Origin of the sequence: Sphingomonas corticis, from assembly GCF_012035195.1 — a bacterium.
Taxonomy (GTDB): Bacteria; Pseudomonadota; Alphaproteobacteria; order Sphingomonadales; family Sphingomonadaceae; genus Sphingomonas; species Sphingomonas corticis.
In genome coordinates this window covers 113,317-168,368 of record NZ_JAAVJH010000006.1, presented here as the reverse complement: position 1 = coordinate 168,368, position 55,052 = coordinate 113,317, and the positions used below count along the sequence as shown (strand labels likewise).

At 72.0% G+C, this 55,052-nt stretch carries 54 protein-coding genes and 1 tRNA gene (2 of these 55 only partly in view); 17 read left to right on the top strand and 38 right to left on the bottom strand.

Annotation, left to right across the window (positions count from 1 at the left end; translation table 11 throughout):
* A protein-coding gene (locus HBH26_RS11645; protein ID WP_168134786.1) for a TetR family transcriptional regulator C-terminal domain-containing protein crosses the window boundary here: on the bottom strand, positions 1-389 show its 5' portion. Its footprint begins 196 nt before the window's first position; only the first 389 of its 585 coding nucleotides appear in the window; the start codon lies at positions 387-389; its stop codon lies beyond the left edge, outside the window.
* Positions 390-427: 38 nt separating this feature from the next.
* On the opposite strand from HBH26_RS11645, the gene HBH26_RS11640 reads away from it, so the two are divergent.
* Entirely contained in the window at positions 428-1,633 is a 1,206-nt protein-coding gene (locus HBH26_RS11640; RefSeq protein ID WP_168134785.1) for an aromatic ring-hydroxylating oxygenase subunit alpha, read from the top strand.
* A 105-nt stretch (positions 1,634-1,738) separates the two neighbouring features.
* The gene (locus HBH26_RS11635) at positions 1,739-3,352 is read left to right on the top strand and encodes a phytoene desaturase family protein (protein ID WP_168134784.1); all 1,614 of its coding nucleotides are present in this window, start codon (positions 1,739-1,741) and stop codon (positions 3,350-3,352) included.
* Here the strand turns inward: HBH26_RS11635 and HBH26_RS11630 are convergent.
* Positions 3,324-4,634, bottom strand: a complete 1,311-nt coding sequence (locus HBH26_RS11630; RefSeq protein ID WP_168134783.1) for an amino acid permease — start codon at positions 4,632-4,634, stop codon at positions 3,324-3,326. The genes HBH26_RS11635 and HBH26_RS11630 overlap by 29 nt on opposite strands.
* On the opposite strand from HBH26_RS11630, the gene HBH26_RS11625 reads away from it, so the two are divergent.
* Both HBH26_RS11625 and HBH26_RS11620 read left to right on the top strand, forming a co-directional pair.
* The gene (locus tag HBH26_RS11625) at positions 4,633-6,240 is read left to right on the top strand and encodes a tetratricopeptide repeat-containing sulfotransferase family protein (RefSeq protein ID WP_168134782.1); all 1,608 of its coding nucleotides are present in this window, start codon (positions 4,633-4,635) and stop codon (positions 6,238-6,240) included. The genes HBH26_RS11630 and HBH26_RS11625 overlap by 2 nt on opposite strands.
* A 387-nt stretch (positions 6,241-6,627) precedes the next feature.
* Complete coding sequence (locus HBH26_RS11620) at positions 6,628-9,195, top strand: TonB-dependent receptor (RefSeq protein WP_168134781.1); 2,568 nt, start codon at positions 6,628-6,630, stop codon at positions 9,193-9,195.
* Between the two features lie 4 nt (positions 9,196-9,199).
* Here HBH26_RS11620 and HBH26_RS11615 read toward each other — a convergent pair whose 3' ends face one another.
* Positions 9,200-9,814, bottom strand: coding sequence for a 5'-methylthioadenosine/S-adenosylhomocysteine nucleosidase (locus HBH26_RS11615; RefSeq protein WP_168134780.1), 615 nt, complete (start codon positions 9,812-9,814; stop codon positions 9,200-9,202).
* A 177-nt stretch (positions 9,815-9,991) separates the two neighbouring features.
* Here HBH26_RS11615 and HBH26_RS11610 point away from each other — a divergent pair, with 177 nt between their 5' ends.
* Positions 9,992-11,431 carry an NAD-dependent succinate-semialdehyde dehydrogenase gene (locus HBH26_RS11610; protein ID WP_168134779.1) on the top strand — a complete coding sequence of 480 codons (1,440 nt, stop codon included), beginning with the start codon at positions 9,992-9,994 and terminating at the stop codon, positions 11,429-11,431.
* A gap of 136 nt (positions 11,432-11,567) precedes the next feature.
* Here HBH26_RS11610 and HBH26_RS11605 read toward each other — a convergent pair whose 3' ends face one another.
* Together HBH26_RS11605 and HBH26_RS11600 are read right to left on the bottom strand one after the other, a co-directional pair.
* On the bottom strand, positions 11,568-12,377 hold the full coding sequence (locus HBH26_RS11605; protein WP_168134778.1) for a glycoside hydrolase family 16 protein: 810 nt from the start codon (positions 12,375-12,377) through the stop codon (positions 11,568-11,570).
* Complete coding sequence (locus tag HBH26_RS11600; RefSeq protein WP_209308506.1) at positions 12,374-14,119, bottom strand: adenylyl cyclase; 1,746 nt, start codon at positions 14,117-14,119, stop codon at positions 12,374-12,376. The genes HBH26_RS11605 and HBH26_RS11600 overlap by 4 nt, the downstream gene beginning before the upstream one ends.
* A 128-nt stretch (positions 14,120-14,247) precedes the next feature.
* Between HBH26_RS11600 and HBH26_RS11595 the strand changes: the two genes are divergently transcribed.
* Positions 14,248-15,099 (top strand): alpha/beta hydrolase, encoded by an 852-nt coding sequence (locus HBH26_RS11595; protein ID WP_168134777.1) that lies wholly within the window; start codon positions 14,248-14,250, stop codon positions 15,097-15,099.
* 4 nt (positions 15,100-15,103) lie between these two features.
* Here HBH26_RS11595 and HBH26_RS11590 read toward each other — a convergent pair whose 3' ends face one another.
* Positions 15,104-16,114, bottom strand: coding sequence for a polyprenyl synthetase family protein (locus tag HBH26_RS11590; RefSeq protein WP_168134776.1), 1,011 nt, complete (start codon positions 16,112-16,114; stop codon positions 15,104-15,106).
* 99 nt (positions 16,115-16,213) lie between these two features.
* On the opposite strand from HBH26_RS11590, the gene HBH26_RS11585 reads away from it, so the two are divergent.
* The gene (locus tag HBH26_RS11585) at positions 16,214-16,495 is read left to right on the top strand and encodes a chorismate mutase (RefSeq protein WP_168134775.1); all 282 of its coding nucleotides are present in this window, start codon (positions 16,214-16,216) and stop codon (positions 16,493-16,495) included.
* A gap of 83 nt (positions 16,496-16,578) precedes the next feature.
* On the opposite strand, the gene HBH26_RS11580 is transcribed toward HBH26_RS11585, so the two are convergent.
* The 5 genes from HBH26_RS11580 to HBH26_RS11560 form a co-directional block, all read right to left on the bottom strand.
* Complete coding sequence (locus tag HBH26_RS11580; protein WP_168134774.1) at positions 16,579-17,388, bottom strand: DUF815 domain-containing protein; 810 nt, start codon at positions 17,386-17,388, stop codon at positions 16,579-16,581.
* Between the two features lie 105 nt (positions 17,389-17,493).
* Positions 17,494-19,584, bottom strand: a complete 2,091-nt coding sequence (locus tag HBH26_RS11575) for a tetratricopeptide repeat protein (RefSeq protein WP_239024734.1) — start codon at positions 19,582-19,584, stop codon at positions 17,494-17,496.
* Positions 19,577-20,929, bottom strand: a complete 1,353-nt coding sequence (prsR, locus tag HBH26_RS11570; protein WP_168134773.1) for a PEP-CTERM-box response regulator transcription factor — start codon at positions 20,927-20,929, stop codon at positions 19,577-19,579. Before prsR ends, HBH26_RS11575 begins: the two co-directional genes overlap by 8 nt.
* A complete protein-coding gene (prsK, locus tag HBH26_RS11565; RefSeq protein WP_168134772.1) occupies positions 20,926-22,947 on the bottom strand; it encodes an XrtA/PEP-CTERM system histidine kinase PrsK in 2,022 nt (673 codons plus the stop codon). Before prsK ends, prsR begins: the two co-directional genes overlap by 4 nt.
* Positions 22,948-22,951: 4 nt before the next feature.
* Positions 22,952-24,340 (bottom strand): TIGR03013 family XrtA/PEP-CTERM system glycosyltransferase, encoded by a 1,389-nt coding sequence (locus tag HBH26_RS11560; RefSeq protein WP_168134771.1) that lies wholly within the window; start codon positions 24,338-24,340, stop codon positions 22,952-22,954.
* Between the two features lie 203 nt (positions 24,341-24,543).
* Between HBH26_RS11560 and HBH26_RS11555 the strand changes: the two genes are divergently transcribed.
* Positions 24,544-25,584 carry a mannose-1-phosphate guanylyltransferase/mannose-6-phosphate isomerase gene (locus tag HBH26_RS11555; RefSeq protein WP_338057337.1) on the top strand — a complete coding sequence of 347 codons (1,041 nt, stop codon included), beginning with the start codon at positions 24,544-24,546 and terminating at the stop codon, positions 25,582-25,584.
* Here the strand turns inward: HBH26_RS11555 and HBH26_RS11550 are convergent.
* From HBH26_RS11550 to HBH26_RS11530, 5 genes are all read right to left on the bottom strand, one after another.
* Positions 25,581-26,015, bottom strand: a complete 435-nt coding sequence (locus tag HBH26_RS11550) for a DUF3429 domain-containing protein (RefSeq protein ID WP_168134770.1) — start codon at positions 26,013-26,015, stop codon at positions 25,581-25,583. The genes HBH26_RS11555 and HBH26_RS11550 overlap by 4 nt on opposite strands.
* 25 nt (positions 26,016-26,040) lie before the next feature.
* On the bottom strand, positions 26,041-26,610 hold the full coding sequence (locus tag HBH26_RS11545) for a Uma2 family endonuclease (RefSeq protein ID WP_168134769.1): 570 nt from the start codon (positions 26,608-26,610) through the stop codon (positions 26,041-26,043).
* 185 nt (positions 26,611-26,795) lie between these two features.
* A complete protein-coding gene (gene groL / locus HBH26_RS11540) occupies positions 26,796-28,439 on the bottom strand; it encodes a chaperonin GroEL (RefSeq protein WP_168134768.1) in 1,644 nt (547 codons plus the stop codon).
* Between the two features lie 56 nt (positions 28,440-28,495).
* Positions 28,496-28,783, bottom strand: coding sequence for a co-chaperone GroES (gene groES, locus HBH26_RS11535; RefSeq protein WP_093003109.1), 288 nt, complete (start codon positions 28,781-28,783; stop codon positions 28,496-28,498).
* 117 nt (positions 28,784-28,900) lie between these two features.
* Positions 28,901-30,313 (bottom strand): MATE family efflux transporter, encoded by a 1,413-nt coding sequence (locus tag HBH26_RS11530; protein WP_168134767.1) that lies wholly within the window; start codon positions 30,311-30,313, stop codon positions 28,901-28,903.
* A gap of 297 nt (positions 30,314-30,610) precedes the next feature.
* Between HBH26_RS11530 and sppA the strand changes: the two genes are divergently transcribed.
* The 3 genes from sppA to HBH26_RS11515 are packed head-to-tail and all read left to right on the top strand — an operon-like array spanning position 30,611 to position 33,264.
* The gene (gene sppA / locus HBH26_RS11525) at positions 30,611-32,479 is read left to right on the top strand and encodes a signal peptide peptidase SppA (protein WP_168134766.1); all 1,869 of its coding nucleotides are present in this window, start codon (positions 30,611-30,613) and stop codon (positions 32,477-32,479) included.
* The gene (locus HBH26_RS11520; RefSeq protein WP_168134765.1) at positions 32,479-33,060 is read left to right on the top strand and encodes a GNAT family N-acetyltransferase; all 582 of its coding nucleotides are present in this window, start codon (positions 32,479-32,481) and stop codon (positions 33,058-33,060) included. Before sppA ends, HBH26_RS11520 begins: the two co-directional genes overlap by 1 nt.
* 60 nt (positions 33,061-33,120) lie before the next feature.
* Positions 33,121-33,264, top strand: coding sequence for a hypothetical protein (locus HBH26_RS11515; RefSeq protein ID WP_168134764.1), 144 nt, complete (start codon positions 33,121-33,123; stop codon positions 33,262-33,264).
* A gap of 297 nt (positions 33,265-33,561) precedes the next feature.
* On the opposite strand, the gene dapF is transcribed toward HBH26_RS11515, so the two are convergent.
* From dapF to HBH26_RS11500, 3 genes are all read right to left on the bottom strand, one after another.
* Positions 33,562-34,497 (bottom strand): diaminopimelate epimerase, encoded by a 936-nt coding sequence (dapF, locus tag HBH26_RS11510; protein ID WP_168134935.1) that lies wholly within the window; start codon positions 34,495-34,497, stop codon positions 33,562-33,564.
* A 31-nt stretch (positions 34,498-34,528) separates the two neighbouring features.
* A complete protein-coding gene (locus tag HBH26_RS11505) occupies positions 34,529-35,146 on the bottom strand; it encodes a LysE family translocator (RefSeq protein WP_168134763.1) in 618 nt (205 codons plus the stop codon).
* A 65-nt stretch (positions 35,147-35,211) separates the two neighbouring features.
* Positions 35,212-35,685 (bottom strand): DUF6456 domain-containing protein, encoded by a 474-nt coding sequence (locus HBH26_RS11500; protein WP_168134762.1) that lies wholly within the window; start codon positions 35,683-35,685, stop codon positions 35,212-35,214.
* 103 nt (positions 35,686-35,788) lie between these two features.
* On the opposite strand from HBH26_RS11500, the gene HBH26_RS11495 reads away from it, so the two are divergent.
* Positions 35,789-35,864: transfer RNA gene (locus HBH26_RS11495), tRNA-Val, on the top strand.
* A gap of 25 nt (positions 35,865-35,889) precedes the next feature.
* Here the strand turns inward: HBH26_RS11495 and HBH26_RS20435 are convergent.
* The 7 genes from HBH26_RS20435 to HBH26_RS11460 all read right to left on the bottom strand — a co-directional run bounded on the left by HBH26_RS20435 (position 35,890) and on the right by HBH26_RS11460 (position 40,492).
* Positions 35,890-36,822: a winged helix DNA-binding protein gene (locus HBH26_RS20435; protein ID WP_209308505.1), complete on the bottom strand. Its 933-nt coding sequence runs from the start codon at positions 36,820-36,822 to the stop codon at positions 35,890-35,892.
* Positions 36,822-38,324 (bottom strand): NAD(P)(+) transhydrogenase (Re/Si-specific) subunit beta, encoded by a 1,503-nt coding sequence (locus HBH26_RS11485; RefSeq protein ID WP_168134761.1) that lies wholly within the window; start codon positions 38,322-38,324, stop codon positions 36,822-36,824. The genes HBH26_RS20435 and HBH26_RS11485 overlap by 1 nt, the downstream gene beginning before the upstream one ends.
* A gap of 146 nt (positions 38,325-38,470) precedes the next feature.
* Positions 38,471-38,779: a proton-translocating transhydrogenase family protein gene (locus HBH26_RS11480; RefSeq protein WP_168134760.1), complete on the bottom strand. Its 309-nt coding sequence runs from the start codon at positions 38,777-38,779 to the stop codon at positions 38,471-38,473.
* A 10-nt stretch (positions 38,780-38,789) separates the two neighbouring features.
* The gene (locus HBH26_RS11475) at positions 38,790-39,005 is read right to left on the bottom strand and encodes a type II toxin-antitoxin system HicB family antitoxin (protein ID WP_168134759.1); all 216 of its coding nucleotides are present in this window, start codon (positions 39,003-39,005) and stop codon (positions 38,790-38,792) included.
* Entirely contained in the window at positions 39,002-39,247 is a 246-nt protein-coding gene (locus HBH26_RS11470; RefSeq protein ID WP_338057336.1) for a type II toxin-antitoxin system HicA family toxin, read from the bottom strand. Before HBH26_RS11470 ends, HBH26_RS11475 begins: the two co-directional genes overlap by 4 nt.
* Entirely contained in the window at positions 39,244-40,362 is a 1,119-nt protein-coding gene (locus tag HBH26_RS11465) for an NAD(P) transhydrogenase subunit alpha (protein ID WP_168134758.1), read from the bottom strand. The genes HBH26_RS11470 and HBH26_RS11465 overlap by 4 nt, the downstream gene beginning before the upstream one ends.
* 7 nt (positions 40,363-40,369) lie before the next feature.
* Complete coding sequence (locus tag HBH26_RS11460) at positions 40,370-40,492, bottom strand: aa3-type cytochrome c oxidase subunit IV (protein ID WP_168134757.1); 123 nt, start codon at positions 40,490-40,492, stop codon at positions 40,370-40,372.
* Positions 40,493-40,639: 147 nt separating this feature from the next.
* Here HBH26_RS11460 and HBH26_RS11455 point away from each other — a divergent pair, with 147 nt between their 5' ends.
* Positions 40,640-42,061 (top strand): sigma-54-dependent transcriptional regulator, encoded by a 1,422-nt coding sequence (locus HBH26_RS11455; protein WP_168134756.1) that lies wholly within the window; start codon positions 40,640-40,642, stop codon positions 42,059-42,061.
* Between the two features lie 94 nt (positions 42,062-42,155).
* On the opposite strand, the gene HBH26_RS11450 is transcribed toward HBH26_RS11455, so the two are convergent.
* The 9 genes from HBH26_RS11450 to HBH26_RS11410 form a co-directional block, all read right to left on the bottom strand.
* Positions 42,156-43,217 (bottom strand): PLP-dependent cysteine synthase family protein, encoded by a 1,062-nt coding sequence (locus tag HBH26_RS11450; RefSeq protein WP_168134755.1) that lies wholly within the window; start codon positions 43,215-43,217, stop codon positions 42,156-42,158.
* 37 nt (positions 43,218-43,254) lie between these two features.
* Positions 43,255-44,139: a bestrophin family protein gene (locus HBH26_RS11445; RefSeq protein ID WP_168134754.1), complete on the bottom strand. Its 885-nt coding sequence runs from the start codon at positions 44,137-44,139 to the stop codon at positions 43,255-43,257.
* A gap of 122 nt (positions 44,140-44,261) precedes the next feature.
* Positions 44,262-45,314 (bottom strand): dihydropteroate synthase, encoded by a 1,053-nt coding sequence (folP, locus tag HBH26_RS11440; protein WP_168134753.1) that lies wholly within the window; start codon positions 45,312-45,314, stop codon positions 44,262-44,264.
* Between the two features lie 194 nt (positions 45,315-45,508).
* Positions 45,509-46,639, bottom strand: a complete 1,131-nt coding sequence (locus tag HBH26_RS11435; protein WP_168134752.1) for a site-specific DNA-methyltransferase — start codon at positions 46,637-46,639, stop codon at positions 45,509-45,511.
* Positions 46,640-46,788: 149 nt separating this feature from the next.
* Positions 46,789-47,685, bottom strand: a complete 897-nt coding sequence (locus HBH26_RS11430) for an alpha/beta fold hydrolase (protein ID WP_168134751.1) — start codon at positions 47,683-47,685, stop codon at positions 46,789-46,791.
* The gene (locus tag HBH26_RS11425) at positions 47,682-48,293 is read right to left on the bottom strand and encodes a ribonuclease HII (RefSeq protein WP_168134750.1); all 612 of its coding nucleotides are present in this window, start codon (positions 48,291-48,293) and stop codon (positions 47,682-47,684) included. The genes HBH26_RS11430 and HBH26_RS11425 overlap by 4 nt, the downstream gene beginning before the upstream one ends.
* The gene (locus tag HBH26_RS11420; RefSeq protein WP_168134749.1) at positions 48,293-49,522 is read right to left on the bottom strand and encodes a bifunctional hydroxymethylpyrimidine kinase/phosphomethylpyrimidine kinase; all 1,230 of its coding nucleotides are present in this window, start codon (positions 49,520-49,522) and stop codon (positions 48,293-48,295) included. The genes HBH26_RS11425 and HBH26_RS11420 overlap by 1 nt, the downstream gene beginning before the upstream one ends.
* The gene (locus HBH26_RS11415; protein WP_168134748.1) at positions 49,519-49,743 is read right to left on the bottom strand and encodes a DUF1272 domain-containing protein; all 225 of its coding nucleotides are present in this window, start codon (positions 49,741-49,743) and stop codon (positions 49,519-49,521) included. Before HBH26_RS11415 ends, HBH26_RS11420 begins: the two co-directional genes overlap by 4 nt.
* Before the next feature lie 2 nt (positions 49,744-49,745).
* Positions 49,746-50,855 (bottom strand): DUF1176 domain-containing protein, encoded by a 1,110-nt coding sequence (locus HBH26_RS11410; protein ID WP_168134747.1) that lies wholly within the window; start codon positions 50,853-50,855, stop codon positions 49,746-49,748.
* A gap of 76 nt (positions 50,856-50,931) precedes the next feature.
* On the opposite strand from HBH26_RS11410, the gene HBH26_RS11405 reads away from it, so the two are divergent.
* Entirely contained in the window at positions 50,932-51,801 is an 870-nt protein-coding gene (locus tag HBH26_RS11405) for a 3-hydroxybutyryl-CoA dehydrogenase (protein WP_168134746.1), read from the top strand.
* Here the strand turns inward: HBH26_RS11405 and HBH26_RS11400 are convergent.
* Positions 51,768-52,148: a hypothetical protein gene (locus HBH26_RS11400; RefSeq protein WP_168134745.1), complete on the bottom strand. Its 381-nt coding sequence runs from the start codon at positions 52,146-52,148 to the stop codon at positions 51,768-51,770. The genes HBH26_RS11405 and HBH26_RS11400 overlap by 34 nt on opposite strands.
* A 251-nt stretch (positions 52,149-52,399) precedes the next feature.
* Between HBH26_RS11400 and HBH26_RS11395 the strand changes: the two genes are divergently transcribed.
* Complete coding sequence (locus HBH26_RS11395; protein ID WP_168134744.1) at positions 52,400-52,690, top strand: hypothetical protein; 291 nt, start codon at positions 52,400-52,402, stop codon at positions 52,688-52,690.
* A gap of 458 nt (positions 52,691-53,148) precedes the next feature.
* Here the strand turns inward: HBH26_RS11395 and HBH26_RS11390 are convergent, their stop codons facing one another.
* Positions 53,149-54,120: an agmatine deiminase family protein gene (locus tag HBH26_RS11390; protein ID WP_168134743.1), complete on the bottom strand. Its 972-nt coding sequence runs from the start codon at positions 54,118-54,120 to the stop codon at positions 53,149-53,151.
* A 47-nt stretch (positions 54,121-54,167) separates the two neighbouring features.
* Here HBH26_RS11390 and HBH26_RS20710 point away from each other — a divergent pair, with 47 nt between their 5' ends.
* On the top strand, positions 54,168-54,602 hold the full coding sequence (locus HBH26_RS20710) for a DUF7662 domain-containing protein (RefSeq protein WP_239024733.1): 435 nt from the start codon (positions 54,168-54,170) through the stop codon (positions 54,600-54,602).
* Positions 54,599-54,976 carry a PIN domain-containing protein gene (locus HBH26_RS11380; RefSeq protein ID WP_168134742.1) on the top strand — a complete coding sequence of 126 codons (378 nt, stop codon included), beginning with the start codon at positions 54,599-54,601 and terminating at the stop codon, positions 54,974-54,976. The genes HBH26_RS20710 and HBH26_RS11380 overlap by 4 nt, the downstream gene beginning before the upstream one ends.
* Here HBH26_RS11380 and HBH26_RS11375 read toward each other — a convergent pair.
* Positions 54,973-55,052: the end of a M28 family peptidase gene (locus HBH26_RS11375; protein WP_168134741.1), read on the bottom strand. The gene runs 1,549 nt beyond the window's last position; only the last 80 of its 1,629 coding nucleotides appear in the window; the start codon falls outside the window, past its right edge — the gene reads right to left on this strand; it ends in the stop codon at positions 54,973-54,975. The genes HBH26_RS11380 and HBH26_RS11375 overlap by 4 nt on opposite strands.

Below are 55,052 nucleotides of genomic sequence, written 5' to 3'. Positions count from 1 at the left end.
TGGCCATGGCGCGCCATGATCCCGGCGTCGCGGCGGGCGAGGTTCCACAGCGCGATCCAGGTCGCCAGCAGTTCCGGGTGCGCGATCGGCGGGGCGAGATTGGCGGCCACGTAGGCCGCGAGCCGCGCGCGCGGGTCCTCGCCCGCCGATGCGACGGCGCTTGCCAGCGTCTCGTCGACTCGCCCGGCGACGTGATCGTAGGCGGCCTCCACCAGCCGGTCGACGCCGCCGAAATGGTGCGTCACCAGGCCAGGCGACACGCCGGCCGCGGCGGCGATCGTCCGCACCGAGGCGCCCGCCGCGCCGCGCTCGGCCAGCACGCGCACCGCCGCCTCGACCAGGTCCCGCCGGCGCGCCGCCGCGCTCGTCCGCTTGCCCGGCACCGTCACCTGCTATACGATCGTGCAACAATCACGCGAGTGCCCCCATGCATCGTTCGGCCGACCTGCCCTACGCCGATCCCGACGCGGATTGGAGCCTGCCGGCCTGGATCTACACCGATCCCGAGTTCCTCGACGTGGAAACCGCGCGCATCCTGCGCCCCTCGTGGCAGATCGTGTGTCACGAGAGCGATATCGCCGCGCCGGGCGACTGGCGCACGCTGGCGTACCTGGGAGAGAATGTCGTCGTGGTGCGCGGCGCGGACGGCGCGATCCGCGGCTTCCACAACGTGTGCCGGCATCGCGCGATGCGGCTGGTGGAGGGCGACAGCGGCTGCGCGCGGAAGCTCGTCTGCCCCTATCACGCCTGGGCCTATGATCTCGACGGGCGGCTGACCGGCGTGCCGATGCGCGCCGACTATCCCGCGCTCGACATGGCCGCGACGGGGCTGGTGCCGGTCGAGGTCGATCGCTGGCGCGGCTTCGTCTTCGTGCGGCTGGAAGACGACGGCGGACCGTCCGTGGCGCAGATGATGGCGCCCTACGACCACGAGGTCGCACCGTACCGGTTCGAGGAGATGCGCCGGATCGGCGACGTGCGCGTGCGCGAGCGGGCGGTGAACTGGAAGAACGTCGGCGACAATTATTCGGACAACCTCCACATTCCCGTCGCGCACGACGGCCTGACGCGATTGTTCGGCAAGAGCTACGCCATCGAGGCCGCCGGCTATGTCGACAGGATGTCGGGGCGGCTGGTCGACCGGCCGTCGAACGATCCGTGGGAGCGCTTCTACCAGGCGCACCTGCCGCGGGTCGATCACCTGCCCGAGGATAACCAGCGGCTGTGGCTCTACTACAAGCTGTGGCCGAACATGGCGTTCGACATCTACGCCGACCAGATCGACTTCATGCAGTGGCTGCCGCTCTCGCCGACCACCTGCCTGCTGCGCGAGATGGCCTTCGCCATGCCCGACGAGCGCCGCGAGATGACGCTGGTGCGCTACGCCAACTGGCGCATCAACCGCACCGTCAATGCCGAGGACACCTGGCTGATCGAGCGCGTGCAGCAGGGCATGGCCTCGTCCAGCTACCAGGTCGGCCCGATCGGTGCGAGCGAGGTGTGCCTGCGCAGCTTCGCGGCGAAGGTGCGCCACCGCATTCCGGAGGCGCGGCTGCATCGCCCGCCCCCGCCGGGCTGGTCGCGGAACCCCGCGTCGCCACTGCGCAGGCAGGGACCCATGCCGGTCGAATAGCGGAAGACGGTCGGACACGGCTGCGCCATCGCTGGGTCGAGATGATGTGGCGGACCGAACAGAGATGGATCCCTGCCTGCGCAGGGACGACGGGGGAATCGGGGCATGACCAAGCGATACGACGCACTCATCATCGGCGGCGGGCACAACGGGCTCGTGTGTGCCTTCTATCTCGCGCGCGCCGGCCTGAAGGTCCGCGTACTCGAGCGGCGCCATGTCGTCGGGGGCGCGGCGGTGACGGAGGAATTCCACCCCGGCTTCCGCAACTCCACCGCCAGCTACACCGTCAGCCTGCTGCGCCCCAAGGTGATCGCCGACATGCGGCTGCACGACCGCGGCTATCGCATCATCGAGCGGACGATCAGCAACTTCTTCCCCTTTCCGGACACCTATCTGACGCTGGGCGGCGGAACGCAGCGCACGCAGGAGCAGTTCGCGCGCTTCAGCACGAAGGACGCCGCCGCCTATCCCGCCTATGACGCGGCGCTGGAGAAGGTGGCTCAGGTCCTGCGCGACCTGGCGCTGAAGACACCCCCCAATGTCGGCGGCGGGCTGGTCGAACTCGTCGCCGCCGCGCGCCAGGGCTGGCCGCTGGCGAAGCTCGACATCGCGGCGCAGCGCGACCTGCTCGACGTCTTCACCAAGTCCGCTCGCGACTTCCTCGACGGCTGGTTCGAGGACGACCACGTCAAGTCCGCCTTCGCCTTCGACGCGGTGGTCGGCAATTTCGCCGGCGTCTCGACCCCCGGCTCGGCCTACGTCCTCCTCCACCACGTGTTCGGCGAGGTGAACGGCAAATACGGCGCGTGGGGCCATTCGGTCGGCGGCATGGGCGCGATCACGCAGGCGATGGCGGCGGCGTGCCTCGACGCGGGCGTGGAGATCAGCCTGGAGGCGCCGGTCGCGAAGGTGCTGGTGGAGGGCGGCAGGGCCGCGGGCGTACGCCTCGACAGCGGGGAGGAGATCGCCGCGGGCATCGTCGCCGCCAACGTCGGCCCGGCGATGCTGTATCGCGGGATGGTCGACGCGCACGAGCTGCCGGACGATTTCCGGCGCCGCATCGCGGGGTTCAAGACCGGGTCGGGCACGTTCCGCATGAACGTGGCGCTCAGCGAGCTGCCCGACTTCACCGTCCTTCCCGGCAAGGAGCGGGCGGAGCATCACACCGCGGGCATCATCATCGCGCCGGGCATGGACTACATGGACCGCGCCTACGACGACGCGCGGGTCCACGGCTGGTCGAAGGAACCTATCGTCGAGATGAAGCTGCCGACGACGGTGGACGACAGTCTCGCGCCGCCGGGGATGCACATCGCCAGCCTGTTCTGCCAGCAATTCGCGCCCGAGCTGCCGGACGGCAGAAGCTGGGACGACGTGCGCGAGGCGGTGGCCGACCACATCATCGACACCGTCGACCGGCACGCGCCCAACTTCAGGCGGTCGGTCATCGCCCGCCAGATCCACTCGCCGCTCGACCTGGAGCGCAAGTTCGGCCTGGTCGGCGGCGACATCTTCCACGGGCGCATGAGCCTGGACCAGTTGTGGTCGGCGCGCCCGGTGCTCGGCCACGGCGACTATCGCGCGCCGCTCCCGGGCCTCTACCTGTGCGGATCGGGCGCGCATCCCGGCGGCGGCGTCACCGGAGCGCCGGGGCACAATGCCGCGCACGAGATCCTGAAGGACCGCAGCGTCATCGGCCGCCTGCGCCGCCGCGCCTGACCCACCAGTAGACCGGCACGCCCGCGGCCAGCAGCGCGAGCGCCCAGCCGTTCGCCTCCCACCCGAGGCCGTAGGAGAGCCACGCCACGAACCCGGCGGACACCAGCGCCGCGGCGCGCCCCGCCGCGTCCCCGCGCAGCAGCGCGACGCCGGCGAGCGCGCTCGCGAAATAGGCCAGCATCCCCGCCGCCAGCGACACCGCGGCGACGAAGGCGAACAGGTCGCCCATGCCGCGGGTGTAGTTGGCCAACGTGACGCCCGTCACCAGCAATCCCGCCAGCAGGTGCGCGCGGACGGGGACGCCGCGCGCATTCTCCCGCCCGAACCAGCGCGGGAATACCCCGCCCCGGGCCATCGCGCGCGGCACCTCGCCCTGCAGCAGCACGAAGCCGTTGAGCGCGCCCAGCGCGCTGACCGCGGCGAACAGGGCGACGACCTGCGCCGTCGCGCCGCCGAAGGTACCGCCCAGGAAGTCGGCGACCGGCGCGGGCGAGGCGGCGACCGCCGCGCGCGGCATCAGCGCGGTGATCGCACCCGACACGACGAGGTAGATCGCGCCCACCGCGGCGGTCCCGATCAGCGTCGCCCGGGGCACCGTGCGCGCGGGGTCGTGCATCCGGTCCGCCGGCACCGTCGCCGATTCGACGCCCAGGAACCCCCAGAACGTCAGCGCCGCCGCACTCGCCACCGTCCCCGCCGCCAGCGGCACCGGCGCCTCGTGCACCACCGCCCCCGCCCCGCGCGTCAGCAGCAGCCACGCCGCCAGCAGCGCGACGCCGGCGAGGGGCACCAGCTTCAGCGCCATGGTCGCGACCTGCACCCGTGCCGCCGCCTCGACCCCGCGGACGTTGACCAGCACCATCAGCCACACGATCGCTACCGCCACGATCGCGGCGTGCGGCGCCAGCGCGGGAAAGGCGAAGCTGAGCGCGCTGACCACCGCCACCGCGACCGCGCCGTTGCCGGCCCAAATCAGCGTCCAGTAGCTCCACGCCGTCGCGAAGCCGACCGCCGGCCCGAACGCCGCGTCGGCATAGGCGTAGGGGCCGCCCGCGCGCGGCACCCGGGCGGCGAGACGCGCGAAGACGAACGACAGCGCCATGGCGCCCGCGATCGTCATCACCCAACCCCAGGTGGCGTTGGCCCCCAGCGGCGCCAGCGTCGCGGGCAGGAGATAGATGCCCGAGCCAATGAGGTTGCCCATCACGAGCGCCAGCGCGCCCCAAAACCCCAGCGCCCGGCTTGATCCGGCTTTCGCGCCGTGGTCTGCTTCCAAATCCATGCTCCTTGGTGATTCCTCCGGCCCCGCCCGTTTCCCACCGATGCTAGTCGACGCCGCGCTGGCGCTCCATGACAATCGGCTGGAGGTCGCCGAGCCGCTGCTCCGCCGGTATCTGAAGCGCGATCCGTTCGACGCGCGAGCCATCCGGATGCTGGCGGAACTCGCCGGCCGTATTGGGCGCAACCGCGACGCGGAAACGCTGCTGCGCCGCGCGCTGGAACTCGCGCCCGGCTTCACCGCCGCGCGCGCCAACCTGGCCATCGTCCTGTACCGTCAGAACCGCCCGACGGAGGCGCTGGCCGAACTCGACGCGCTGCTGGCCGACGAGCCCGAGCATTTGGGCCACGCCAACCTCAAGGCCGCGGCACTCGGCCGGCTCGGCAGCTTCGAGGAGGCGATCGGCCTCTACGAGCGCGTCCTCGCCGCCGCACCGGCGCAGCCCAAGGTGTGGATGAGCTACGGCCACATGCTGAAGACGATCGGGCGGCAGGAGGACGGCGTCGCCGCCTATCGTCGCGCAACCGGCCTGCGCCCGGCGTTGGGCGAGGCGTGGTGGAGCCTCGCCAATCTAAAGACGGTCCGCTTCGACGATGCCGATATCGCGGCGATGGAGGCGGAACTGACGGGCGAGATCGCCGAGGAGGATCGCTTCCACCTCGACTTCGCGCTGGGCAAGGCGTTCGAGGATCGCGGGCTCGCCGACCGCGCCTTCGCGCACTATGCCGCGGGCAACGCGCGGCGCCGCGCGCAATTGTCCTACGATGCCGACGAGACCGGGAGGTTCGTCGATGATGCGATCGCGGTGGCGACGCCGGATTTCTTCGCGGCGCGCGCCGGCTGGGGCTGCCCCGCGCCCGACCCGATCTTCATCCTGGGGATGCCGCGCGCCGGCTCGACGCTGGTCGAGCAGATCCTCGCCAGCCACTCGCAGGTCGAGGGCACGACCGAGCTGCCCGACCTGCCCGCCATCGCGCGTCGGATCGCCGACTATCCGGCGGGTCTCGCCGCGCTGACGCCGGAGCGCGCACGGGCGCTGGGCGAGGAATATCTCCGCCGCGCCGCGGTGCAACGCCGCACCGACCGCCCGCGCTTCGTGGACAAGCTGCCCAACAACTGGGCGCACGTGGCGCTGATCCGCGTGATCCTGCCCAATGCGACGATCATCGACGCGCGCCGCGACCCGCGCGCCTGCTGCTTCTCAAACTTCAAGCAGCATTTCGCGCGCGGCCAGGGCTTCAGCTACGCGCTGGACGACATGGGCCGCTACTATCGCGACTATGTCCGCCTGATGGCGCACGTCGACGCGGTGCAGCCCGGGCGCGTGGTGCGCGTGATCCACGAGGCGCTGGTCGACGATCCGGAACCGCGCATCCGCGCCCTGCTGGACGCCGTGGGCCTGCCTTTCGAGCCCGCCTGCCTCGCCTCCCACCGCACCGAGCGCGCGGTGCGCACCGCATCGTCCGAACAGGTGCGGCAGCCGATCTTCAAGGGCGGAGACCGGGCGTGGCGCCCGTTCGCGGCGCATCTCGGCCCATTGGAGGCGGCACTGGGCGACGTGATCGATCGCTATCCGGACGTTCCGGCGTTCGCGGCGCGCGAGTGCTGAGACCCGCGCGACGACTCCGCTCGAAACGAACGGGATGGGTGCGCAGCCCCGGCGAATGTTGAGAGTGTTGAGGCGCTGGCGCGGTTTTCGCGGGGGACGCGCCGGTGAAGCGACAGCAGCGCGACACCGGAGCGACACCGGCGCTCCTGCGCGCACGGGGATCGTCGGGAGGGTGTCGGCGGCCATGCGGACGGGATTAGAGGCATGGGCCGGTGTAGGACAGCGACGGTGCCGGCGATCGGCGTCGGCGCGGCGGCTTCCGGCAGGCGTGTCCGCCAGGCCACACATGCCGACCATTGCGTGCCGCTCGCGCAAGCCCGATTGACCGACGTTCCACCGCAGCGCAGCATATCGTCACATCGGCGCAACAATGCGGGGAACGTTGTGATGGGCTTCAAGCGGCGCGTGCTCGTTCAGCTCCTGGCCTCTGCGACGATCGCCGGCCCGGCCTTCGCGCAGGAGGTTCCCGCAGGCAGCGGCAGCGGGCAGACGACCCAGGCGGACGTTCCCTCGCAGCAGGCCCCCAGCGACGTGGACGGCGACATCATCGTCACCGCGCAGAAGCGTGACGAGAACATCCAGAACGTGCCGATCAGCATCCAGGCGATCGGCACCCGGCGGCTGGACCAGCTGAACGTCTCCAACTTCACCGAATATACCCAGCTCCTCCCCTCCGTCGCGTTCCAGTCGAGCCAGCCGGGCGTCACCACCGTCTACATGCGCGGCGTGGCGTCGGGCGGCGACGGCAACCATTCGGGCTCGCTGCCTTCCGTCGGCACCTACCTGGACGAGCAGCCGGTGACGACGATCGGCGGCACGCTGGACGTCCACATCTACGACATCGCCCGGATCGAGAGCCTGGCCGGGCCGCAGGGCACGCTGTACGGCGCGTCGAGCCAGGCGGGCACGATCCGCATCATCACCAACAAGCCCGACACCGCCGGCTTCTACGGCCGGGTCGACGGTGAGGTGAATTCGGTGAAGGCCGGCGGCATCGGCTTCACGACCGAGGGGATGGTCAACATTCCGCTCGGCGAGCGGGCCGCGCTGCGCGTCGTCGGCTTCTACCAGCGCGATGCCGGCTTCATCGACAACGTGCCGGGCACGCGCAGCTTCCTGCCGCAGCCGGGCGGGATCACCGTCGACAACGACGATTTCGTCGAGAAGGACTATAACGACACCGAAACCTACGGCGGGCGCGCCGCGCTGAAGATCGACCTGGACGACAGCTGGACCGCGACGCCGACGCTGCTCTACCAGGAGCAGCGCAGCCACGGCGCCTATGCCTTTGACGCGCAGGTCGGCGACCTGCAGGTGCAGCGCTTCTATCCCGAGTTCCGCCGCGACCGCTTCGCCCAGGCGGCGCTGACGATCGAGGGGCAGCTCGGCAACTGGGATGTCACCTATGCCGGCGCGCTGCTGGACCGCAAGGCGCTGCAATCGAGCGACTATACCGACTATTCCGAGGCGTACGACAACCTCTACAGCTCGGTCGGCGGGCTGGCCGGCTATTTCTACTATCAGGACAATGCCGGCAACACGATCGACCCGCGCCAGCGCGTCATCGGCCGCGACCACTTCAAGAAGCTGAGCCAGGAGGTGCGCGTCGCGTCCCCCGCGGACGAGCCGTTCCGCCTGGTCGCCGGCGCCTTCTACCAGCGGCAGAGCAACCTGATCTTCCAGGACTATCAGATTCCGAACCTGGGCACCGACGTGTCGGTCAACGGCTACCCGGGCACCTTGTGGCTGACGCGGCAGCATCGCGTGGACAAGGACTATGCCATGTTCGGCGAGGCGAGCCTGGATCTCACCCCGCGGTTCACGATCACCGCGGGCGTGCGCGGGTTCATCTACGACAATTCGCTGGTCGGCTTCTTCGGCTTCGGCCGCAACCCGGGCGTCGATCCCGACGACGGCCGACCGTTCACCGCCACCCCCTTCAACGCCGCGGGCAGCAGCCGGACCGGGGTGGCGGGCTGCTACGTCGCGGGCGGGGGCACGCTGCGCGACGCGGTGGGCGGCGGCGGGGCGATCCCGGCGTTCCTGACCAACGGCGACGTCGGCGCGATCCCCTGCGTGAACCTGGGCGTGTCGAACGGCGTGGCGGTGCAGCCGAAGAGCGCGGACGGCCAGGGCGTCACCTATCGCTTCAACGCGACGTGGAAGCCGACCGACGACGTCCTCCTCTACGGCACCTGGTCGCGCGGCTTCCGCCCCGGCGGGATCAACCGGCGCGGCGACGTGCCCGATTACGACGCGGACTTCCTGACCAATTACGAGCTGGGGTGGAAGACGACGCTCGCCGGCGGGGCGTTGCGCTTCAACGGCGCGGTGTACCAGCAGAATTGGGACCAGTTCCAGTTCAGCTTCCTGGGCGAGAACAGCTTCACCGTCATCCAGAACGGGCCGGACGCGCGCATCCGCGGCGTCGAGATGGACGCGAACCTGACCGCAGGCGGATTCACGCTGGGGGCGAGCGGGGCCTATACCGACGCGGTCACGCGGACCGACCTGTGCGCCACCGTCACCTGCGACGGCAGCGGCGACGACGTGGTGTCGCGATCGGGCACGCGCCTTCCCATCACCCCGCGGTTCAAGGCGAGCGCGACGGCGCGCTACACCGTGCCGGTCGGCGCCGCGAAGGCCTATGTGCAGGGGCTGGTGGCGCACCAGAGCTCGGCCGCGTCGGATATCCGGCGACGCGTGGTCGAGACCGGCACCGGGCGCCTGGTCGATCCCGCGCAGGAGATCGGCCGGCTGCCCGCCTTCACCACCGCGAACGTCGCGCTGGGCATGGAATGGGGCAATTACACGCTGGAGGTGTTCGCGCGGAACGTGACGGACGAGCGCGGACAGATCGCCCGCTTCGTCCAGTGCGGTTCCTGTTACCAGCGCCCCTACGCGGTCCCGATCACGCCGCGCCTGATCGGCATCAGGGGGGGAGCGAAGTTCTAGGCCGTCACGCGCCGAGGCGGTCCACCGCGGCCGCGAGGCGCCGGTCGAGCAGCGGAAGGAGTTCGGTCCACCCCGCCACGCCGTCGAGCGTGCCGCGGCCGTCGGAAACACCGCGAAGCCCCATCATCGGCACGCCGAAGCGCTGGCACGCGCGCAGCACCGCGAACGTCTCCATGTCGACCAGGTCGGCGTCGATCGCCGCGTAGCGATCGCCCGCGACGATATCGCTCCCCGTCGACAGCGTGGCGCAGGGCACGCCCGCGATCGGCGTCGGCAGCGCGACGACGGCCGGGTGGTCGGCGAACGGGGTGACGCCCGGCGCAAAGCCGATCGGCGACGCGTCCATGTCGCGCCAGGACACGGAGGCGATCTGGTACACGCCGCCCAGGTCGCAGCGGCGCGAGCCGGCGGAACCGAGCGACACGACGAGGTCGGGCAACGCGTCCGCGATCCGGAGCTGTTCCAGGCGGATCGCCGTGCCGATCGCCGCCTCCACCGGTCCGACGCCGGTTATCAGCGGGTCGATGCGCGCGCGCAGGTGCTCGCGATATTCGTGATTGGTCGCCATCACGAACAGGATGCGGCGGTCCGCCCGCAAATCCCCGTTCCTGCTGCTCATGGCGACCATCTCCCTCGTCCGGCGCCGGGCGGCGCGGGTGCCGGCCTACCGCAGTTCGGCCGGCGTGAGGAAGCGGCGGCTCTTGCGGGGCGACAATCGGCGAGCGGGGCGTTATCGACGCGGCGAACGGCGGCCGCCCGCACGGGAGCGGCGCCATCCAGCGGAGTACACGGCGCCATGACGTATCCCGACACCCAGCTCTTCATCGACGGCACCTGGCAGGATGCCGGGGACGGCCGCTCGCTGGCGGTGCTGAACCCCGCGACGGGCCAGGAGATCGGCCGCGTGGCGCACGCCGGCAAGGCCGACCTCGACCGCGCGCTGGCGGCGTCGGAGCGCGGGTTCGCGACCTGGCGGGACTTCACGCCGGCGCAGCGCAGCGCGATCATGCGCAAGGCCGCCGGGCTGATGCGCGAGCGCGCGGAGGAGATCGCCCGGCTGCTGACGCAGGAGCAGGGCAAGCCGCTGGCCGAGGCCAAGGGCGAGGCGATGGCCGCCGCGGACATCATCGAATGGTTCGCCGAGGAAGGCTTCCGCGTCTACGGCCGGCTGGTGCCCCATCGCAGCAACCTGGCGATCCGGCAGATGGTGGTGAAGGACCCGGTCGGCCCGACCGCCGCGTTCACGCCGTGGAACTTCCCGATCAACCAGGTGGTGCGCAAGATCGGCGCCGGCCTCGCCGCCGGCTGCTCGATGATCGTGAAGGCGCCGGAGGAAACGCCCGCCAGCCCCGCCGCGCTGATCCGCACGTTCCAGGACGCGGGCCTGCCCGAGGGCGTGCTGGGCCTCGTCTATGGCGATCCGGCGGAGATCTCCGAATATCTGATCGCCAGCCCGGTGATCCGCAAGATCACCTTCACCGGCTCCACCCCGGTGGGCAAGCTGCTGGCCGCGCAGGCGGGCAAGTACATGAAGCGCGTGTCGATGGAGCTGGGCGGCCACGCGCCGGTGATCGTGTGCGAGGACGCCGACGTCGAGCTGGCGGTGAAGAGCGCGGGCGCGGCCAAGTTCCGCAACGCGGGCCAGGTGTGCATCTCGCCCACCCGCTTCCTGGTCCATCGCAGCGTGGAAAAGGAGTTCGCCGCCGCGCTCGCCACGCTGGCCAAGGGCATCGCCGTGGGCGACGGACTGTCGCCCGAGACGCGCATGGGCCCGCTCGCCAACGACCGCCGGCTCGCCGCCATGGCCGAGTTCCAGCAGGACGCCGTGGCAAAGGGTGCGAGCGTGCTGACCGGCGGCGAGCGGATCGGCGAGGCGGGCAATTTCTGGCAGCCGACGGTGCTGACCGACGTCCCGCTGGAGGCGAAGCTGTTCAACGACGAGCCGTTCGGCCCGGTCGCGGGCATCCGCGCCTTCGACCGGCTGGAGGAGGCGATCGCCGAGTCGAACCGGCTGGCCTATGGCCTCGCCGGCTATGCCTTCACCCGATCGCTCGCCAACGCGGACCTGCTGGCGCGGCGCGTGGAGGTGGGCATGCTGTGGATCAACACGCCCGCGGCTGGGACGGCGGAGCTGCCGTTCGGCGGCGTGAAGGATTCGGGCTACGGCACCGAGGGCGGGCCGGAGGCGCTGGAAGCGTATCTGAACACCCGCGCGGTGGTGGTCGCCAACGTCTGACCGGGCGGTCGCGAGAAGGGGCGTGTCGTTTCAGGACTCGCCTCTTTTCCGACACTTGCGCGCCGCGCGGCGGGTGCGCACAAGAGTGGCGACGCGCCGGTGCGTGTGCTCCGTGCTGCGCGCGTCACCCTTCCCCTCACCGCTTCCAGTGGCGGACGTAGTCGACTTCCATCCGCTGCGGGAAGGCGGCGTCGTCCACGCCCTTCTGCCCGCCCCAATTGCCGCCGACGGCGACGTTGAGGATCAGCTGATAGGGCCGGGTGAAGGGCCATGCCTGCGCCCCGCCAGGCCGGTCGTTGGCGACGCGGAAGAAGGCGCGGTCGTCGACGCCGATCAGGATCGCGTCGGGCCGCCAGTCGAGCTGGTAGCGGTGCCAGGCGGTGCAGGCGTCGGGCAGCTTCACCTGCGCGCCGCGCTGCGTTCCCTTCGCATGGTTGTAGGCGCCGGTGTGCAGCGTGCCATGGACGGTGCCCGCGTCCCAACCGACCATCTCCATGATGTCGATCTCGCCCGCGTCCGGCCACTTGCCCGACGACGGCAGCATCCAGATCGCGGGCCAGATGCCGCGCCCGCACGGCAGCTTCGCGCGCACCTCGTAGAAGCCGTAGCCGAGCGGCGCGCGCGAGACGAGGCGCGCCGAGCTATAGTCCTGCCCGCCATAGTCCGCGGCGTCCGCCAGCCGCTCGCGCCGCGCCTCGATCACCAGCGCGCCCTTCTCCACCCGCGCGTTCTCGGCCCGATCGGCGCTGTAATATTGCTTCTCCGCATTGTGCCAGCCCTCGCGATTGCGCTCCGTGTCGAAGCGCCAGCGGCGCGTGTCGACGCGCGCGCCGTCGAACTCGTCGGCGAAGGCGGGCTTCGTCGCGGGTGCCTTCATCGGCGCATCATGGGCGTAGTTGGTGGCGCCCAGCGTGGCCGCCTGGAGCGCGAGGAGCAGCGGGATCATCGGTCTTCCTTCGGGTAGCGGCGCAGCGTCTGGCGGATCGCGCCGGGCCGGGCGGCGGCACCGGCATCGTTGACGAGGTGCGCGATCGTGCCCTTGCCGCCGCCCAGCGAAATGGTGGTGACGTTCTCGACCGTGACGCCGGGCGTGTCGGGCACCTCCACCGCGCTGGCCAGCACGATCGACGGGTCGGCGGTGAAATTGGCGTAGACGCCCATGCCGACCGCGCGATGGTGGCGGACGTGACCGGCGACCTTGTAGGCGGCCCAGCCACGCGGCGAATCGGCGCGCCACGCCCGCTGGCCCGGCGGATCGTAGGGCAGTTCGTTCTGGTAGAAGAAGGTGCGGCCGTGCTCGCCGTTCCACACCGTCTGCGCGGCGCGGAAATGCTCGACGAACAGGCCGTAGCAGGTGACGTGGTCGCCGTTGACGACCAGCCCGTGCTCGCCGCGGCTCTCGTCCCAGCCGACATGGACGCGCCCGCCGTCGCGGTCACCGTGGTCGGCGCGCCAGACCCACAGGTGATCCGCGACGACGTGGTGGCTGTTGATCTCCACGCAGGTACGCGCATTGCCGACCGCCGCGCCGCCGACGCGGAAGAACAGGTCGGCGAGCAACGTCGGCGCCGCCGCATGGTCCCGCCGCGCGCCTGCCGGGCCGACCTGCAGCAGCACCGGCGACATCGCCGCGCCGGCGTCGAACAACAGGCCGGCGATCGAGACGCCGGGCACGTCCGCCACCGTCATCGCCTCCGTGCCGCGTTCCGCCAGCAGCGTGGCGAGACCGAGGCCCAGTACCACCGTACCCGGGCGCACGACGCGCAGCGGCTCGGCGAGGCGGTAGATGCCGGGGGTCAGCAGCAGGTGGCGCCCGGCGGCGAGCGCGCGGTTCATCGTCGCCGCGGAGGTACCGGGACGGGCGATCAGGAAGTCGCCCAGCGGCAGGTGGCGCCCGGCGGGCGTCCCGACCCACGACACGCCGCGCGCGGCGCGGCGCAGCGCCGGCACGAAGACGCTCCACGCACCCGCGGGCGACACCGTCAGGAACGGCTTCTCTCGCACGACGGGCACGTGCGCCAGGCTGGTGTAGGGCGGATCGGGAAAGCTGGTGGCGGGCGCGCCTTCCACGCCCATGAACATCATGTTCCAGTTCGCGCCTTGCCACCCGCCGATCCGGCCCGATCGAGTGAACCATTGCTGCTGCGTGCCCGACCGGACGACACCGTCGACGCGGCAGTCCGCCATGAACCCGCCGCTCGACCAGCCGCCGTCGTCCAGCGCGAGATCGCCGGCCAGGTGGACGCGGCGGTAGGGCGCCGCCTGCGACACCGCCCAGCGATCCGCGCCATCGGGCGGGCGGATCGCCAGATTCTCCACCCCGCGCCAGAAATTCACCAGCGCCATGCCCTTCGCCCAGTCGGCCTCGGCATGGACGTGGCCCTCCACCGTCGCGTCGCCGGGCCGCAGCCCGAGGCCGGCGACCTGGGTGAAGAAGCCGACGTTCAGGTCGAGCGCGTGCCGCCCCGGCTTCAGCAGGATGGCGTGGCGGCGGTCGGTGAAGTGCGCGCGCTCCTGTTCGGCAAACCAGCGATCCGCCCGCGCCTGCGCACGCCGGTCGCCGGGATCGACGACGAGGACGTCGGGACCGAAATCCGGCGCCGCCCGCGCTCCCCGGTCGATCGCGGGCGCCGCCGCGACGGCGGCCAGGCCCGCCAGCACGGTGCGGCGGTGGTGCTGCTGCGACATTCCCTCTCCCATCGAGTGAACGTTATCAATGCCTTGCGTCCCGCTCAACCTGCTTTGCGCCGCGGACTTGTCGCGGGCCCCGCCCTGCCGCACGATCGCGCGAACGACGACAGGCGGGGAGACGCGACATGAGCGACGACGACCGGTTCACCTTCACCGCCAGCGACGGCAGCACCATCGCCGCGCGCCACTGGCCGGCCGATGGCGAGACGCGTCGGGTGCTGATCGTGGCGCACGGGATGGGCGAGCATGGGGCGCGCTATCGCGAGCCGCTGGCGCCGCTCTCCCGCGCGGGCGTCACGGTCTACGCGCCCGACCACCGCGGGCATGGCGCCACCGCGCCCGACGGGACGCACGGCGACTTCGGTCCGGGCGGGTTCGCCGCGCTGGTCGACGATCTCGCCGTGCTCGCCCGCCGTGCCGCGGCGGAGCATCCCGGCGTGCCGATGGTGCTGCTGGGCCACTCGATGGGATCGTTCGCGGCGCAGGCGTTCGCGACGCGGCACGGCGACCTGATCGACGGGCTGGCGCTCAGCGGCTCGGCCGCCCTGGAGGCGCTGCTGCCGAGGATGGCGGAAGGCGGCGGGCTGGAGGCGTTCAACGCGGCATTCGAACCGGCGCGCACGCCGTTCGACTGGCTGTCGCGCGACGAGGGGGCGGTCGACCGCTACCTGGCCGATCGGTGGTGCGGCTTCTCCGTCGACGCGGCGGGGCAGATGTCGATGGCCGCGATGGCACCGCAGATGGCGGACGTGGCCGCGCTGCCCGCGGGACTGCCGGTCTATATCCTCTCCGGCCTGGACGATCCACTGGCCGCGGCGATCGAGCCACTGATCGCGCGCTACCGCGCGGCGGGCGCGGCGGTGACGACCGACCTGTATCCGGGGGGGCGGCACGAGATGCTGAACGAGACGAACCGGGACGAGGTGGTGGCGAACCTCGCCCGCTGGCTGGAGACGGTGCCGCGGCGGGCGCGGTGACGGATCAGTAGGCGCGGGCGGTGGCGAACTCCACCGCCTCCACCATCGCGTCCTTCGCCTTGCCGCCGCCGAAGCGGCCCAGCGCGTCGATCGCGCGCTGCCCGTAGTGGCGCGCGCGCGCCAGCGTGTCGTCCACCGCGCGGGTCCGGCGAACGAGGTCGATGGCGTGCGCGAAATCGGCGTCCGTGGTGCGCCGCCCCTCCACCGCGTCCTTCCAGAACCGCCGGTCCTCGTCCGATCCGCGCGCGTGGGCCAGGATGACGGGCAGCGTCATCTTTCCCTCTCTGAAATCGTCGCCCGCGTCCTTGCCCATGGTCGAGGCGTCGCTGGTATAGTCGATCGCGTCGTCGACCAGCTGGAACGCGATGCCCAGGTTGCGGCCATAGGCGTCGAGCGCGGCCTCGTCCTCCTCGTCGCGCTCCGCCACCACCGCGGCGATGCGGCAGGCGGCGGCGAACAGCGCGGCGGTCTTCGCGCCGATGATGTCGAGGTAGCGGTCCTCGCCCAGGTCGACCCGGCGCGCCGCGGTCAGCTGGTTCACCTCGCCCTCCGCGATCACGGCGGAGGCGTTGGACAGGATCTTCAGCACCTTCAGGCTGCCGTCCTCCACCATCAGCTCGAAGCTGCGCGAGAACAGGAAATCGCCCACGAGAACGCTGGCGGGGTTCCCCCAGATGATGTTCGCGGTGCGCTTGCCCCGGCGCAGGTCGCTGCCGTCGACGACGTCGTCGTGGAGCAGCGTGGCGGTGTGGATGAACTCCACCGCGGCGGCCAGGCGATGGTGGCGCGCGCCGGTGTAGCCGATCAGCCGCGCGCTCGCGAGCGTCAGCATCGGCCGCATCCTCTTGCCCCCGCCCGCGATCAGGTGGCCGGCGAGCTCGGGGATCAGCGGGATCTGCGACTGCATCCGGTCGAGGATGACCGCGTTGACGAGGTTCATGTCGCCCGCGACGAGGGCGAGCATCGGATCGAGCGACGGCGCGCGGCCGGCGAGACGGTGGAGGGTGGCGCTCATCTGGTTCCGGCTTTTGGAAGGTCGGATGCTTCAACGCAAGAGCCGGCCTTGCGGCCCCGCCCCGCTTCCGCGAAAGCGGGCGAGCGAGGGAGGGCCGCGATGAGCGACGACGTGCTGAAACGCTACCGCAAGAGCATCGACAACATCGACGGCGCGCTCGTCTGCCTGCTCGCCGAGCGGTTCAAGATCACGCAGGCGGTGGGCCGCCACAAGGCCGAGGCGGGACTGCCCGCCGCCGACCCCGGGCGCGAGGAGGCGCAGATCGCGCGGCTGCGCGCGCTGGCGCAGGAGGCGGAGCTGGACCCCGAGTTCAGCGAGAAGTTCCTGCGCTTCATCATCGACGAGGTGATCCGCCACCACGAAGCGGCGAAGCGGAGGTAGCGACGCGCGATCTCTCCCACCGGGAGAGGGAAGGGGCCCGCCGCCGGCGCAGCCGGTCGGAAGGGTGAGGATGCGGACGAAGGCTACAGCGCCTTTCCCACCCTGCCGGCAAGCTCCACGACATATTGCCACGCCACCCGGCCCGACCGGCTGCCGCGACGCGTCGCCCATTGCACCGCGTCCGCCGCGTCGAACGGCAGCGCGTGCGCCTCGGCATAGCCGCGCACGATGGCGAGATACTGGTCCTGGTCGACCACGTGGAAGCCCAGGCTGAGGCCGAAGCGGTCGGCGAGCGCGAGCTGGTCGTCCAGCGCGTCGCGCGCGCTGACGGCATGGTCCTGCGCCGCCATGTCGCGCGGCACGAGGTGGCGGCGGTTGGACGTGACCAGCAGCCGCGCGTTGCCCGGCCGCGCCTCCGCCCCGCCCTCCAGCAGCGAGCGCAGCGCGCGTGCGTCCGCCGCGGCGTCGATGCCCAGATCGTCGACGAACACGGCGAAGGCGCGCGGCAGCGCGGCGATCGCGTCGAACAGCTGCGGCAGCGTGGCGAGCCGGTCCGCGGGCACCTCCACCAGCGCCAGCGCGCCGCCCGCCGCCTGGACGTGGCCAACCGCCGCCTTCACCAGCGCCGACTTGCCGGTGCCCCGCGCTCCGTAGAGCAGGACGTCCTGCGCCGCGTGGCCGCTCGCCAGCCGATCGAGATTGGCGACCAGCGCCTGCTTCTGCGCGTCGACGCCGTGGAGCAGCGCCAGCGGCAGCGGCGCGAAGGCGCGCGCGACGACGAGGATGCCGTCGCGCCACACATAGGCCGCGTGCGCCATCGCATCGGCCGCGGCGGGCGGCGGCGGCGACAGGCGGTCCAGCGCGGCGGCGATGCGATCGAGGGCGTCGGTCATGCGCGCGGCTATACGGGGGAAGCGGGGCGAGGCGAAGACGGGACTCGTCGCGACGCGCCGACGCTCGCAGCCGGGTCGCGGATGCCGGAACGGGCGCGGCGACGTCTAAGCCGCGATGGCCGCGCGCAACCGCAGCGCCGCGGCCCGCTCGGCGAACGCCGGGTCGGCGAGTGCCGCGGCGAGGGCGACGCGCGCTTCCGCCGTGCGGCCCGCGTCGGCCAGCGCCTGCGCCTGATGCCAGCGGATCGCGCCGACGCGGGGGGCGAGCGCCGCCGCCTTCGCCAGCGGCGGCAGCGCGGCGGCGGTGTCGCCGCGGTCGAACAGCGCGTGGCCCAGCGCGTCCGCCGCCGCCGCGCTCATCGGCTGGAGGCGGACGGCGGCGCGGGCGTAGGGCAGCGCGGACACCGGGTCGCCCGCGGCGGTATAGGCGGCGGCGAGCTGCGCCAGCAGCCGGGCGTCGCGATCGCCCAGGTCGCCACGCAGCCCCTCCAGCGTCGCGACCGCCGCCTCCGCCTCCCCGGCACCGAGTTGCAGGTTGGCGAGCATGCGACGCGCTTCCGTCGAGGCAGGATTCTGCGCCAGGTACAGCGCCAGCGTGTCGGCCGCGCCGCGCCGGTCGCCGCCGGCGAGCCGCGCCTCGACCAGCCGCAGCATCGCCGGGCGATCGAAGCGCAGGTCGGCGGCGCGCAGATAGGCCGGGAGCGAGACGGCCGGGCGCCGCGTCGCGGCCTGCACGTCGCCCACCAGCAGCCACGCGGCGGGCGCGCCGGGGGCGGCGGCGGCGAGGCGCTGCGCGGCGGTGAGCGCGGCGACCCCCTGCCCCGCCTCCAGCATTCCGCGGATCGCCGCCACCGCCGCGCGCGGGTCGCCCGGCGCGTCCGCCACCGCGCCCGCCAGCACCGTGGCACTCTCGTCCTGGCCGAATGGGGCGGCGGGGGCAGCGGGGGCGCGGGCGGCGCGATCGAGGAAGGTCGCGGCCCAGTCGCGCTCGCCGCGCGCCTCGAACGCGCGGGCGACCAGCGTCAGCGTGTACGCGTCGGCATCGGCGCGCAGCGCGACGGGCCGCAGCGTCGCGAGCGCCCCGCCCGCGTCGCCCGCGCGCAGCTGCGCCGCGCCGAGCAGCCGGCGCGCGACCAGGTTCATCGGCTGGCGGTCGACCAGCGCGCGCCAGCGCGCCACGGCCTGCTCGTGCCGCCCCACCGCCTGGTCCAGCGCGCCGCCCAGCAGCAGCGCGCCCGGCACGTCGCCGAGGTCGCCGGCGCGGTCGAGCAGCGTCGCGGCGAGCGCACCGTTGCCCGCGCGCGCCGCGATGACGGCCAGCAGGTAGAGCGCGCGCGGCTGGCCGGGGCGCGCCGCCAGCACCTTGCGCGCGTCGGCCAGGCTGTCGCCCGCCCGCCCCAGGTCGCCGAGCGTCGCCGCACGCTCGATCAGCGCGGGCACGTAATAGGCGTCGCGCCGGAGCGCCGCGTCGAACCACGGCAGCGCGGCGACCAGCCCGTTGCGGCGGCGCACGACCTCCCCGCGCAGCGTCAACGCGGCAAGGTCGCCCGGGTCGAGCGCGGTGGCGCGGGCCGCAGCGAGGCTGGCGGCGCCGACGTCGCCGAGCTCCAGCCGCACGCGCGCGAGATCGGTCCACGCGCCCGCGTCGCCGGGGTGCGCCGCGACCAACGTCGCCAGCATCGCCGCCGCGCCGGCGCGGTCGCCGGACGCCGCGGTGGCACGCGCGGCGACGCGGCGCGCGTAAGGATCGGCACCGCCGCGGCGCGCCTCGGCCAGCGCGGCATCGGCATCGTCCTGCAGCAGCAGCGCCGCCGCGCGCCAGGGGTGCAGCCGCGCCGGCGGAAGGCCGGCGGCGACCGCGCGGTCGAGCGCGCCGCCCGCCGCGACGCCCTCGCCGAGCAGCAGATAGGCGCGCGCCAGTTCGGCCTGCGCGCGGCCGTCCGCGGGATCGGCCTCCACTGCGGCGAGCAGGTGGTTGCGCGCCGCGCTGTAATTGCCCGAGCGCAGCGCCGCCTGCCCGCGCGCGAAGGCGGTGGCGGCATCCGGCCGCTCCGCGCGCCGCGCGAGCGCGACGACGCCCGCCACGGTCGCGGCGGCGAGCAGCAGCACGAGCATCGCGCGCCACGGCAGGCGGGGCATGGCGGCGCGCGGGCGCCGGCGCCGCCCGCGCGGCTGCGCCAGCGGCCCCTCACGCATGGAGGTCGTAGCTCTTCAGCAGGTCGTAGAGCGTCGGGCGGCTGACGCCCAGCAGCCGCGCCGTGCCGGAGATATTGCCTTCCGACTGCGCCAGCGCGCGGCGGATCGTCACGCGGTCGGTCGCCTCCCGCGCGGCACGCAGGTTGATCGGCAGCGCGTCGGCAGGCGCCGCGAGGTCGAGGTCCGCGGCGGTCACGCGCTTGCCCTCCGCCATGATAACGGCGCGCTTGGTGCGGTTCTCCAGCTCGCGCACGTTGCCCGGCCAGCCCCACGCCTCCACCGCCGCGACCGCGTCCGCGGACAGGCCGCTCACCGCGCTGCCCGCGGCCCTGGCGTGGCGCTGCACGAAGTGGCGGGCGAGCAGCACCGCGTCTCCGCTGCGTTCGGCGAGCGTGGGGATGCGGACGACGATCTCGGCGAGGCGATAGTAGAGGTCCTCGCGGAAGCGGCCATCGGCGACCATGGCGTCGACGTCCTGATGCGTGGCGCAGACGATACGCACGTCCACCGGGATGGCGCGGCGGCCGCCGACCCGCTCGATCACGCGTTCCTGCAGGAAGCGCAGCAGCTTCACCTGCAAGGCGAGCGGCACGTCGCCGATCTCGTCGAGGAACAGCGTGCCGCCGTCGGCCTGCTCGATCTTGCCCGGCGTGGTCTTCACCGCCCCGGTGAAGGCGCCCTTCTCGTGCCCGAACAGCTCGCTTTCCAGCAGCGTCTCCGGAATGGCGGCGCAGTTGATCGCGACGAACGGCTTCGCGCGCCGGCGGGACGTGTCGTGGAGGCCGCGGGCGAGCACCTCCTTGCCGGTGCCGCTGGCGCCGAGCAGCATGACGGTGATGTCGGCGGGCGCCACGCGCTCGATCGTGCGCGTCACCTTCAGCATTTCCGGCGCGGCGGTGACGAGGCCGCCCAGCCCCTCGCCCGCGCCGCCGCGAGTGGCGAGGCGGCGGTTCTCCGTCTCCAGCGCGTGCACGTGGAAGGCGCGCGCGACGATCAGGCCCAGCTGGTCGATGTCGATCGGCTTCTGATAGAAATCCCACGCCCCGCCCGCGATCGCCGCCAGTGCGGACTCGCGCGCGCCGTGGCCCGAGGCGACGATGACCTTGCAGTCGGGCTTCAGCGCCAGGATCTCGGCCAGGGTGGCCAGCCCCTCGCCCGTGCCGTCCGGATCGGGCGGCAGGCCGAGGTCCAGCGTCACCACCTGCGGCTCGTGCGCGCGCATCGCGTCCAGCGCCTCGGCACGGTCGCCGGCGACGACCACCTCATAGCCCTCATAGGCCCAGCGCAGCTGACGCTGGAGCCCGGGATCGTCCTCCACGATCAGCAGGGTTCGCGTGTCCGTCATGCCGCTCTCTCCGCCACTCTCTCACCCGCCGCCGCGCGGGGCAGCGCGATGCGGAACCGCGTGCCCTCTCCCGTGCGGCTCGACACGGTAAGGCTGCCGCCCATGGCCGCCACCAGCTGCCGCGCCTCGTAGGCGCCCAGGCCGAAGCCGTTGGCCTTGCCCGACACGAAGGGGCGGAACAGCGCGTCGCGCACGAACCCCGCGTCCATGCCGCAGCCGCGATCGATCACCTCCAGCAGCGCACGGTCGCCCGCGCCGCCGATGGCCAGCACGACGCGCGAGCCGGGATCGCTCGCCTCCACCGCATTCTGTATCAGGTGGCCCAGCACCGTCTCCAGCGCGGCCGGTTCGGCCAGCGCGACCACCTCGCCGCCGATCACCTCGATCCCGTGCTGCGCGCGCCGGGCGTCGGCGATGCGCTCCGCCAGGGCGCGCAGCGGCACGGCGCGCGGCGGCTCGGCCACGGCGGCGGGGCGGTGCGACAGCCGGGCGAGCAGCCCGTCCATCCGCTGCGACGTGTCGCGCAACGTGGCGATCATGTCGGCGCGGAACGCCGGATTCTCCGCGTGCCGCTCCGCGTTTCGGGCGACCAGCGCCATCTGCGAGACCAGATTCTTCAGGTCGTGCATCAGGAAGGCGAAGCGGCGGTTGAACTCCTCGAACCGTCGCGCCTCCGCCAGCGCGGCATGGGCATCGTCCTCGGCCAGGTAGCTCGCGACCTGTCGCGCGGCGACGCCGAGCAGGTCGAAATCCTCCCAGTCGAGCGGCCGGTCGACCAGCGGACGCGCGAGCACCATGGCGCCGACCAGCCGCTCGCCGTGAAGCAGCGGCACGATGCCCCACGCCTCGCGCGTGGCGACCAGCCAGTCGGGCACCGCCGCCGCCTCCCCCGCCGGGGCGGAGCCGGCGCGCACCTCGTCCAGCGCGACGATGCGCCCCGTGGCGGCGAGATGCCGTGCCAGCGCGGCATCGGCGCCCTCGCGGGGCGCGTCCTCCCACCGCCAGGCCGCACCGGCGACCAGCGCGTTGTCCTCGATCCGCAGCAGCAGCCCGGCGGGACTGTCGGTCAGCTCCGCCATGGCGGTCACCGCCCGCTCCGCCAGCGGACGCGGCGCCTCCGCCGGCGGGACCAAGGTGGCGGCGAAGCGCATCCACACGGAGCGATAGTCGTAGCGGTGCGTGAAGAGATGCTTCGACACGACGACGCGCAGCCACGCGCGCAGCCAGCGGGTCGACAGCAGCGTGGCGAGCGTCGCGCCGGTACCGACGGCGAAAGCGGTCAGCGCCACCCGCGCCTGCGCCCCGCCCAGCGCCGCGATCAGGCCCGAGCCGGCGACCAGCGCCACCACCACCAGCGCCGCGCTGCCCAGCGCCACCGCCTGCAACACCACGGCGCGCGACAGGCGCAGGCGGCGGCGCCCATCGCGCACCGCGATCAGCACGCCGACCAGCGCCAGCGCGAGGCCGCGCGCCAGCGTCAGCTCCGCGCGCCAGCCGCCCGCGGCCCAGGCGACCGCGTCCACCGCCAGCTCGGCACCGAACAGCAGCGCCAGCGCCCCCGCCAGCACGTCGACCCCGCCGCGCGCCCGCGCCGACAGCATCGTGCGCCCCGCCAGCACCAGTGCCGCCGCCGCCGCCAGCATGTGGAGCGCGCGCATCGCCTCCGTCATCGCGATGCGCGATGGACCCGCCACGTGCTCGGCCGCGATGCGCAACGACGCCGCCAGCACCATGCAGGCGGCGATGGCGACGAACGCCCCGCCGCGCCACCGCGCCGCGGGGGTCAGCAGGAACAGCGCGGCGAGCCAGCCGAGATCGCGCGCGGTGCCCGCGGCGGACACGGCGACGTCGCCGCCGCCGATGCCCGCGACGCCCAGCGCCCACAGCGCGGACAGCAGCAGCGCCGCCGCCAGCACCGCGCGCTGCACGAGGCCGACGGGCTCGCGCACCTGCGCCGCCGCCACGCCCGCCAGCAGCATCGCCGCCAGCGCGTGGCACCAGATGATCGCGCCCTGCATCCCGCTACCGCGCGCCGTCCGGCCACAGCACCACGCGCAGTGTCTGCACGAGGATCAGCAGGTCGAGGAAGGGCGAGTAGTTCTTCGCGTAGTAGAGGTCGTATTCCAGCTTGTGCCGCGCATCCTCCGTCGACGCGCCATAGGGATAGTTGATCTGTGCCCAGCCGGTGATGCCCGGCTTCACCATGTGCCGCTCGGCGTAGAAAGGCAGCTGCGCCTCCAAGTCGGCGACGAACTGCGGGCGTTCGGGACGCGGGCCGACGAAGCTCATCTCGCCCTTCAGCACGCTCCAGCATTGCGGCAGCTCGTCGATGCGGACCTTGCGGATGATGCGGCCGACGCGGGTGATGCGCGGGTCGTCCTCGGCCGCCCAGATCGCGGTGCCGGGCACCTCCGCGTCCTGCCGCATCGAACGCAGCTTCACGATGTCGAACGGCTGGTTGTAGAGGCCGATGCGGCGCTGGCGGTAGAAGGCGGGGCCCGGGCTCTCCCACTTCACGAGCAGCGCGGTGACGACGATCACGGGCAGCGCCAGCGTCAGCAGCAGCAGGCTGGCGGTGACGTCGAAGGCGCGCTTCGTCACGCCGGACAGGAAGCGGCCGGAGGAGAAGCCGTCGGAGAAGATCAGCCACGACGGGCTGACGCTCTGCAGGTCCACGCGCCCGGTCTCGCGCTCGAAGAAGCTCGACAGGTCGCTGACGTGGACGCCGGTGGTCTTCACGCGCAGCAGGTCCTGCAGCGGCAGCGCGCCCCGCCGCTCCTCGATGGCCAGCACGACTTCGGACGCGCCCAGCGCCTCCACGTGGCGGGCGAGGTTCGCGATCCCCTCGCGCGGGACGGCGCCGGCGACCGCGACCACCGGGGTGCCCATCGCGACGTAGCCGGCGACGGTGAAGTTGGCGCCGGTGCGCGCGGCGAGCGCGCCGATGCGCGCCGCGCGCGGGCCGGCGCCCAGCACCACCACGCGGCGGCGCAGCGACGCGCCGCCGATGACGCGGCCCAGCGCGGCGCGGATCAGCACCAGCGCCGCGACCGAGAGCAGCATCGCGACGAACAGGTTCGACCGCCAGAAGGTGATCGCGGGCACGAGGAAGAAGATGACGGAGAGGAAGATGACGCCCAGCGACACCGCCACCAGCAGCCGCGCGGTGGCGTAGCGCACGGAGTGGAGCGCGCCCGGGCCGTAGGCGCCGACCGCGACCATCGCGATCTCCAGCGGGACGGCGAAGGAGAGGATCTGCGGCACGCGCGTCGCGATCGGCTCGGTCGCCATGCCGATCTGCCAGGCGCGCACCTGCCACCCCGCCTCCGCCGCGACCAGCAGGAGCGCGAAGTCCAGCAGGCCGAGGAGCAGCACGGCGTGGGGCACGTAATGCTTGAACACGCGGACCATGGCGCCCGTGCCCTTCCCTTTGCGCTGGTGTAAACCGGACCGACAGGCGCTATGCGCGCGCACTTGCAAAGAAAGTTTGAACGAGGGAGGGACCCGTTGGCCGTCGATGCGTGTTACGGCGTGGTGCCCCGCCGCCGCCGACGCGGACGACAGGGACCCGGCGGCCGGTCCTCGTGCCGCCCGACGAAGGGGGAAGAACGAACGTGACCGCAATCGTGCCGGTGATCCTGTCCGGCGGCTCGGGTACCCGGCTGTGGCCGATGTCCCGTCCGGAAAAGCCCAAGCAGCTCCTCGCGCTCACCGCGCGCGAGACGATGCTGCAGCTGACCGCCGCGCGCGCGCACGGCGACGCCTTCGACGCGCCGATCGTGGTCGCCAACGCCGCGCACGCCGACGAGGTGGAGGCCCAGCTCGCCGCCGCGGACGCGGGCCTGCGCGCGCTGATCCTGGAACCCGCCGGGCGCAACACCGCCCCCGCGATCGCGCTCGCCGCGCTCGCCGCGGACGCGGCGCAGCCGCTGCTGGTCATGCCGTCCGACCACGTCATCGCCGACCGGGACGCCTTCCACGCCGCGATCCACGCCGCGCTGCCGCTGGTGGAGGACGGCTGGCTCGTCACCTTCGGCATCACGCCCGACGCGCCGGAAACGGGCTACGGCTACATCCAGGTGGGCGAGCCGCTGCGCGCGGGCGTGCACCGCGTCGCGCGCTTTGTCGAGAAGCCGAAGCGCGAGGTGGCGGAGGCGATGCTGGCGGCGGGCGACCACGCCTGGAACGGCGGCATCTTCCTGTTCCGCGCCGACGCCTTCCTCGCCGCGCTGGAGACGCACGCGCCCGCCATCGTCGCCGCCGCGCGCGCCGCGATGCAGGGCGCCCGGCGCGAGGGCGCGCGGGTGTACCCGCAGGCGGACGCCTTCGCCGCCTCGCCGTCCGACTCGATCGACTATGCGGTGATGGAGAAGGCCGATCGCGTCGCCGTGGTGCCGGTCACCATGGGGTGGAGCGACGTCGGCAGCTGGGACGCGCTTCACGCGATCAGCGCGGGCGACGCGGGTGGCAACGTGATCGAGGGCGACGTGGTCGCGATCGACGCGCGCGACTGCCTGGTGCGCAGCGACGGCGTGAGGATCGCGACCGTCGGCGTCAGCGACCTGATCGTCGTGGCGAGCGGCAACGACGTGCTGATCCTGCCGCGCGGGCGCAGCCAGGACGTGAAGCTGCTGCTGGAGGCGATGAAGCGCTAGCCCATCAGCCAGGCCCAGCAACCCGCCATGCCCGCCGCGCCGAGCAGCAGCTGCGGCGGGCGCAGCGGGGCGAAGAAAGCGGGCGCATTGCCCGCCAGCGCCGCGCGCCGGTCAAGCAGCGCGGCCAGCGCGTAGCCGACGATCAGCAGCGCCAGCGCCATGGTCGCGCGCGGCACCACCAGCGCCAGCCCGGCGATGGTGAGATACGCCGTCGCCGCCGCGATGGCGACCGCGGTCGACGCGCTCTCGCGCGCGAAGCCGAAGCCGCGTCGCACGCCGCCGATGAAGGCGAGGATGATCGCGCCCCAAACGATCGCGAGCTGGACCGCCAGGATCGGCCAGGTGCCGGGCAGCACCCAGGCACCGATGCCGGCGGCGACGAGGGGGAGCATCGGGCCGAAGCCGAGGACCTGGGCGTTGCGCGGGATCATCGCCGCCCAACGCGCGGGCGCGCGATCAGTCGCGGGCGAACATTTCCGCGTGCGGGATGGTGAGGTCGAGCGAGGGCAGATGGAGGTCAGCGCCCGCCGCGAGCCAGCCGTCATGCCACACCCCGTCATCGGTGCGATGGACGCGGCGGACGAGCTCGCCGTCAGGATCGACCAGGATGACCTCACGCGTACCCGGCAGGGCCTTGTACTCCTCCAGCTTCACCTTCTGATCCTTGGCGAACGTCGATGGCGAGAGCACCTCGAAGACGACCTGGGGATCGCCGAGCAGCCTCTTCTTCGCATTCTCCGGCGCCGAGGGATTGCCGCAGTAGATGCTGACGTCGGGGAGCCGTGCGGTGAAATCCGCCGTCTGCAGGGCGAGATCCGAATTGTACGGCCGGCACCCCGAGCCGCGGAGCCGTCCTAAGAGGAAGGCGAAGATGTTGCCCGCGATGCGGGCGTGCTGCTCCGTCCCGCCAGCCATCATGTAGATGACACCGTCCTCGAGCTCGGCCCGGGCCCCGCCGAAATCCATGTCGAGGAACTCTCGCACGGTGACGCGGCGGTAGGCAGGGTCGAGCGCGAGCGTGGCCATGGGCGGCAAGATAGTCGATCCCGCCGGACAGACAAAGGGCCAGCGGCGTGATGCCACCGGCCCTTCGCTGCGGGCAACCGGCGACGGCGAAGCCGCCGCCCTGACGTCGAACGGGTCGGCGATGCCGACCCGCCGGCCGTTCCGATTTCGCCTCGGGCGCAGCGAGTCGCTGCGCCCGTCCGAAATCAGAAATCCATGCCGCCCATGCCGCCCATGCCGCCGCCGCCGGGCATGGCCGGGGCCTTGTCCTCGGGCAGCTCGGCAACGGTCGCCTCGGTGGTGATGAGGAGACCCGCCACCGACGCGGCGTTCTGCAGCGCGGTGCGCACGACCTTCGTGGGGTCGATCACGCCGGCCTGGACCAGGTTCTCGTACGTGTCGGTCGCGGCGTTGAAGCCGAACGACGTGTCCGTCTGGTCGAGCAGCTTGCCCGACACGACGGCGCCGTCGTGACCGGCGTTCTGCGCGATCTGGCGCACCAGCGCGGTCAGCGAGCGGCGGACGATGTCGACGCCGCGCGTCTGGTCGTCGTTGTCGCCCTTCACGCCCTCGAGCGCCTTCGAACCGTACAGCAGCGCGGTGCCGCCGCCCGGGACGATGCCCTCTTCCACCGCGGCGCGGGTCGCGTGCAGCGCGTCGTCGACGCGGTCCTTGCGCTCCTTCACCTCGACCTCGGTCGCACCGCCGACCTTGATGACGGCCACGCCGCCGGCCAGCTTGGCGAGGCGCTCCTGGAGCTTCTCGCGGTCGTAGTCGGAGGTCGTGTTCTCGATCTGCTGACGGATCGCCTCCGTGCGGCCCTTGATCGAGTCGGCGTCACCCGCACCGTCGACGATGGTGGTGTTGTCCTTGTCGATCGACACGCGCTTGGCGGTGCCCAGCATGCCGAGCGTCACGCTCTCCAGCTTGATGCCGAGATCCTCGGAGATCACCTCGCCCTTGGTCAGGATCGCGATGTCCTCCAGCATCGCCTTGCGGCGATCGCCGAAGCCCGGCGCCTTGACGGCCGCGACCTTCAGGCCGCCGCGCAGCTTGTTCACGACCAGCGTCGCGAGCGCCTCGCCCTCGATATCCTCGGCGATGATGAGCAGCGGACGGCCCGACTGGACGACGGCTTCCAGGATCGGGAGCATCGCCTGCAGGTTCGACAGCTTCTTCTCGTGGATCAGGATGTACGGATCGGCGAGCTCGACCGTCATCTTCTCCGGATTGGTGATGAAGTACGGCGACAGGTAGCCGCGGTCGAACTGCATGCCCTCGACGACGTCCAGCTCGAACTCGAGGCCCTTGGCCTCCTCGACAGTGATGACGCCTTCCTTGCCGACCTTCTCCATCGCCTCAGCGATCTTCTCGCCGACCTCACGGTCACCGTTGGCGGAGATGATGCCGACCTGCGCGACCTCGGACGAGCCCGACACGGGCTTCGAGCGCGACTTCACGTCCTCGACCACCTTGCCCACGGCGATGTCGATGCCGCGCTTCAGGTCCATCGGGTTCATGCCCGCCGCGACCGACTTCATGCCCTCGCGCACGATCGCCTGCGCCAGCACGGTGGCGGTGGTGGTGCCGTCGCCGGCGATGTCGTTGGTCTTCGAGGCCACTTCGCGCACCATCTGCGCGCCCATGTTCTCGAACTTGTCCTTCAGCTCGATCTCCTTGGCGACGGTGACGCCGTCCTTGGTGATGCGCGGCGCGCCGAAGCTCTTGTCGATCACGACGTTGCGGCCCTTCGGCCCCAGCGTCACCTTCACCGCGTCGGCGAGGATGTCGACGCCCTTGAGAATGCGCTCGCGCGCGTCGCGCGAGAACTTCACGTCCTTGGCTGCCATGTGGCTACCCTTTCAGATGAACGAATGTTGAGAGTGTTGCGGTGATCGGAGGTTTCTCAGCCGACGATGCCGAGAATGTCCGATTCCTTCATGATGAGCAGGTCTTCGCCGTTCACCTTCACCTCGGTGCCCGACCACTTGCCGAACAGGATGCGGTCGCCGGCCTTGACGTCGAGCGGGGTGACCTTGCCGTCCTCGGCCTTGGTGCCGGTGCCGGCGGCGACGACCTCGCCCTCCTGCGGCTTCTCCTTGGCGGTGTCGGGGATGATGATCCCGCCGGCCGTCTTCTCTTCCGCCTCGACGCGGCGGACGAGAACGCGGTCGTGCAACGGACGAAAGTTCATTGCTGCTAGCCCTCTTCAGCTAAGGTGACATTTTTTTGGCACTCGCAGGAAACGAGTGCCAGCCGCCGCGATATGTGCAGGCGCCGCCGGTGCGTCAACCGTCGCAGGAACCTTTTTTCAGGCCGCGCGTGGCGCCAGCAGGCCGAGCCGGTCGCGCGCGGCGAAGCGCCACAGCAGCGCCGCCGAGACGACGACCAGCCCCGCCGCCAGCCCAGCCCATATCCCGACGCCCTGCCAATCCAGCCAGAAGCCGAGCGCCACCGCGGTGCCGAACCCGGCGATCCAGTAGCCCAGCCCGGCGATCACCATCGGCACGCGCGTATCCTGCAGCCCGCGCAGCACGCCCGCGGCCACCGCCTGCGCGCCGTCGAACAGCTGGAACACCGCGCCCACCGCCAAATACTGCACCGCCAGCGCCACCACCCGCGCTTCCTGCGCAGCGTCGACGTCGACGTAGATCGCGATCAGCCAGCGCGGCACCAGCCACATCAGCACGGCGGTGACCACCATGAAGCCCGTGCCGACGACGATGGCGGTCCAGCCCGCGCGCCCGACCCATTCCGCGTCGCGCGCGCCGAAGCCCATGCCGACCCGGATCGTCGCCGCCTGCGCCACGCCCAGCGGCACCTGGAAGGCCAGGCTGGCGATGTTGAGCGCGATGGCGTGCGCCGCCACCTCGGTCACGCCGATCAGCCCCATCAGCAGCGCCGCGCCACCGAACAGCCCGGCCTCCATCGTGACGGTCAGCGCGATCGGTACGCCGATGCGCAGGATCTCGCCCATGCGCGACCATTCCGGCCGCCACCAGCGGCCGAACAGGCGATATCGGCGCAGCTTCGGATCGAACAGCAGGATGGCGGCATAGGCCAGCATCATCGTCCCCGTCGTCACCACGCTGGCGATCGCCGAGCCTTCGAGGCCCAGCGCGGGGAAACCGAGGTTGCCGAAGACCAGCAGCCAGTTGGAGAGGAGGCCGATGCCCAGCGCCATCGCGGTGACGCCGATCGCCCAGCCGGGGCGGCCGAGCGCGGCGGCGGCGGTTCGCATCACCGCGGCGAAGATGGCGGGCAGCAGCGCGAGGACCAGGATCTGCAGGAAGTCGCCCGCCCGCGCCGCGACGCGCGCGTCCTGCCCGGCGAGCAGGAACAGCCGCTCCCCCGCCAGCAGCAGCAGCGAGCCGGGAATGGCGGAGAAGACGCCGAGCCACAGCGCCATGCGGAACGAGCGCCGCACCTCGCGCACCGCATGGCGGCGCCGGCCGAGCTCCGCCGCGATCAGCGGCGCGCAGGCGGTGGCCATGCTCATCAGCGCCCACATGGTGAGACCGAACAGAAACACGCCCAGCGTGGCGGCGGCGAATTCCACCGTGCCCAGCCGCGCGACGAAGACGACGTCGATGGCGTAGACGCCCATCTGCAACAGGTTCGCGCCGACCAGCGGCGCCGCCAGCGCGAGCAGGGCCCGCAATTCCCCCCGCGCGTCGGCCGGACGCTCCGCCACCAGAGGCGCGTTGACGAGGGGGGCGTCCATGGCCGCGTGCCGTAGCCGGTGCGGCGGGGTTGCGCCAGCGGGGGTCCGTCGACGTCTTTCCCCGTCACCCCGGCGTAGGGCAGGGGTCCAAGGCCATGCAGGGCAGCGGATGAGGCCCTGGATGCCGGCACCAGCGCGGCATGACGATGGTCGGGATCGGCCACGACGCGCGTCGACGCGTCGGTCCTCGCCCGTCGGGTCGAGCCCCGCCCGTCCCCGCTTCGTCAACCATCAACCGTGTTGCCGTCTTCATACACGGCCCCTAGGGTCCGCCGCACCGGCTGGAGATTTCGACTGATGAAGCTTGTTCGCGGCGCGTGGCGCCTGTTGGTGGGCATCAAGGATGCGCTGGTGCTGGTCGCCATGCTGCTGTTCTTCGGCGCGCTGTTCGCCGCGCTGAACAGCCGCTCGCGCCCGGCCGCGGTGCCCACGGGCGCGCTGGTGCTGGACCTGAACGGCCCCATCGTCGAGCAGCCGGAGGAAGTGCCGCCGCTGGCGATGCTGAGCGGGCAGCAGGTGGGGCAGCAATACCGACTGCGCGACGTGCTCCACGCGCTGGACAAGGCGCGCACCGACGACCGGGTGAAGGCGGTGGTGCTGGACCTCGACCGGTTCGGCGGCGCCTATCCCGCGACGCTGGGCGAGGTGGCCGACAAGCTGGCCGCGGTGAAGCGCGCGGGCAAGCCGGTGCTCGCCTATGCCACCGGCTATACCGACGGTGGCTATCGCCTCGCCGCCGCGGCGAGCGAGGTGTGGCTGAACCCGATGGGGGGCATCCTGTTCTCCGGCCCCGGCGGCAACCAGCTGTACTACAAGGGCCTGATCGACAAGCTGGGCGTCAACGCGCACGTCTATCGCGTCGGCCGCTACAAGTCGGCGGTGGAGCCGTACCTGCGCGCCGACGCCAGCCCGGACGCGCGCGCGGCCTCCGAAGCGCTGTACGGGTCGCTGTTCGAGCAGTGGCAGGACGCGATCCGCCGCAGCCGTCCCAAGGCGCAGATCGCGCCCTGGCTGCGGACGCCGCAGCAGGTGGTGCAGCAGGCGGGCGGCGACATCGCGCGCGCGAACCTCGCGACCGGGCTGGTCGACAAGCTGGGCGACCGCGTCGCCTTCGGCCGGCGCGTGGCGCAGATCGTCGGCGGCGACGCGGCCAAGCCCGCGGGCTGGTTCAACCGCATCAAGCTGGCCAATTACGTCGCCGCCCACCCCTTCGCGACGAAGGGCGACGTCGGCGTGCTGACCGTGGCGGGCACGATCCTGGACGGCGAGCAGTCGCCGGGCAGCGCGGGCGGCGATACGGTGTCCAAGCTGCTCTACACCGGGCTTGCCGAACAGAAGCTGAAGGCGCTGGTCGTGCGCGTCGATTCGCCCGGCGGATCGAGCCTGGCGTCCGAGCAGATCCGCAACGCGGTGCTGGAGGCGAAGAAGCGCGGGCTGCCCGTCGTCATCTCGATGGGCGGACTGGCGGCGTCGGGCGGCTATTGGGTGGCGACCGCGGGCGACGCGATCTTCGCCGAGCCGTCGACCATCACCGGGTCGATCGGCATCTTCGGCGTGATCCCCACGTTCGAGAACACGCTGGCGAAGATCGGCCTCACCACCGACGGAACGAAGACCACGGCGCTGTCGGGCCAGCCCGACGTGCTGGCGGGCACCAACGCCACCGTGGACGCGATCATCCAGGCGAACATCGAGCACGGCTATCGCGACTTCATCGCGCGCGTGGCGCAGTCGCGACGGATGCCGCCCGCGCGGGTCGACGAGATCGGCCAGGGCCGGGTGTGGGTCGGCGGGGCGGCGCGGCAGATCGGCCTGGTCGATCGCTTCGGCGGGCTGGACGACGCGGTCGCCGAGGCGGCGCGGCGCGCGGGCGTGAAGGAGCCCGGCGTCGTGTGGCTGGACAAGAAGCCCGGCTTCGCGGCGCAGATCGCGCAGCAGATCGCCGCGCGCGAGGACGAGGAGGACACGCAGTCGGGCGACGTCTTCGCGCGCCTGTCGTGGCAGCGGCAGGCGATGCTGGCGCAGGCGCTGGGCGACGCGAAGCGGCTGCTGACCGGACCGTCGGTGCGCGCCGAGTGCCTGGAGTGCGTCGGCCTGGGCCCGGTCGCGCCGCGCGCGGGCGACCGCAGCCTCCTCCAGTTGGTGCTGGCGAAGGTGGGCCTGTAATGCAGGGGCCGATCGCGATCCGCGCCGCCACCCCGGCCGACGCCGCCGCCATCGCCGCGATCTACGCGCCCTACGTTCTCTCGGGCACGGTCTCGTTCGAGAGCGAGGCGCCCGACGCGCGCGCGATGCGGGCGCGGATGGCGGCGTCGGACGGCCTCTACCCCTGGCTGGTCGCCACCACCGGCGACAGCAAGGAGAAGGGCGGCGACGGCGAGGGCGTGATCGGCTACGCCTATGCGGGCCGCTTCCGCGATCGGCCGGCCTATCGCTACGTCGTGGAGACGTCGATCTACACCGCGGGGGGCGAGCGCGGGCTGGGCCGGCTGCTGTACGAGGCGCTGGTCGACACGCTGCGCGCGCAGGGCTTCACCCAGGCGATCGGCGTCATCTCGCTGCCCAACGACGCTTCGATCTCGCTGCACGAGGCGGTCGGCTTCCGCCGCGGCGGCGTGTTCCGCGAAGTGGGGTTCAAGCAGGGCCGCTGGATCGACGTCGGCTGGTGGCAGTGCGAACTGAACGCCAGCGCGATCCCGCCGGTGGAGCCGCGCCGCTTCGCCGACGTCGGCGTCGTGCGCGACTGATCGGGCGGGAGCGTTCCGCCGCCTTCCTCGTTCGAGCGCAGGATGCGAGGAGAACGAGCGGTGGCGGACGAACCCTTCGACGATTCCGAGCCGGTGCGGCCGGAGGCGAAGAAGCCGATGATGATCGGCATCGGCTACCTCGCGCTGCTGCTGCTGATCGGGCTGGGCGTGCTGCTGGTGGCGGGCGGGCTGATCCGGCTCTAGAGCGTTACCGGACCAGGTTGAACCACCGTCATCGTCCTGCGGACGACCGCTGTGCGGCGGGGCGCTTTCGGCGAGCTGCGGCGTTGCTCGTCGGTCACGATGCTTCAGCATCGCTCCCTCCTCTCGCCTTGCAGCACGCCGAAATCACCATCGTGCCGGTGATCCCACCTGATCCGGTAACGCTCTAGCGAGCGGCCTTGCGCCTGATCCGGCGGCCCCCCGTTCGCGCCGGAAGAGGCTGAGCGACGTCGAAACGGCTCCTCGGGGGGGGAACCGACGGTGATCGTCGAGCGCCGCCTAGCCCACCGCGCGGCTCCACGCCGCGACTTCCGCGTCGTGGCGGCGCTCGACCGTCAGGTCGCCCGCGCGCGCGGTGGCGAGGTCGACGTCCACCTCCCCTTCCCACTCCCAGGTCGCGTTGCCGTGGAGCGTGACCATGGCGTCGGTTCCCACCCGCACGCGTACCAGCCCGCCGCGGTTCAGCACGGTCAGGTCCGTGTCGAACGCGGTCCGCCCGGTCAGGCAGGCGGCGTAGCTGCTCGCTGCCATCGCGCTGCCGCAGCTGTCGGTCAGGCCCACGCCGCGCTCGTGCGTGCGCACGAACAGCGTGTCCACCGCGCGCCGCTCCACGAAGGACACGTTGGCGCGGTTCGGCAGCCAGGCGGGCGCCGCCTCGCAGGCCAGGCCGACCGCGACCAGCTCCGCCTCGTCCACCGCGTCGACAAAGGCGATCAGGTGCGGATTGGGGATGGCGACCGCGGTGAAGGGGCGATGGCTGGCGAGCAGCGGCACCGGCCGCTCGACGTAGCGCTCCTCCTCCACCAGCATCGGCCAGCGGGTGACGTCGAGGTCGGCGGGCCCCGCGGTCTCCGCCACCGTCGTCACGCCGGGCGCGATCGGCGCGGCGCGGGACACCTGCGCGCGTGAGGTCTTGAGCCGGACGGTGGCGGCGTCGATGCCCAGCGCCTCGAACCCCGCGCGCGCGACGCAGCGCAGGCCGTTGAGGCACGTCTCCGCCTCGCTGCCGTCGCTGTTGAACATCCGCATGCCGAACGCGGCGTCGCCGTCGCCTGCCACCAGCGCGAGCAGGCCGTCGCCGCCGACCGGGCCTGCCCGGTCCGCCAGCGCGCGGGCCAGCGCCGCCCACTCGCCCTGCGCCAGCGACCAGCCGCGCGCGTCGACCAGCGGGAAATCGTTGCCCGAACCGTGGCACTTGATGAAGCGGACGCGCATGCCGCCTTGTCGCGCGATCACCGGGGCGCGGTCAACGCCGGACCGCGGCGGTGGCCACCCCGGCGGCGATCAGCACGCCGCCGCCCGCCCGCTCCAGCCAGCGCCGTCGCGCCGGCCGGTCGAGCAGCCGCGCGGCCCGCGCCGCCGCCAGCGCGTAGCCCGCGTCGGTCGTCGCCGCGACCGCGGTGAAGGTGGCGACGAGAATGGCAGCCTGCGGCAGGTACGCAGCCGACGGCGAGATGAACTGCGCGGCGAAGGCGACGAAGAACATGATCGTCTTCGGATGGAACGTGCCCACCGCCAGCGTGGTGGCGAAGGCGGCGCGCGGGCTGGCAGGCGGGCGCGACCATGCGCCGCCACCCTGCCCCGCGCGCCGGATCGCCCGTACGCCCAGGAACACCAGGTACAGCGCGCCGGCCCATTTCAGCAGCGTGAAGGCGTGCGCCGACGCCGCCAGCACCGCCGCCGCGCCCGCGAGCGACGCGGCGAAGGCGAGCGCATTGCCGACCGCCATGCCCGCCACCGCCGCCAGCGCGGCGCGCCGGCCCGAGCCGAAGGCGAAGCCGACGATGGTCGCGACCCCCGGGCCGGGGATCAGCGCCAGCGCCAGCGACGCGGCCACGAACGCCGCCCAGGTCCCCCATGCCATGCCGCCGCTCCTTCGCGCCGTGGCATAGCCCCGTGGGCCGGCCCGCACCAGCCGCGCGCCCCGGCCTACGGCAGGCCGTAATGGTCCGCCGCCCGGTCCAGCGCGAAGGCGAGCACCAGGCGCGCGCTGCGCGTCGGCCAGCCCAGGCCCTTCTCCGCCTCCGCCAGCGGCTCCCCCGCGCACACCACGCGCCATAGCACGTCCGACAGACCCGGCCCCGCCGCGCCGAGCGCGCCGTCGAAGCGGCGCTTCGCCGCGGTCTGCGCCTCGCCCGCGTCCAGCGTGCGCGCGCCGCGACCGCCGTCGACCCGCGGCGACCAGCGCATCGTCACCGCGGGGCCGATCGCCGCGCGCTCGTAATCCGACCGCAGCCGCTCGCCCGCCTCCTCCTGCCGCCGCGTCACCAGCCCGCGCGCGGCCAGCCACGCCAGCGCCGATTCGCGGCGGTTGACCGTCACCGTCCGCCCCGCCGGCCTTCGGGCACCCACCGGCGCGCGCCGCCCCGCCGCATCGATCGCCTGCTCCACGCAATCGCGCATCTTCCGCTTCTCCCTTCCGCCTCGCCAAGGCCGGGGTTGCGGATGTAGGAAGGTGTAGGACAGCGCTTGATCCCGCGCGCGGGCACGCTACAGCCGGGGCGTGGGGCGCTTAGCTCAGCTGGTAGAGCGGCTCGTTTACACCGAGTAGGTCGGCGGTTCGAACCCGTCAGCGCCCACCATTCCCGACCGCCGTCGGCGCCGCGATCACACCATCGACAGCCCGGCCGCGCGGGTGGCGGCGACGAAGCCGCGCATCGCCACGGCGGCCACGGGCGAGAGCTTGACGAAGGCGCGGCGTCGGTCGGCGGCGTCGGGCGCGCGTTCCAGGAGGCCGGCGTCGGTCAGCCGCCCGATCCAGCGCAGCGCGGTGGTGGGTGCCACCGCGGCGGCGATGCACAGGCTGGATACGGAAACCCGCGCGCCCTCCAGCTCGGCGGCGAACAGATCGAGCAGCATGTCCCACGCCGGATCCTCGAACAGGCCGGTGCCGAAGAAGCGGTCGCGTAGCCGCCGCGCGCGGATGACGTCGCGCACTTCCGGCGCGGTCACGTCGGTGACGACGGGCGCGGCCTCGAACGTGCCGCGCCGCTCCGCCGCGCCGCCGCTACCCGGCGTGCCGAGCCGCGCCAGCGCGTCGGCGATGCGCGCGATCTCCTCGCGCAGGCGCGCCAGCCGGTCCGCCTCGTCCCCCGGATCGCGCACCCCACCCGACGACGGCGGCAGCAGGCCGGCGGTGACGAGGGCGCGGATCCACTCGGCCTGGTCGGGATCGCACAGCAATTGCGCCGCCATGCCGCCGGTGGCGTCCACCACCACGTCCACCTGCGCCAGCGTCATCGCGACGATCAGCGGCACGCCGTCCGCGTCCGCGGTGCGGGCGATGGCGGCAACGGTGCGGTGCAGCGCCGCCTCCTCCGCGCCGCGCCCGTCGAACACCGCCACGCCGTCGAAGCCGACACAGGCGCCGGCGGCCTCCTCCAGCGGGCAGCGCTTCGCCACGTCGCCGCCGATCAGCGCCACCGCCGCCTCCACGTCGGGCGCGGTGCGCGCGTCCAGGGCGGCCAGCAGGAAGCGCGCTGCCCCCGTGCCCGGCCCGGTGCCCGCCCCTGCTCCCGGCAGGCCGTAGGCGGCGGGCATCAGCCCAGCGCCTTGACGATTTCCTCGACCATCTTCTTCGCGTCGGCCAGCAGCATCATTGTATTGTCCCGGTAGAAGACCTCGTTGTCGACACCGGCATAGCCCACGCCGCCCATGCTGCGTTTGACGAAAAGAACCGTTTTGGCCTTTTCCACGTCGAGGATCGGCATTCCGTAGATGGGCGACGTCTTGTCGGTCTTCGCCGCCGGATTGGTCACGTCGTTGGCGCCGATGACGAAGGCGACGTCGCTCTGCGCGAATTCGCTGTTGATGTCCTCCAGCTCGAACACCTCGTCATAGGGCACGTTCGCTTCGGCGAGCAGCACGTTCATGTGCCCGGGCATGCGGCCGGCGACCGGATGGATGGCGTATTTGACGCGGACGCCCTCCTCCTTCAGCTTGTCCGCCATCTCGCGCAGGACGTGCTGCGCCTGCGCCACCGCCATGCCGTAGCCGGGGACGATGATGACCTGCTCGGCCTGGCTCATCAGGAAGGCCGCGTCCTCGGCCGAGCCGCGCTTCCACGGTCGGTCGATCTTCTCCGCCGCCGCGCCCCCGCCGCCCTCCGCGCCGAAGCCGCCGGCGATGACGGAGATGAAGCTGCGGTTCATCGCGCGGCACATGATGTAGCTGAGGATCGCGCCCGACGATCCGACCAGCGCGCCGGTGATGATCATCGCCGTGTTGTGCAGCGTGAACCCCATCGCCGCCGCGGCCCAGCCCGAGTAGCTGTTCAGCATGGAGACGACGACCGGCATGTCCGCGCCGCCGATCGGGATGATGAGCAGGAAGCCGAGCGCGAAGGACAGCGCGACGACGGTGTAGAACCACAGCGGCTCCTGCGTCTGGAAGAACAGGAAGGTGAACCAGACGATCGCGAGCAGCCCGCCCAGGTTGATCGCGTGGCGAGCCGGCAGCAGGATCGGTGCGCCGCCCATGTTGCCGTTCAGCTTCAGGAAGGCGATGACCGAGCCCGAGAAGGTGATCGCGCCGATCGCGACGCCGAGGATCATCTCCACCCGGCTGACGCCGTGGATGACCGCGAAGGGCTGGCCGATCAGCGGGGTGACGACGTCGGCAATGCCGAACGCGACCGGGTTGAGAAACGCCGCGACCGCCACCAGCACCGCGGCCATGCCGACGAGGGAGTGGAAGGCGGCGACGAGTTGCGGCATCGCCGTCATCGCGATCCGCCGCGCGGTGACGATGCCGATCGCGGCGCCCAGGCCGATCGCGGCGAGGATCTCGAAGATCGCGACGTAATCGGTCATGACGCCCTGCGCCGGGACCGGCGGGAGCGAGGTCAGCAGGATGTCGACCGTCTTCTCCGGCACGTGCGTGACCAGCGTGGTGACGACGGCGATGGCCATGCCGATCATGCCGAAGCGGTTGCCGCGCTGGCTGGTCTGCGGGCTCGACAGGCCGCGCAGCGCCAGGATGAAGCACACGCCCGAGACGAGATAGGCCAGCGCCACCCAGGGATTTGCCGCGACGTGTTCCATTTCCACCCCCGTCGCCCCTGCGACGGCAGGGGTCTATCTCTGTGTCGTTCTTCGCTGCCGATCGCGGCCGATGATCGCCGTCGTGTCCTACCGCTTTTCCTCGACGCGGGCAGACATGGCCCCCTGCCTGCGCAGGGGCGACGCGCTCACTTGTGAACGGCCGGCCGCTCCTTCTTCCTGTACATCGCCAGCATCCGCTGCGTGACGGCGAAGCCACCGAAGATGTTGACGCTGGCGAGCACCACGCCCAGCAGCCCGAGCCACTTCGATGACGCCCCAGCCGCCCCCGCCCCGCTCGCCGCCGCGGCGATCAGCGCGCCGACGATGATGACGGAGGAGATGGCGTTGGTGACGGCCATCAGCGGCGTGTGCAGCGCGGGCGTGACCGACCAGACGACGTAATAGCCGACGAAGCACGCCAGCACGAAGATCGACAGGATCGCGACGAAGTCCATGGTCTACTCCTCAGGCGGCGACGCGGCGCGGGCGGGGAACGGGTCGGCCGAGCTCGACCGCCGCCTCGATCCAGCAGGCGATGGCGTCATAGGCGTTGGTCAGCGCCTCGTGCGGGGTCTCGCCGTCGGAACGGCATCCCGGCAGCTCGGGCACGATCGCGGCATAACCGCCGCCGTCGTCTTCCGACAGCGGGCTGATATCTACCTCGTAATCCTGCGGCTTCATCCTTCACGCTCCCGCACGAGGTCCACGAACGCGACGAGTTCGCGGATATAGACAGGCTTGATCGGTCGATGCGCCGGTATCGTGAGGATCGCGGACATCGTCGCATGGGCCACCTTGTAATGTGACCCTTTGCGCGGCGGGGTACAAGCGAGCCCCGCCCAGCCGCACAGTCGCTCCACGTCGGCGATCCGCCAATCGCGAGGATTGGTTCGCATCGCTTCGAGAAGCTTGGAGGCGTTCACGTTTCAGGCGCCAACCTCGCGTTCACCACGGCGCCGTCCTTCGTCAGGCGGACCGCGTCGCCGATCTCCTCGTCCAGCAGCGGCCGGCCGGCGTCCTTGTCCCAGAAGGTGGACAGGAAGTTGTAGAGGTTGCGCGAATACAGCGCCGAGGCGTCGGCGGCGAGGCGGGAGGGGACGTTGCGGTGGCCGACGATCCTGACGCCGTGGCGTTCCACCACCTCGCCCGCGACCGCGCCTTCCACGTTGCCGCCCTGCTCCACCGCCAGGTCGACGATGACGCTGCCGGGGCGCATCGACGCGATCTGCGCGTCGCTGACCAGGCGCGGGGCGGCACGGCCGGGAATCAGCGCGGTGGTGATGACGATGTCCTGCTTGGCGATGTGCGCCGACACCAGTTCGGCCTGCGCGGCCTGGTATTCCGCGCTCATCTCCCCGGCATAGCCGCCCGCGCCCTCGCCCTCGATCCCCTTCACGTCCTCGACGAAGATCGCCTTCGCGCCGAGCGACTGGATCTGCTCCTTCGTCGCGGAGCGCACGTCGGTGGCGGAGACCTGCGCCCCCAGCCGGCGCGCGGTGGCGATCGCCTGCAACCCGGCGACGCCCACGCCCATCACGAACACGCGCGCGGCGGAAACGGTGCCCGCCGCGGTCATCATCATCGGAAAGGCGCGGCCATATTCCGCCGCGGCGTCGAGCACCGCCTTGTAGCCGGAGAGGTTCGACTGCGAGGACAGCACGTCCATCGACTGCGCACGCGTGATGCGCGGCATGAATTCCATCGCCAGCGCCTCGACGCCGGCAGCGGCATAGGCGTCGACGCGTGCGCGGTCGGAAAAGGGATTGAGGATCGCGGCCAGCATCGCGCCGCGCGGCAGGTCCGCCGCATCGGGCCCCTGCACCGCGAGCACGATCCCCGCCCCCGCCAGCGTCGCGGCGCGGTCCGCCACGGTCGCGCCCGCGGCCTGATAGTCGGCGTCGGCGAAGCTGGCAGCACCGCCGGCCCCCGCCTCCACCGCCACCTCGGCCCCCAGTGCGATGAACTTCTTCGCCGTCTCCGGCGTCGCGGCCACCCGGCGCTCGCCGGAAGCCCCCTCCTTCAGGACCGCGATCTTCATCGCGCGGTCAGCTGATGAGCCAGATGACCAGGAAGGCGAGCAGGAAGCAGATCACGGCACCCCACTTCAGCCAGCCCAGCATCCCGACATACGTCGTCTCATGCGCCTTCATGTCGGCCGGATCCGCCATCGTCACCCTCTTGCCCGTGTCCGTATCGGCCCCGTTCCTAACCGCCGCCCCCATCGCTGGCAACACAGAGCGCGCACGCCCACGCTTAAGGGCGCCTTTACCGCCGGCCGTTACACGACCGTCCCGAACCGGCACGGGATTGGTCGAATGACGCGAAACGGACAGCGGCTGCTGATGCTGATCGACGAGGAGGCGACGCAGCGCCGGCTGGTCGCGTCGCTGGCCGCGCGCGGCGGCTGGCGCACCGTCTTCGCCGAGGACGGCGAGATGGCGCTGGCGACGCTGGGCACGCAGGACGGCATGCAGCTGGACGCGGTGCTGCTGGACCATTGGTCGGAGGAGGTCGATCCCGCGCCGCTGATCGCGGAGCTGCGCGCCAACCGGCCGCAGCTGCCCGTGCTGCTCCTCACCAGCAACGGATCGGTGGCACAGGCGGTCGCGGCGATGCGCGCGGGCGCGACCGACTATCTCGTCAAGCCAATCGCGCCCGAGCGGCTGCTCCACGCGCTCGATTCGGCCGTGCGCGCCAACGGCACGGGCGAGCTGCGCCCGCTGACGGAAAAGATCCCGGCAATGCTAGGGTTCGAGGAGATCGTCGGCTCCGCGCCCGAGTTCCGCGCCGCGCTGGCCATCGCGGCCAAGGCGGCGCGCGCGCGCGTTTCCGTCCTGATCGAGGGGGAGAGCGGGGTCGGCAAGGCAGTGGTGGCCGAGGCCGTCCACGCCGCATCGCCCCGCGCGAAGACGCCGCTGCTGACCGTCAATTGCGGCGCCACGCCCGCGAACCTGATCGAGAGCGAGCTGTTCGGGCACGAGGCGGGCGCCTTTCCGGGCGCATTCGACCGCAAGACGGGCAAGTTCGTCGAGGCGGACGGCGGCACGCTGTTCCTCGATGAGGTGGACGCCATGCCGCTCGACGCGCAGGTGAAGCTGCTGCACCTGCTGACCACGGGCGAGGTGATGCCGATCGGCGGGCGCCACGCGCGCGAGGTGGACGTGCGCGTCATCGCCGCGACGAACAAGCGCCTGTCCGAGGAAGTCGCCGCGGGCAATTTCCGCGAGGACCTGTTCTACCGCCTGAACGCGGTGCAGGTGACGATCCCGCCGCTGCGCGAGCGCAGCGGGGACGTGCCCGCGCTGGCCCGCCACCTCCTGGCGCGGATCGCGGGGCAGCCGGGGCTGCGCGCGCTGGGCATCACCGACGAGGCGCTGTCGCTGCTGATCGACTACGACTGGCCCGGCAACGTGCGCCAGTTGCAGGACGCGCTGTTCCGCGCCGCGGTGCTGTGCGAGGGCGACGCGCTGACCCGCGCGGACTTTCCGCAGATCGCCGCGGCGGGCGGGCGTCGTGCCTCGCCGTCGCAGGGCATGGCCGCGGCGTCGGCGGGCGGCATCACCCTGTTCCTGGCCGACGGCAACCTGCGCCCGCTGGAGGATATCGAGGCGGACGTCATCCGCCTCGCCATCGGCCATTATCGCGGGCGGATGACCGAAGTGGCGCGGCGATTGGGCATCGGGCGATCGACGCTGTACCGCAAGCTGGGCGAGCTGGGCATCGACAACGCGGCCTGAGGATCGTCGGATGCCGGGTTCGTCCCGGCATCAACGGCGCCGAAGGAGCCGCCACGCAGGAGGGGACAAACCCCGGGGTGACGGGATCCAAAACCTATTCCGTCCACCCCAGCCGCCGCGCCAGCGCGGCTTCCGCGGGCGCCACGTCCAGCCCGCGCGCCGCGAGCCAGCCGTCGTCGAAATAGGTGGAGGCGTAGCGCTCGCCGTCGTCGCACAGGATCGAGACGATCGATCCTTCCACCCCCGCCGCCGCCATCTCCGCCGCCAGCATCGCGCAGACGTGGAGGTTGGTGCCCGTCGACCCGCCGCAGCGCCGGCCGAGCCGGCGGCTGAGCAGGCGCGCGGCGGCGATGCTGTCGCGGTCCGCCACCGCCTCCGCGCGGTCGATCACGCCGGGAAGGAACGACGGTTCCACGCGCGCGCGGCCGATCCCCTCCACCACGCTGGCGCAGCGCTGCGCCGCGGCGACCGAGCGGTCGTGCCAGTGGCGGTGGAACACCGACGCCTCCGGATCGGCCAGGCACAGGCGGGTCGCGTGGCGGCGATAGCGCACGTAGCGCCCGATCGTCGCCGACGTGCCGCCGGTGCCCGCGCCGCACACGATCCACGTGGGCACGGGATGCCGCTCCAGCGCCATCTGCGCGTAGATGCTCTCGGCGATGTTGTTGTTGCCGCGCCAGTCGGTCGCGCGCTCGGCATAGGTGAACTGGTCGAGGTAGACGCCGCCCAGTTCGGTCGCTAGCCGCTCCGCCTCCGCATAGGCGGTGCCGGGGTCGTCGATCATGTGCACGCGCCCGTCGTGGAAGGCGATGGCCGCGATCTTCTCCGCCGCGGTGGCGCGCGGCAGGACGGCGACGAAGGGCAGGCCCAGCATCCGCGCGAAATACGCCTCGCTGACCGCGGTGGACCCGCTCGACGCCTCGACCACGGTGGTGCCCGGCCCGATCCGCCCGTCGCACAGCGCGTAGAGGAACAGCGAGCGCGCCAGCCGGTGCTTCAGGCTGCCGGTCGGGTGGCTCGATTCATCCTTCAGGTACAGCTGCACCGCGGGAAAGGCGGGCAGCGCGACGGGGATCAGGTGCGTGTCGGCGGAGCGGTTGTAGTCCGCCTCGATCAGGCGGACGGCGTCCTCGGTCCAGCGGCGGTCGTGGTGCATCGGCCGCCGCTCGCGCAAGCCGTGCCGGCTGTCAACGTCACCACAGCACGCCCTTCACCGGCGTGACCGGCGGCTGCGGCTCCTCGCCGATCGCCTGGAGAAGGTCGATCTCGATCGTGCGGCACATCGCCGTCAGCGGCACGTCGTGGACGGTGTTGGCGAAGGGATCGACCAGATCGTCGCCGATCTGCAGCGTGGCGAGGAACATCAGCCCCGCCACCGTGGAGCCGAGGGGCGTCGCCAGCCCCAGCGTCTCGACCAGCCCGATCGGCAGCAGGATGCAGAACAGGTGGGTGAAGAAGGTGGGGAAGAAGCGGTATTGGTTCGGCAACGGCGTGTTCTTCAGCCGCTCCATCCCGCCCTGCGCATTGGCGATGTCGACCAGCGTCGATTCCATGCGCGCCTGCTGGATGGTGTCGATCCACCCCCGCGTCTTGGCATCGTTGATGCGTCGCCCGGTGCCGTCGAGCAGGCCGTTGGCGATGTTGGCGCGCGCCAGCGCCGGCTCCGCCTCGCCGCGCGACAGGAAGCGCAACACCTCCTCGTCCACCTTCTGCCGCCGCAACTGCGTGCGCAGCGCGTTGACGTAGGCGACCTGGCGCAGGACGATGCTGCGCCGCAGATCGCGCGCCTCCGCCTCCGGCAGGAAGTTGCGCGCCTCTCGCGCGATGTTGCGCGAGGCGTTGATCATGGCCCCCCACAGCACCCGGCCTTCCCACCAGCGCTGGTACGCGGCGTTGTCGCGGAAGCCGAGGAACAGCGCGAGTACCGAGCCGAAGATGGTGAGCGGGAGCGAGGGCGCGCGGAACGGCGACCAGATGTAGAAGCCGGTGACGATCACGTCCCACACGAACAGGACGAGAAGCGGTTTCCAGACCTCGCGGACGATCTGGGTGAGACGTGGCGCTGCCGTAACGATCATAGCTCGCCCTTAACGCACGTCAGCCCGGTTGTGGTTCCGCACCTGCGAACGGACGCACTTTCTTACGAAGCGGCAAGCGCACGGGCGTCTCGTCACTCCGGCCCGGTGCCGGGGTCCGGTCGCTACGACGGCGCGAGGGCGCGGTCGCGCAGGCCGCGCCAGACGCGCAGGGCCTGCACCGTGTCCGCCACGTCGTGCACGCGCAGCAGTTGCACCCCCGCCGCCGCCCCGGCGAGCGCCAGCGCGATCGAGCCGCCGAGGCGCCGCTCCACCGGCGCCTCGTTGTCGAGTGCGCCGATCATGCGCTTGCGGCTGGCGCCCAGCATGATCGGGCAGCCGAGGCCATGGAAGGCGGCGAGCGCGTCGACGAGCGCGAGGTTGTCGGTGAGCGACTTGCCGAAGCCGATGCCGGGGTCGATCATGATGCGGTCGCGCGCGACGCCGGCGGCGACCACCGCCTGGATCCGCGCCTCCAGCCAGTCGAGCACCTCCGTCACGACGTCGCGATAGCCGCTGCCGCCGTGCGGCCCCTTCGACGGATCGGGCGAGTGCATCAGCACGACCGGCGCGCCCGTCCGTGCGACGACGGCGAGCGCGCGTCCGTCCCAGTGCAGCGCGGATACGTCGTTGACGATCGCCGCACCGGCGGCGAGCGCGGCCTCCATCACCGGCGCCTTGCGCGTGTCGATCGAGACCAGCGTGCCCGCCGCGGCCAGCCGCTCGACCACCGGGGCGACGCGGCGCGCCTCGTCCTCCTCCCACACCAGGGGCGCGCCGGGCCGCGTCGATTCGCCGCCGACGTCGACCACGGCCGCCCCGGCCGCCGCCATCGCCACGCCCGCTGCGGCGGCGCCGGCGGGGTCGCCCGCGTGCGCGCCGCCGTCGGAGAAGCTGTCGGGCGTGACGTTGAGGATGCCGGCGACCAGCGGCTGGTCGAACCGCAGCGTGCGCGCCCCGAGCGTCCAGGCCGGCCGGGGCGCGACGACGCGCGCGTGCAGCCGCTGCGCCCGCTCGCCAAGCGAGGCGACGTCGGCGACGGGAACGATGCGGCGCGGGCCGTCGCCCAACACCTCGTAGGCGGCGAACCAGAGCATCCCCCCGGCGAGCCGCGCGACCGCGCCGTCGGGATAGGCGAACGGGGCGGCGGCGAACTGGGTGGGAAGGAGGTGGAGCATCGCAACGGTTCGTCAGCCTGAAGGAAGGGAGCGGTGGCCGGTCTAGGCCGGTGAACACGGCCCTGTCAGCAGCCTCCGTTCGCCTTCAGGAGCCATCGCGCCTGTCGGAACGGCGTCTCGAAGGGCCAGCGCGCTTCGAGACGAGGCTTCGACAAGCTCAGCCTCTCCTGAGCACGAACGGGAATCGCTGCCGCCTACGGCTGCGTCGCGAGCAGGTACGTCTGCCGCAGCGCGTCGATGGGTCGCAGCGCGCCGTCCGCCTCGTAGTGCCAGAACGTCCAGCCGTTGCACGCCGGCGCGCCCTGCAGCGTGGCGCCCAGCTTGTGGATCGATCCGGTCGCGCCGCAGGGGGAGGCGAGCGAGCCGTCGGCGCGCACCATCGCGCGGTGGCGGCGTTTGGCATCGGTCAGCATCGCGCCGGGCGTCAGATAGGCATTTTCGACCAGCACGCCGAACGCGACCTTGGGCTGCGCCTTGGGACTCTGCATCGTTGCCAGCGCGCGCTCGTCCAGCGGCAGCGCCGCCTCGATCCGCTGACACGCCGCCGCGCAATAGTCCGCCTCGCGCTCGATGCCGATCCAGTGGCGGCCGAGCCGCTTGGCGACTGCGCCGGTGGTGCCGGTTCCGAAGAAGGGGTCGAGCACCACGTCGCCCGGCTTCGTGCAGGCGAGCAGCACGCGGTAGAGCAGCGCCTCGGGCTTCTGCGTGGGGTGCACCTTCACCCCGTCGCGCTTCAGCCGCTCGCCTCCGCCGCAGATCGGGAACTCCCAGTCGGAGCGCATCTGCAGCTCGTCGTTCAGCGTCTTCATGCTGCGGTAGTTGAAGGTGTAGCGCGCCTTCTCTCCCTTCGACGCCCAGATCAGCGTCTCGTGCGCGTTGGTGAAGCGCGTGCCCTTGAAATTGGGCATCGGATTGGCCTTGCGCCACACGATGTCGTTGAGGATCCAATAGCCCAGATCCTGCACCGCCGCGCCGACGCGGAAGATGTTATGATAGCTGCCGATCACCCAGATCGTGCCGTCGTCCTTCAGCACGCGGTGCGCCTCCGCCAGCCAGGCGCGGGTGAAGGCGTCGTAGTGCGCGAAGCTGTCGAACTTGTCCCACGCATCCGTCACCGCGTCGACGTGGCTGCCATCGGGCCGGTTCAGATCGCCGCCGAGCTGGAGATTGTAGGGCGGGTCGGCGAAGATCATGTCGACCGACTTCGCGGGCAGCGCGCGCATCGCGGCGATGCAATCGGCCATCACGATCTGGTCGAGCGGCAGCGGCGTCGCTTGCGCCGCGGCGTCGCGCGTTCTCCGCGCGACCTTTTCCATCACCCCCATGCCCGTCCCCTTTCCTCGCGCAGGGATGCGGAATGGGCGGACTTCGCGTCAAGACGATCTTCGTTAACGTCGCCGCCGCGACGATCGTTAACCATCCGGAACATGATGAGTCCGCGGCTAGATGTTGAGTCCCGCCGCCGCCGGGCGACTCAACGGGTTGTGGTGTGGCGCGAAAGACTCATGCGACCCAAGACCCGCACGATCGCCGCGGCCACGGCATCGGGCCGGTCGCGCTGCATCATGTGGCCGCTGTCGGGCACCCACTCGTGCGTCCCGCGCGAGGAGAGCCGCGCGAGCGCGGCCTGGCCGTCGCGGAACGGCGTCGACGGGTCCGGCGGCGCGCCGGGGGAGAGGACGACGAGCGGCATCGCGCCGTAGGAGCGCGCCGGCCTCACCACCAGCCGCGCGCTCTCCCCGGCGGCGTCGAAGAAGGACGACGCGGTGTCGAACCGCGCGGGATCGTCGCCGCCGCGGCAGCGCACCGCGCCGCCCGACGGCGGCAGCAGGCGATAGCGCAGCGCCTCCGCACAGGCGCGGAACGGCGCGGCGTAGCGCGCCATCACCGCGGCGGCATCCTCGCCGGTGGCACGGAACATGTCGGGCGTGCTGGGATCGACCAGCACGATGCCCGCCACCCGCGCCGGCATCCGGTCGGCCAGCAGCAGCGTCTCGTACGCGCCGATCGAGTGACCGACGAGGATCAGTGGTCCGCTTACCCGCGCCGCCGCCAGCGTGCGGGACAGGTCGCGCGCCGTCTCGCCCGCGGTCTGGCGCGCGGGGCTGGCGTCGCTGATGCCGAAGCCCGCGCGATCCCAGGCGCAGCTGCGCATCCGCGCGGCGAGCAGCGGCTGCACCGCCCGCCACGTCGAGGCCGGCGCGCCGGCGCCCGCCGTCAGCACCACCGTCGGCGTGCCCGCGCCCGCGCAGACCAGGTTGATGCGGCGCGCGCCCTCCACGCGCACCAGCCCCTTGCCGTCGGAGTAGGACGGCGTGGCGGGCGCCCCCTGGAGCAGCGCGAACGCGGCCAGGGCGGCGTGGCGGATCACCGCAGCGGCAGTTCCGCCTGCGCCACCGGCGCGAAGCTGCGCCGGTGCAGCGGCGAGGGCCCGTGCTCGCGCAGCGCGGCGAGGTGCGCGGCACAGCCATAGCCCTTGTTCGAGGCCCAGCCGTAGTGCGGATGCGCCTCGGCATGCGCGATCATGATCGCGTCGCGGCGATGCTTGGCGACGATCGAGGCGGCGGCGATCGACAGGCTGAGGCCGTCGCCGCCGACCAGCGCGGTCGCCGCGTAGCTCCAGCGCGGCAGGCGGTTGCCGTCGACCAGCACGTGCCCCGGCACGCAGCCGAGCGTGGCGGCGATCTGGTCCACCGCCAGCGTCATGGCCTTCATCGTCGCCCAGTAAATGTTGAGCGTGTCGATCTCCTGCGGCTCCACCACGCCCACGCCGACGACCGCGCGCTCCTCGATCAGCGCGCACAGCCGCGCGCGCTCCTTCGCCGTCAGCTTCTTCGAATCATCGAGGCCACGCGGCACGCGGCGGGCCGGCAGGACCACCGCGGCAGCGACGACGGGTCCGGCGAGCGGGCCTCGCCCGGCCTCGTCCACCCCGGCGACGGGGGGCAGGCAGCGCTTCTCGTGGATAAGGCCGGGCATCAGGCGAGCCGCCATGGCGGAAAGCGGCGGTTCTCGCCAGCGGCGTAGAGGCAGAGCGCGTTGCCCGAGGGATCGGCCAGCCGCGCCTCGCGCCAGCCCCAGCCTTGCGCCACCGGATCGGCCACGGCGATCCCCGCCGCCCGCGCCGCGGCGACCGCGACGTCGAGGTCGGGCACCTCGAGGAACACGGTGGGCGCGTCGCCGGCGTGGATCGACAGGGTGGTGCCGCCCTCCCCCTCCAGGCGGGCATAGTCTCCCCGCGCATCGACGATCGGCACGAGGCCGAGCGCGCGGTAGAAGGCGAGGCTGGCGGCGTGGTCGCGGGCGGGCAGCGTTACCTGGTTGACCGTGGCGGCATTGGGCAGGTCGATGCGGACGCGGTGATGCCCCATCGGGCCGTGACCGCCGCCCAGCCCCGGCGCCTCGCGCAGCGCCAGCCGCACGAACAGCCGCGCGCGCGCGATCGCGGCGGGAAGGTCGAGGCCGCGGCCCAGCCCCTCGGCGATGGCGCTGGCGAGGGTGCAGCCGGTGCCGTGGGTGTGCGGCGTGTCGATCCGCGGCGCCGTCCAGCGCGCGACCTCGCCGGTGGTGTCGATCAAGCGGTCGGTGATCTCCTCGCCGTCGGCATGGCCGCCCTTGGCCAGAAGCGCGGGACCGTGGACGAGGATCGCGGCCTCACCACCGAGCGCGGCGAGTTCGGGCAGGTTGGGCGTCACCAGCGTCGCGACGCGCATCAGGCGCGTGAAGGCGGCGATGGTGGCGTCGTCGGCGAGGACGGCGCCGGACGTGGCGACCATGACGGGGTCGAGGATGACCTTCAGCCCCCTCTCCCCTGCGGGGAGAGGGCTGGGGAGAGAGGCCGAGGTCTCACCGAGAACGCCCTCTCTGCGAGGCACCTTCCCCTCTCCCAAACCCTCTCCCCCAAGGGGAGAGGGCGCAATGAGGGATTCCAGCACCTCGGCCACCGCGTGCGCGGTCTCCGCGGAGCCGATCATGCCGATCTTCACCGCGTCGACACCGATGTCGTCGATGCAGGCGCGCATCTGCGCCACCACCATCTCCGCGGGAACGGGATGGACCGCGGCGACGCCGCGCGTGTTCTGCGCGGTGATCGCGGTCACCGCGGTCATCGCGTGGCCGCCGAGCATGGTGACGGTGCGGATATCCGCCTGGATGCCGGCGCCGCCGCCCGAATCGGAGCCGGCGACGATCAGGATGCGCGGCGTCATCCGGCGTGTTTCCGCACGGTGGAGGCCGGGTTCTTCGCCAGCGCCTTCCCCACCCGCGCCGGGCGGTCGAGCAGCTCGCCGGCGCAATTGGGGCAGCGCTCGTCCAGCGCGTCGGTACAGTCGGCGCAGAAGGTGCATTCGAACGAGCAGATGAACGCGCCGCCCTCGTCGGCCGGCAGGTCCGCGCCGCAGCGCTCGCAGTCGGGGCGCATCTCCAGCATAATCAGCGACGCTCCACCTTCGCGATCCACGTCCGCAGGTAATTGGGATTGCCGCGGCACTCGCCCATCGCGTGCTGCTCGGCCAGGCGCAGGCGGCGGCCGTCCCAGGCGAAGCTCTGCGACACGCCGCAATCGCCGAGGCCGCGGCCCTTGGCGTAGCTGCCGACGGTGCCGTTCTCCACGTCGCCGTTGACGACGCTGTGCACCGGCGTCTGCGAATCCGCGCCGGTCTCCTCGAAGCCGGACGGCGCGTCGACCTGGGCGGGCGCGACCTTGCCGTCGCGGATCACGAACAACGCGTCGATCTCGTTGTAGGCGCCGGCCGAGCACGGCAGCAGCACCAGGGTGGCGCCGCCGCCCACCGCGCCGGTCTTCACGGTCCACGTGTCCTCGGCCATGCGCTCCTCGCACCGGGCGACGCGGCGCATAGCGGCGAGTTGCGCCTTTGTCGGGGTGGTGGCGTCGCCGGACAGGGCGGGCGCCACGATCACCGGCGTGGCCGGCGCGGCGGGAACTTGGGCGGCGGGGCGGTCTCCCTTCGCCACCGCGGCGGAGACGGTGCCGGCGCGGCCCTGTTCCGCGTCGATGTAGCGCAGGCTGGCCGACGCGCCGGCAAGCGAAATGTTGCCCAGCGGCTTCCCCTTCGCATCGGCGAGCGTCAGCGCCCTGCCCGTCGCCATCGCGGCGACGAGGCGCGCCGCTCCCTCGCCCGCCAGCCCGTCGGGCGCGAGCGCGAAGCGACGGCCGTCGATCGTGACCGCGGCGGGCGCCGCGTCCCCGTCCGACTGCGAGGCGAGCGACAGTTCGAACCCGCCCGCCTGGCCCGCGGCGCGCGCGACCTCCATCGTGTGCATGGGGAAGTCGCCCATGTCGGGACCGAGCGAGGCCATCGTGCAGCGCTTCACATTGTCGCAGGCGACGGTCCAGTCGCGGAACGTCTTCAGCTCGCCCGGCGCGGGCGCGACCCCGGCATCCGCCGGGGCGAGCGGCGGCGGGCCGGCGACCGGGGTGGCGGGCGCGACGGCGTTGGCCGCGGTGTCATTCGCCATCGGCGGAGCGCGATCGCCCGAGCAGGCGGCGAGAAGGAGCGGCGCGGCGAGCAGGAACCTCATGCCGATCCCCCTACCGCGGTGGCGCGGGCGAGGCAAAGCGGGCTAAGGCGCGCGGGAGCGAAACGGGAGACGATTGATGCAGGCGGTTGGCGTGATCGGTGCGGGGCAAATGGGCGCAGGCATCGCGCAGGTGAGCGCGGCGGCGGGCTATCGCGTGCTGCTGTCCGACGTCGACGCGGCGCGCGCCGAGGCTGGCAAGGCCGGCATCGGCAAGCGGCTGGCCCGCGACGTGGAGAAGGGCAAGATCGACGCCGACGCGCGCGAGGCCACGCTGGCGCGGATCGAGCCGGTCGAGAGCGTCGCCGCCATGGGTCCTTGCGCGCTGGTGATCGAGGCCGCGACCGAGCGCGAGGCGATCAAGCGCGCGATCTTCGCCGAGGTGGGCAAGGTGCTGTCCGCCGACGCGATCCTGGCCAGCAACACCTCCTCCATCCCGATCACCCGGCTGGCGCAGGCGGCGCCCGATCCGGCGCGCTTCATCGGCGTCCATTTCTTCAACCCCGTGCCGGTCATGGGGCTGATCGAGGTGATCCGCGGGCTGGCGACGAGCGACGACACGGTCGCGGCGATCGAGGAGTATGCGCAGGCGCTGGGCAAGGCGGTGGTGCGCGCCAACGACGCGCCGGGCTTCATCGTCAACCGCGTGCTGATGCCGATGCTGAACGAGGCGTGCTTCGCGCTGGGCGAGGGTGTGGCGACGATCCGCGACATCGACCTGGCCTGCCAGCTCGGGCTCAACCATCCGATGGGGCCGCTGACGCTGGCGGACTTCATCGGGCTGGACACCTGCCTGGAGATCACGCGCGTGCTGTTCGAGGGGACGGGCGATCCCAAGTTCCGGCCGGCGCCGCTGCTGGTGAAATATGTCGAGGCGGGCTGGTACGGCAAGAAGAGCGGGCGCGGCTTCTACGATTACTCGGGCGCGGAGCCGGTGCCGACGCGGTGAGGCGGGGCGCCGCTGCCGGTGGCGGGGAAAGTTGACGGAGTTTCCCGCGTCGCGCGGCATCCGTCTACTTTCGCGGCGGTGCGGGCGGCATCAACGCGGCGACGATCGCGCGGTGATCGTAGCGGTGCCGCGTGCCACGCCCCGGCGAAGCTTTCCGCCTGCGGGCGCCGGCGCAGGTTGTAGGCCGACGCCCCGCTCATTTCCACCGCCTGCGCCGCCCGTGCGACCGTCCCGGTCAGCGCGAGCGCGGCGACGAAGCGGCGCTGGCGATCGGGCGTCCAGCCATCGTGGCGCTGGCGGCCGGGCACGGGATGGAAGGCGAGCGCGTGGGGATCGGGGGTGTCCATCGGCGAGGATATGCCGATCGGAAGCGATGTAGGACAGGTGGAAGCCGGGGGGCTTTCCCGTTTTCCGTTCGGATCGGTGGATTTCGGGAAGAGTGATCGGGAACACGATCTGGGAAAGCGGAACGCTCAGGCGGTCGTCAGCGCGATCCGCGTGGCGGGATCCCCGTCACAGGTTCGTTTTCGGGAACGTCCGCTAACGCCCAGTAGCGGACATGGCCGGACGTGCTAGGCTTGGCTTCACAGGGGGCTTCATGACGATCTATCAGCGATTTCGCATCTGGGTCGACGAGGTTCAGTCCGGAAGCCTCTACGCGGGCAAGCTGCTATATGTTGCTGGTACGTTTCCTCTCTTCGCTACTCCGCTTTTTGAAAATTGGTGGCGCATTCCGGGCGTTGCGATCGCAATTGGATGGATTGCCTTTCTGCTTTGGAGGCTGTGGCTGATGGCGAAAACCGGCTTGGTCGCCAGTGATGTGCCGCAAGGCCGCTTAATCGAGAAAACGGCATCGATTGCTACCAACGAGGCAAATCTCGAACGGTAGCTAACCACCAGAAGCGGCCATTCCGCTACCGCCCAACAGCGGACGTTCTTGATAACCTACGACTTGCCTGATGGTGGTCATTCATTCAGGATGAAGCCCGAGGCGCATCCATGGCGTTTGAACCATTCGGTTATGGGAAGCGGTGGCAGGATCGACTCGCTGGAGGCGTGTTGAAGCCAAAAGAGTTCGCGCTCTCGCTTCTGATCGTTGGTATCGTGGTTCTTGTCTGGCAGCTTACCTGATCTTCGTGCCGATAAGCGGAATGTCCGCTTTCCACCCAACCCGGACATTCTCGAAACTCGATCTCAAACGGGAAAGCCGATGTCCGCCGGCAAGCCCGTGACAGCGGCGACGGCGGAGCCGCCGCCGTGACGTCGGACGGGTTCGGCAGTCGCCGACCCGCCGGCCGGTGCCGGCGTTGCGCTTCGCGCAGCGGCGCCGTCGCTTTGCCGACGCGCCTACGCCGGCACTTGCTGGCTGATGCAGTGGAAGCTGCCGCCGCCGGTCAGGATCGCGTCGGCGCGCAGCCCCACGACCTCGCGCGTCGGGAAGATCGCCTGGATCGCCGACACCGCGGCGGCGTCGTTCTCCGCGCCGTACAGTGGCACGACCACCGCGGCGTTGCCGATGTAGAAGTTCATGTAGCTCGCCGGCACGATCTCCTCGTCGCGCAGCACGCGGCCGGGCGACGGGATCGCCACCACCTCCAGCCCGGCGCGGCGGGCGCGGTCGGCGGCGTCCTGGTAGATGCGCCAATTGGGGTCGTTGTCCGCCGCGACGGGGATCGCCACCCGCCCCTCGCCGACGAAGCGCGCGAGGTTGTCGACATGGCCGTCGGTGTGGTCGTTCAGGAGGCCGTCGCCCAGCCACAGCACCGACGCGAAGCCCAGGTCGTCGCGCAGCCGCCGCTCCACCGCCTCCTTCGTCAGCGACGGGTTGCGGTTCGGATTGAGCAGGCATTGCTCGGTCGTGACGAGGCGGCCCGTGCCGTCGCCGTCGATCGCGCCGCCTTCCAGCACCCAGTCGTGCGCGCGGATCGACAGCCCGCGCCGCCGCGCCAGCCGCGCGCCCACGTCGTCGTCGCCGGGAAGGTCGTACTTGCCGCCCCAGCCGTTGAAGCCGAAGTCGTTGGCACGCCCGTCGCCGTCGACGATCGCCCCGGTGTCGCGCAGCCAGATGTCGCCGAACGGCTCCACCACCACCTCGGCGAAGGGCGCGGCGTCGCGCGCGGCGGCGGCGGCCTCCTCGTCGGCGGCGACGAGGATCACCGCCTCGCCCCGCCCGCCGGCGTGGACCGCGCGGGCGAAGGCGGCGACCTCGTCGCGCGCCTGGTCCAGATCCTCCTGCCACAGTTCCGGATGGCTGGGGAAGCCGATCCACACGGCGGCGTGCGGCGCCCATTCGGCGGGGGGGACATTGCTGGACACCATGCAATCCTTGGTATATATACCTTCCGCGCATACCACGGGAGATGTTCATGTCGGTCTATCAGCCCCTAGCCGATTTCCTCTCGCAGCGTGAAGACGATCGTTGGGAAGCCAGCTTCGTCGACGTCATGAAGGTCTTGAACCGATCGCTGCCGGGCAGCGCGTACAAGCATCAGGCATGGTGGGCCAACCAGGAGGGCGAAGGCCGCAGCCAGACGCAAGGATGGCGTAGCGTCGGCTGGAAGACAACGCGGCTCGATCTCGAGCTTCGGCGCGTGACCTTCGAGCGCGAGCGCCCCGCCCATCGCGGCGCCGAGGCGGACGCGTTGTTTCACCACGCGGCGCAATTGTCCGGCATCGACGACGAGAAGGCGCTGATCGCGGAGGCGATGCGCGCGTTGATCGCGCGAGAGGCCAGCGCGTCGCTGGCGGCACTGGGCGGATCGATGCCCGACTATCGCGAACCGACGCGCGAGCGGTCGTGACCGCCGCGGCCGCGGTCCTGATCGACACGTCGGTGTGGGCGGACCATTTTCGTGCAGGCGACGCGGCGCTGGTGGCGCTGCTGAACGACGGGCGCGCGCGGATGCATCCGTACGTGGTCGGCGAGCTTGCCATGGGCAATATCGCGAACCGCGCGCGGACGATCGCGCTGCTGCGGGCCGTGCCGTCGATCGCGCCGGTCGAGGAGGATGCGTGGCTGTCGTTCGTGGAGCGGGAGGAACTCGGCGGGTCGGGCCTCGGCTATGTCGATACGCATCTTCTCGCCGCAGCGCACGTCGCCGGCGCGGCGCTGTGGACGCGAGACCGGCGGCTCGCCGCACGCGCGGCGAAACTGGAAAGCGCCTGGGCCGACTAGCGGCCCAGCGCGCGCGAGCGGTCGCGGATGGCGCGGAATTCGTCGCCCGGCAGCCAGTTGGGCCATGCCGTCGAGG

Coding starts and splice junctions, on each gene's coding strand:
- HBH26_RS11640 (WP_168134785.1), top strand. CDS start 428: ATGCATCGTTCGGCCGACCTGCCCTACGCCGATCCCGACGCGGATTGG.
- HBH26_RS11635 (WP_168134784.1), top strand. CDS start 1,739: ATGACCAAGCGATACGACGCACTCATCATCGGCGGCGGGCACAACGGG.
- HBH26_RS11625 (WP_168134782.1), top strand. CDS start 4,633: ATGCTCCTTGGTGATTCCTCCGGCCCCGCCCGTTTCCCACCGATGCTA.
- HBH26_RS11630 (WP_168134783.1), bottom strand. CDS start 4,634: ATGGATTTGGAAGCAGACCACGGCGCGAAAGCCGGATCAAGCCGGGCG.
- HBH26_RS11620 (WP_168134781.1), top strand. CDS start 6,628: ATGGGCTTCAAGCGGCGCGTGCTCGTTCAGCTCCTGGCCTCTGCGACG.
- HBH26_RS11615 (WP_168134780.1), bottom strand. CDS start 9,814: ATGAGCAGCAGGAACGGGGATTTGCGGGCGGACCGCCGCATCCTGTTC.
- HBH26_RS11610 (WP_168134779.1), top strand. CDS start 9,992: ATGACGTATCCCGACACCCAGCTCTTCATCGACGGCACCTGGCAGGAT.
- HBH26_RS11605 (WP_168134778.1), bottom strand. CDS start 12,377: ATGATCCCGCTGCTCCTCGCGCTCCAGGCGGCCACGCTGGGCGCCACC.
- HBH26_RS11600 (WP_209308506.1), bottom strand. CDS start 14,119: ATGTCGCAGCAGCACCACCGCCGCACCGTGCTGGCGGGCCTGGCCGCC.
- HBH26_RS11595 (WP_168134777.1), top strand. CDS start 14,248: ATGAGCGACGACGACCGGTTCACCTTCACCGCCAGCGACGGCAGCACC.
- HBH26_RS11590 (WP_168134776.1), bottom strand. CDS start 16,114: ATGAGCGCCACCCTCCACCGTCTCGCCGGCCGCGCGCCGTCGCTCGAT.
- HBH26_RS11585 (WP_168134775.1), top strand. CDS start 16,214: ATGAGCGACGACGTGCTGAAACGCTACCGCAAGAGCATCGACAACATC.
- HBH26_RS11580 (WP_168134774.1), bottom strand. CDS start 17,388: ATGACCGACGCCCTCGATCGCATCGCCGCCGCGCTGGACCGCCTGTCG.
- HBH26_RS11575 (WP_239024734.1), bottom strand. CDS start 19,584: ATGCGTGAGGGGCCGCTGGCGCAGCCGCGCGGGCGGCGCCGGCGCCCG.
- prsR (WP_168134773.1), bottom strand. CDS start 20,929: ATGACGGACACGCGAACCCTGCTGATCGTGGAGGACGATCCCGGGCTC.
- prsK (WP_168134772.1), bottom strand. CDS start 22,947: ATGCAGGGCGCGATCATCTGGTGCCACGCGCTGGCGGCGATGCTGCTG.
- HBH26_RS11560 (WP_168134771.1), bottom strand. CDS start 24,340: ATGGTCCGCGTGTTCAAGCATTACGTGCCCCACGCCGTGCTGCTCCTC.
- HBH26_RS11550 (WP_168134770.1), bottom strand. CDS start 26,015: ATGATCCCGCGCAACGCCCAGGTCCTCGGCTTCGGCCCGATGCTCCCC.
- HBH26_RS11545 (WP_168134769.1), bottom strand. CDS start 26,610: ATGGCCACGCTCGCGCTCGACCCTGCCTACCGCCGCGTCACCGTGCGA.
- groL (WP_168134768.1), bottom strand. CDS start 28,439: ATGGCAGCCAAGGACGTGAAGTTCTCGCGCGACGCGCGCGAGCGCATT.
- groES (WP_093003109.1), bottom strand. CDS start 28,783: ATGAACTTTCGTCCGTTGCACGACCGCGTTCTCGTCCGCCGCGTCGAG.
- HBH26_RS11530 (WP_168134767.1), bottom strand. CDS start 30,313: ATGGACGCCCCCCTCGTCAACGCGCCTCTGGTGGCGGAGCGTCCGGCC.
- sppA (WP_168134766.1), top strand. CDS start 30,611: ATGAAGCTTGTTCGCGGCGCGTGGCGCCTGTTGGTGGGCATCAAGGAT.
- HBH26_RS11520 (WP_168134765.1), top strand. CDS start 32,479: ATGCAGGGGCCGATCGCGATCCGCGCCGCCACCCCGGCCGACGCCGCC.
- dapF (WP_168134935.1), bottom strand. CDS start 34,497: ATGCGCGTCCGCTTCATCAAGTGCCACGGTTCGGGCAACGATTTCCCG.
- HBH26_RS11505 (WP_168134763.1), bottom strand. CDS start 35,146: ATGGCATGGGGGACCTGGGCGGCGTTCGTGGCCGCGTCGCTGGCGCTG.
- HBH26_RS11500 (WP_168134762.1), bottom strand. CDS start 35,685: ATGCGCGATTGCGTGGAGCAGGCGATCGATGCGGCGGGGCGGCGCGCG.
- HBH26_RS20435 (WP_209308505.1), bottom strand. CDS start 36,822: ATGCCCGCCGCCTACGGCCTGCCGGGAGCAGGGGCGGGCACCGGGCCG.
- HBH26_RS11485 (WP_168134761.1), bottom strand. CDS start 38,324: ATGGAACACGTCGCGGCAAATCCCTGGGTGGCGCTGGCCTATCTCGTC.
- HBH26_RS11480 (WP_168134760.1), bottom strand. CDS start 38,779: ATGGACTTCGTCGCGATCCTGTCGATCTTCGTGCTGGCGTGCTTCGTC.
- HBH26_RS11475 (WP_168134759.1), bottom strand. CDS start 39,005: ATGAAGCCGCAGGATTACGAGGTAGATATCAGCCCGCTGTCGGAAGAC.
- HBH26_RS11465 (WP_168134758.1), bottom strand. CDS start 40,362: ATGAAGATCGCGGTCCTGAAGGAGGGGGCTTCCGGCGAGCGCCGGGTG.
- HBH26_RS11460 (WP_168134757.1), bottom strand. CDS start 40,492: ATGGCGGATCCGGCCGACATGAAGGCGCATGAGACGACGTATGTCGGG.
- HBH26_RS11455 (WP_168134756.1), top strand. CDS start 40,640: ATGACGCGAAACGGACAGCGGCTGCTGATGCTGATCGACGAGGAGGCG.
- HBH26_RS11450 (WP_168134755.1), bottom strand. CDS start 43,217: ATGCACCACGACCGCCGCTGGACCGAGGACGCCGTCCGCCTGATCGAG.
- HBH26_RS11445 (WP_168134754.1), bottom strand. CDS start 44,139: ATGATCGTTACGGCAGCGCCACGTCTCACCCAGATCGTCCGCGAGGTC.
- folP (WP_168134753.1), bottom strand. CDS start 45,314: ATGCTCCACCTCCTTCCCACCCAGTTCGCCGCCGCCCCGTTCGCCTAT.
- HBH26_RS11435 (WP_168134752.1), bottom strand. CDS start 46,639: ATGGGGGTGATGGAAAAGGTCGCGCGGAGAACGCGCGACGCCGCGGCG.
- HBH26_RS11425 (WP_168134750.1), bottom strand. CDS start 48,293: ATGCCCGGCCTTATCCACGAGAAGCGCTGCCTGCCCCCCGTCGCCGGG.
- HBH26_RS11420 (WP_168134749.1), bottom strand. CDS start 49,522: ATGACGCCGCGCATCCTGATCGTCGCCGGCTCCGATTCGGGCGGCGGC.
- HBH26_RS11415 (WP_168134748.1), bottom strand. CDS start 49,743: ATGCTGGAGATGCGCCCCGACTGCGAGCGCTGCGGCGCGGACCTGCCG.
- HBH26_RS11410 (WP_168134747.1), bottom strand. CDS start 50,855: ATGAGGTTCCTGCTCGCCGCGCCGCTCCTTCTCGCCGCCTGCTCGGGC.
- HBH26_RS11405 (WP_168134746.1), top strand. CDS start 50,932: ATGCAGGCGGTTGGCGTGATCGGTGCGGGGCAAATGGGCGCAGGCATC.
- HBH26_RS11400 (WP_168134745.1), bottom strand. CDS start 52,148: ATGGACACCCCCGATCCCCACGCGCTCGCCTTCCATCCCGTGCCCGGC.
- HBH26_RS11395 (WP_168134744.1), top strand. CDS start 52,400: ATGACGATCTATCAGCGATTTCGCATCTGGGTCGACGAGGTTCAGTCC.
- HBH26_RS11390 (WP_168134743.1), bottom strand. CDS start 54,120: ATGGTGTCCAGCAATGTCCCCCCCGCCGAATGGGCGCCGCACGCCGCC.
- HBH26_RS20710 (WP_239024733.1), top strand. CDS start 54,168: ATGTCGGTCTATCAGCCCCTAGCCGATTTCCTCTCGCAGCGTGAAGAC.